Raw genomic sequence first — 57,671 nt, forward strand, 5'->3', positions numbered from 1 at the left:
AAGAGCTGATTTGTTTGATTATATAGAAATGTTCTATAATCCAACTCGACTGCACAGCCACCTTGGCTATGTGTCCCCCGATGAATATGAAAACACATATTCAAAGGCAAGCTGAATGTCTACTAAATTGGGGGAGGATCATTCAGCACGTACACTCTTGTCGACTCGTTCCAGCCAAAACAAACTACAGCAAGTCAATGCAAGTTCTTACCATGGCGAAGCGCCCACCATAGCAATGAATTAACACTGTTTGATGGGCTACCGCTCGAGTTAGGCATTTTATAAAAAGGATGGATACAGATAGCATGAGGATAAGCCCAAGCATTTCAATGCTGGGAGTAGAGTTCTAAAACACGTAAATACTTTTAACTTGTAGTTACGTACCTTTCAATCCGAATTACTTCTTGTTGCTTACAAGCTTTTCCTGCGTTGAAGTTTTTTGCTGGCTAACAAAAGAATCAGGCGTTTCAAGAATAATATGCTGCTGTTCAACGCCTCTATCCACGTTGTGCGTCAGTGTATTCATAATGCCCACAGGTGGTGCTGAAGGTGGTTGAACCATCCCACACCATGTGTTTCGGCCATTATCTTTTGAGCGATATAGCGCTTTATCCGCAAGTAAATGAACTTGCTCCCAACTTAACGAGTCAGGGCTGAAGTGAGCAAATGGATACATAGCGTAACCAATTGAGCTTGATAAATGCATTCGCTGTGAAAGCCCAATGTTGAATCCATATTTAGCAATGGTATCTCTAATTCTTTCCGCTAAGGCCGACACTTCACCTTTGTTGTACACCTTACCAATAACGATAAACTCATCTCCGCCCCAACGGACTACGATGTCATCTTCGCGACATACACTTTGCAATAATTCACCAACTTGAATAATTACCTTATCTCCAGCGTCATGACCATAAGTATCATTGATTGGCTTGAACCCATCCAAATCGAACATTAAGAAAAACAAACGCGGTCCTTCATATGGGTCACTGCCTTCCAAAGAAAGGTGTTCTCTGAACTCCTCCGCTACTTCAGTGCATTTATCTTTAATGATATTAGCAAGATAGCGGCGGTTGTGTAGACCGGTTAATTGGTCCGTCACACTAGCATTTAGCAATTGCTCGTTGGCGTCACTCAATTCAACTGTGCGTTTCTGAACTTCGTTTTCAAGCTCTAAGCGATAGGTTTCTTCTTTCTTGAGTTTGTTCAAATACGAGCGGTAAAGCCAGAAAGAGAGCACTAAGAAAACAATAAGGTAAACAGTATACGCCCACCAAGAAAACCATGGTGCAGGCAATACGGTTAGCATTATGCCAGCCCCATTTTCATTCCAAACACCATCATTGTTAGAAGCTTTTACCTTAAATACATAGTTGCCAGCGGGTAAGTTTGTGTAGGTTGCTTTTCGAACGTCACGCGCTTCTAACCAGTTAGCGTCAAAACCTTCTAGCTTGTATGCATAACGGTTATTGTCCGGGCTGGCAAAATCCAAACCAGCAAACTCGAAGGCAATAAAATAGTCTTTGTATGAAACGACAATCTTGTTCTGTTTGGTGCGTGAAGAACTCATCGTCGTCACTTCATTCAAACGTTGGAACTTAGTCAATACAACCGGTGGAACATGCTTGTTGGGCTCGATATCATCTGGGTAGAAAGCTGTAACTCCATTGGTGCCGCCGAAGAAAAACTTTCCATCTGGCATCTTATGATATGCGCCAGCGTTGAACTCGTTACCTTGGAGGCCATGTGAACTGTCATAGTTAAGCATTTGTCTCGTTATAGGATCAAACTTGGTCAATCCTCTGTTCGTACTTAGCCAGAACATACCATTGTTGTCTTCTAGGATACTATGTACGGTGCTGCTCGGTAGGCCTTGCTCACGATCTATACGCTCAAACTTATATGTGCCGCTTTGTCTATTTGCAGCTGATAAGAAATTGAGGCCACCTCCTGTGGTACCAATCCAAATATTACCTTTTTTATCTTCATGAACTGCCCAAACCTGATTATGTCCGAGTGAGCTAAAATCATCTTCTTTATTTTTAATGCGCTTAGAAGTGCCAAGAGCAGGGTTAAACAAATTAACACCTCCATCCCATGTACCCACCCATAACATTTTACGAGAGTCTTCGTAAACAACGGTTACGCGATTACTGCTTAAACTAAAGCCATTTTCTGATTTGTGTTCATAGCGACGAAATTTACCAGTTTCATTATCTAGCCTGTTTAGTCCGCCACCAAATGCACCCACCCAAATCTCACCTGATTCTGTGGCAAGGATAGAAGTCACCTGATTTGAACTAAGTGAACTTGAATCTTCTTTATCATTCTTATAATGAGTATGCTCACCAGTTGTCCTGTCGATGTAAGTGATGCCTTTACCTCGAATACCAACCCAAAGTTCGGATTTATTGCGAGCTGCTAGCGCTGTTATATTGTTGCCACTGATTGTGTTTTCGTTATTGGGGTCGTTTTTAAACTGTTCGATGTAACCAGAGATCAAATCTATTTTATTTAAACCGTCGACCGTTCCGACCCAAACACTATCATTACCAGCATCATGAATAGCGTTGATGCTCGGACTTGTTAAGCTTTTTTCAGTATTGGCTTGATAGCGGTAGTAGTCGAAGTTAGCCGTTGCAGTATTCCACTTGCTCAGCCCGCGGTATGTTCCTACCCAAAACACTCCGCCGTTATCTTGGTAGATACTGGTTATAATGTTATCAGAAATAGATTGGGAGTTATTAATGTCATAGCGCAGAACTTCAATGAAATTCTTATTTCTATCATACGAATATAGCCCAGAGTTTGTGCCAATCCACATCGTATGATTGCTGTCTTGATACATAGCCCTTACAGAGACATCATCTAGGCCTTCAATTTTGGTTAACTGCTTTTGTTGTCCTATTTCATTACCTAACTTAAGGTCCAGTACAAAAACACCTTTATTCAGCGTTCCTATCCAAAGCCTTTGGTCTGCATCAACTAAGATCTTAATGATTCGGTTTGCGATTACGTTGTCAGAGTTATCAAAATTTCGGTCGAATAAGGCCACTTCTTGAGTGTAGGTATCGTATCGGTAAAGACCGTGATTGTTAACCGCGATCCAAACACCATTTGTGATGTCTTCCGCGATTGACTCGATTCGTAAAGGAAGATCAGTTTTAATCCCCTTTAGCTCGATATAATCAAATGCATCTTTTACTGGATTGTAAAGGTTTAAACCATTTCCTGTTCCAACCCAAACGTTGTCCAAGCTATCAACAAATACCACCAAGGCATCATTTACAGTTTGTCCATTCGCTCCGATTAAGTTTTTATAACGTTTGAATGTTTGGGTCTCTTTATCAAAAACACTCACACCAGCGTTTGTCGCTATCCACAGCTTGCCGTCTGAAGTTTCGTCTATTGAGTCAATCCAAGAAGAGCCAATGCTATCAGGGTCTTTTATATTGTTTGAAAAGACTTTGAATTGGTAACCATCAAAACGGTTAAGGCCTTCTTGCGTGCCAAACCACATATAACCTTCGGCATCTTGATGAATAGCACGGACATTCTGTTGCGAAAGCCCCTGTTCTAGGCCTAAAGTTTCAAATCGTATATTATCCTGGCCGGCAAAAACGCTAGAAACAAAAGCAGATACGAATAGTATTGCTATTCGCAATGCTCGCTTCAGTAGTTTGTAGTTTCTATTCATTCGTTTGATTGCCGTAATTGTCTTGTTATTTAGTTTAGGAAACTGTTCATAAATTAAGTGATTTATCCTTGACCAGCGATAGTAAGGCATTTAAAAAGATAAATCAGTTAAGTTGCGTATTGTTTTCTATACGAGGTTACTTTTCTTTGCGGTATAAAAAGGGCCATCATATGACGGCCCTCATATTGATTGTACTAGGTCCTATTCAATAACTGGAACTGGTACTACTGGTGATTGTTCAACAACCCAAGCTTCTATTTCGTCTACGCCATCTTCTACAATGATAGCTGCGTCAGAAGCGCTGTTCGCTGATGCCGCCAGATCGCTGACTGCGTCACTATTATCCCAGCTTTCCATTAGCATGCCTGCGTCACCCCACTGGTTTCCTTCTGCAAAGACACCTGCATCGCCCCACTGGTTTCCTTCAATAAATATTCCTGCATCGCCCCACTGGTTTCCTTCAACTGAGATACCTGCGTCGCCCCACTGGTTACCTTCAGAGAAGATACCTGCATCGCCCCACTGATTACCTTCAGTGAAAATACCTGCATCGCCCCACTGATTGCCTTCCATTAAGATACCTGCATCACCCCATTGGTTACCTTCAGCATTGATACCTGCGTCGCCCCACTGATTGCCTTCTGACAATACAACGTCACCACCCAAGTAGATTTCAAATGAACCGTCATTTTTCAAACGAGCTGGACCAGAGTAATGCGTTGTGCCTGCTAAGTCAGCTTGAATATTAAGACCTCGGTTTGCACAACCTGTCTTTTGGCTTGCAACTGCAGCATATGCATTCACCATTCCATGCCCTTGCTCAAATGGGCTAAATGCCATTTTACCATTAGTAGTCGCAGCCATTTTAGCACTAGAAATGATACGGCATTTTACGTCGTCAGGACTTAGATAAGGGTTATATTGAAGCATTAATGCTGCAACACCTGAAACTACGGCTGAAGCTTGTGAAGTACCAGAAATTTCTTGATATTGCTCGCCTGTAAGGCTTTCAAAAAACTCGCCAAGTGCATATGTTTTGTCAACTTTAGATGCAATATGACCACCATAAGCCACAACCTCTGGCTTAACGAAGCCTTCTATAGTAGGACCTGTTGAAGAGAAAGTAGTTACACGGTCATCACTATAGTCAAACGGTGTGTAGCTATCTGTCATTGCACCAACAGTAATAATGTATGGATTGTTCCCGGGCACTGTGATGCTCATATCATTTTGACCAGAGTTCCCAGCTGAAGTAACAACAACAATTCCTGCTTCCCACAATTTAGATACTGCTTGGTTAATTGGGTCATCCCAATAATTAGATTGTACTTCGCTACCTAAAGAAAGGTTAAGGACTTTGATGTTGTAATAATTACGGTGGTGATAAATCCAGTTCAAACCATCTAATACTTTTGAGTAGCTACTTTGGCCATTTTGATCAAATGCCTTAACTGAGAGAAGATAAACGTCCGGAGCGATACCATTAAACTTACCATTTGGTGCTCTATAACTACTCGCAATTATCCCTGTAACATGACTTCCGTGACCATTGGTATCGTCATTTAACCATCTAGTTTGGACACCTTGAATTGCATCATACTTCGCATAGAATCTTTTATTAGCGTTAGAGTCGTATCTTAGACCGTCGCCATGCTCACCGCCTAAAATAGCTCCGCTATCAAGTACCGCAACAGTTACACCTTTACCTGTAATTCCAAGGTCGTGCAATTTGTCAGCCTCAACTTGAGTAGCAATATAGTTATCAATCGTGGGCGCCTTGCCATCAAGCAGGATGTTACCAAGTGACATGGTAGCTACTGAGCGGTCATCCTGTATACGCACATCATCTAATTTAGCGATAACTTCAGCTTGTGACGGTGTTAACACGGCACTGATTGCATTAATGATCGGGAATTCTCTTGAAACGCTACCGCCGACGCTGTTAACAGCTGTCTTAAGTGTTTCAGAGCCTTTACCTTGAACGATATATGATTTTGGTTGCTCTTTTTTACTTACTACTGCATTTTGATCTGCGTCAGAAAGAAAAAGGTTGGTAACACCGTTAGATGCAACTACTCCAGCGAGCCCTGTAAATGCAATGGATGCGAAGAGCATCGTTTTTACGTTATTGCTGATAGACATGTGTTTCTCCAATTAAAACTTTTTACTGCTTGTGTCTCTTAATGCACACAGTGTGCCAAGATCTAAATAAATTTTAAGGTGCTGAAATGCATGAAGTTTTTCTATTTATTCTATTTTTAGCCACTTTTTAACTTAAGCAGTGACTAAAAATCTGAATTAAAAAGTGGATATCTGATGTTTTGATTCATTATTTAAGTCATATGTAAATTCAAATTAAAAAATGAAACTAAGTTGGTGATAAAGGGGTTTCTTGATTACAATAACTTGAATCTCAAGGAGCTCGAATGAACAGGTTTTTAGTTACCGTAATCGTTATTATGGTTGTTGGCATCACCATATACAGTTATCAATCAATGAATGACGATTCAATTTATGAATTGGATGATGCGACTGAGCTTAGAGAAGATTCTAGTGAAGAAGTGAGTGCTACCACTGACGTCAACAAAAATAGCAATAACGTAATAAGTGCATCACAACAAGCTATCAAAAAGACCAGTCCTAAAAAAGACGAAAGTGGTATTGCTGATGAGGCTTTTCCTTTTGATATCAAATTGCTAGGTTTGGTTTATAGTAAGGACCCAAGTAAGAGTTACACTCAGTTAAATAATGAAGGTCAGATATCTGAGTTCGCTGTCGATGATCAAGTAAATGATACCTCCGTTTATGTGAAGCGAATTAATAAGAACTCGGTTGTATTAGAGTTTGAGTCCGTTGACTACGAACTAAGATTGGGTGAAACAAACAGTTTAGAAGAATCACAGCTGCTTGTTGAGTTTGACGAAATGACAGCTAAAGAAATAGGCTCACGTCCACGCAAGATCGAACACATTGTAAGGCTTTTACCAAACTTGTTTAATGATGGCGGTAAACTAATCATCCCAGGTCAAAACCCAGACTTGTTCAGTGCCGCTCGATTTAAGGAAGGCGACGTACTGTTGGAAGTAAACGACTTTGATATTGATGATGAAAGTAGCTTTGCTGAGCTTCAAAAGCACGTAAGAAACGCTCAAACTCTGAAGTTCGTTGTTAATCGAGCAGGACGACGAGTAACGCTTTACCTCGACATCCCCTCAGAAGCGCTAAAACTATAATTCTAATTAGGCGTTTGATTTACGATTTAGTATCTTTGGTAAATAACGCTTTTGCATTTGATACGCTATAAGCACAGCTAAAATCAATGCGCTTGCTTGGTAAATTATCCCCATCATATCTGAATGCTCACCGTGCGATAAATCAAGTTGCCAGTTAAAATAAGTAAACAACCAATCCAATAGCAACCCCGAGAGTACAGCACTTAGGACTATTGCAAGCAAATAAATAAGTAATTCCCTTTTACCAAGTTCATTTTTTATTACCATTAATGTAGCTATATTTGTTGCTGGGCCAGTTAGCATGAATACGAGAGCCGCTCCGGGCGATATACCAGACATTAGCAAACCCACGGCTATAGGCGTTGAAGCTGTTGCACAAACGTACATTGGAATTGAAATCAATACGATTAGTAACATCGCAAATACGCCTTGGCCATACTCAGTAAAAAATGAATCGGGCACGAAAGTGGTCACTAAGGAGGCAAAGAAAATACCTATTAAAAACCACACCATGAAGTCACGTAGTAATTGACCAAAGCCAAAGGTAAAAGACGAGCTTAACTTTTCCATTAAGGAGGTTTTTTTTACAACGGGCTTACTATGACAGCAGCTCTTAGTTTCAGATGTAGCCTCCTCGATTGGTTTGTCTGTTTTGTCTTCATTACCCAATAATTGAACCATAAAGCCAGCGCATATAGCCGAGAATATTGCAGCGACCGGCCTAGCGATTGCCATAACTGGGCCCATTAAAGCGTAAGTAATACCTACAGAATCTACTCCGGTTTCTGGTGTTGCAACTAGAAAGCTTGCGGTACTTGCCTTACTCGCACCACTGCGTCGTATACCCATAGCAACGGGTATTACTGAACATGAGCATAATGGTAGTGGTGCGCCAATTAGCGCAGCATTTACGATAGATCCCCTTTGGCCCAAAGTTTTCTCAACCCAATTTTTGGGTATAAACTGATGAATAATGCCCGCGAGCAGCATTCCAGCGAGTAAGAAAGGGGCTGATTCAACGAACAGCAAAATAAAATTATTTAAGATGGTCATACTAACTGTCCTTCTCTAAGGTAGAGATAATAGAACAAAATTCGGCGCTTTCCTGTCCACCACAGCAAAAGGCTTGTAGTTCTTGTAATGTACTTTGCATTCTCGTCAGTTTTTCTATTTGCTCTGCGAGTTCCACAATCTTAATTTTTGTAATTTCCTTTGCTTCCGCACAGACATGTTGAGTTTTATCGTTTTTAATTGCGAGTAACGAGGCTGTTTCCGCTAGGCTAAATCCACATTCTTTGCTTCTTTTTATAAATTTAGCCGTTGTAAGATCGTCTTTAGAGTAAATACGATAGTTACTCTCACTGCGATGGGCGGGCGTTAGCAAGCCTAATTTTTCGTAATAACGTAACGTATAGGCACTAATGCCACTCAGTTTTGCTAATTCATTTATTTTCACATCAAAACCCGAACTTGTAATGTATGGGGGAGGATTATAGACCTTAGAGTAGCATCTAAGGTCAAGGCTTTGATCAATTTTTATTTAGAACAAAAAAAAGGCGCTAACCTCGAAAGGTAGCGCCTTTATCATATTGCTTTAAATTAAGCTTTAACTACAACGTCAACTAACTTCCAAGTCTTAGACTTAGATAGAGGACGACATTCAGTAATAGTTACTACGTCGCCTTCATTACACACGTTAGCTTCGTCGTGTGCGTGTAGCTTAGTTGAGCGCTTGATAAACTTCCCATAAATTGGGTGCTTAACAGTTCTCTCAACCATAACAGTGATGGTTTTATCCATCTTGTTACTAGTTACACGGCCTTGTACTGTACGAATTTTCTGTTCAGTCATTACGCGTTAGCCTTCTGAGTTAAAATAGTTTTAACACGTGCGATGCTACGACGTACTGTTCTTATTTCGTCAGTTTTTTCAAGCTGACCAGTAGAATGTTGCATGCGAAGATTGAATTGTGCTTTAAGAAGCTCAATCAATTCTGCGTTTAACTCTTCTACGCTTTTTTCTCTAAGTTCAGTCGCTTTCATTACATCACCGTCCGAGTTACAAAGGTTGTTTTAAATGGCAATTTCGCCGCAGCCAATGCAAACGCTTCACGAGCTATAGATTCTGGAACACCTTCCATTTCATATAACACGCGTCCTGGTTGAATTTGGCATACCCAGTACTCAACGTTACCTTTACCTTTACCTTGACGAACTTCCAAAGGTTTTTCAGTAATTGGCTTATCAGGGAAAACTCGAATCCAAATTTTACCCTGACGTTTAACGTGACGAGTCATGGCACGACGAGCCGCTTCGATTTGGCGAGCAGTCATACGACCACGACCAACCGATTTAAGACCATATGTCCCGAAGCTTACTTTGCTGCCCGCAATAGCAAGACCACGGTTACGACCTTTATGCATTTTACGAAATTTCGTACGCTTTGGTTGTAACATGATTAGCCCTCTCGTTTAGCGTTGCGGCCTTTCTTCTTAGGTGCAGGAGCTGGTTGCTCTTGTGTAAGAGGCAAACCGCCTAATACTTCACCCTTAAAGATCCAGACTTTCACGCCAATGATACCGTAAGTCGTAGCTGCTTCAGACGTTGCATAGTCGATGTCAGCACGGAAAGTGTGCAAAGGTACGCGACCTTCACGATACCATTCAGCACGTGCGATTTCTGCACCACCTAAACGGCCACTTACTTGAACTTTGATACCAAGTGCACCTAAACGCATTGCATTTTGTACGGCACGCTTCATAGCGCGACGGAACATAACACGACGTTCAAGCTGGCTTGAAATGCTGTCAGCTACAAGCTGTGCATCTAGCTCAGGTTTACGAACTTCAGCAATATTGATCTGAGCTGGCACACCGGCTAGCTTAGAAACATGATTGCGAAGCTTCTCTACGTCTTCTCCCTTCTTACCGATAACAACACCAGGGCGAGCAGTGTGAATAGTCACACGGATACTCTTAGCTGGACGTTCGATAACGATTTTCGAAAGTGACGCGCTCTTTAACTGTTTCGTCAAATATTGACGGACCTGGTGGTCATTAAACAAGTTATCTGCATACTCTGCTGTATTAGCGTACCAAGTAGATGTCCATGGTTTGCTGATACCCAGGCGTATACCGGTAGGATGAACTTTCTGTCCCATAATCTACTCCTAGTTATCCGCCACAACCACAGTAATGTGACTGCTACGCTTAAAGATACGATCAGCACGGCCTTTAGCACGTGTCTTGATTCGCTTCATAGTCGGGCCTTCATCAACAAAGATTTTAGCTACCGACAACTCGTCGATATCTGCACCTTCATTGTTTTCAGCGTTGGCAATTGCTGATTCAAGAACTTTCTTGACCAACGCAGCGCTTTTCTTTGGACTATACGTTAAAATTTCTAAAGCTTTTTCAACGTGCAATCCGCGGATCTGATCTGCTACCAAGCGAGCCTTTTGAGGTGACGTACGAGCATGACGATGTTTAGCTATTGCTTCCATATTCTAGTCTCCTTATCTCTTGGCTTTCTTATCTGCGACATGGCCGCGATAAGTACGCGTTGGCGCAAATTCGCCCAACTTATGGCCAACCATTTCGTCACTGACGAAAACAGGTACGTGCTGGCGACCGTTATGAACCGCAATGGTCAACCCAATCATATCTGGGATGATCATGGAGCGACGAGACCAAGTCTTAATTGGTTTCTTTTCGCCCTTTTCCACTGCAGCTTCTACCTTCTTCAGCAAGTGCAGGTCAATAAAAGGACCTTTCTTGAGAGAACGTGGCATGGTGAATCCTCGCTGTTATTTATTACGACGACGTACGATAAGTTTATCGGTACGCTTATTACTTCGGGTTTTCTTACCTTTCGTAGGAACACCCCAAGGTGATACTGGATGACGACCACCAGAAGTACGACCTTCACCACCACCGTGCGGGTGATCAACCGGGTTCATGGCAACACCACGAACTGTTGGTCTAACACCACGCCAGCGAGTAGCACCGGCCTTACCTAGTGAACGAAGCATATGCTCAGCGTTACCAACTTCACCGATAGTCGCACGGCAATCAGCTAACACTTTACGTACTTCACCAGAACGAAGACGTAGTGTTATGTACGCTCCATCACGGGCAAGTATTTGTGCATATTGACCAGCAGAGCGTGCAATTTGTGCACCTTTACCTGGCTTCATTTCAATCGCATGTACTGTTGAACCTACAGGGATGCTGCGCATAGGCATAGCATTACCTGCTTTAATAGGTGCATCAGAACCAGATTGGATAGCATCGCCTGCTTTAGCGCCTTTCGGTGCTAAAATATAACGACGCTCACCGTCTGCGTATAATACCAAAGCGATATTAGACGAACGGTTTGGATCATATTCTAAACGCTCAATTTTAGCTGGAATACCGTCTTTATTACGTTTGAAGTCAATCATACGATAGTGTTGCTTGTGACCACCACCGATGTGACGAACAGTAATACGACCATTGTTATTACGGCCACCAGATTTGCTTAGTTTATCTAATAAAGGAGCATGTGGAGCACCTTTATGCAAATCAGGGTTGATGACCTGAACAACGTGACGACGTCCTGCAGAAGTTGGCTTAGCTTTCAATAATGGCATTTCTAATCCCCTTCTTACTCAGCTGAACCGACGAAGTCGATATCCTGACCTTCTTTAAGCAATACATATGCTTTTTTCCAGTCACTGCGTTTGCCAAAAGACTGTCCGTGGCGCTTAGTTTTACCTTTGCACAACACGGTACGAACAGAGTTCACTTCAACTTCAAACAATTTTTCAACTGCAGCTTTGATCTCTGCTTTGTTCGCGTCTTTAAGAACTTTAAAAACAACTGTGTTGCTTGCTTCAGCAGCCATAGTCGCTTTCTCTGAAACATGAGGTGCTAAAAGCACTTTTAATAAACGTTCTTCGTTCATGCTAATGCCTCCTCAAGTTGTTTCACTGCATCAGCTGTAATCAACACTTTATCAAATGCGATTAAGCTTACAGGGTCAATTCCTTGAACGTCGCGAACGTCAACTTTGTAAAGGTTACGTGAAGCTAAGAACAAGTTCTCATCGACTTCAGGAGTAACAATCAATACATCAGTTAAGCCGTATTCATTCAATTTCGCTAAAAGTTCTTTCGTTTTTGGCGCTTCAACACCAAAACTTTCTACAACGATTAAGCGTTCTTGACGTACCAATTCAGATAGGATGCTTTGTATCGCACCACGGTACATCTTTTTATTAACTTTTTGGTCAAAGTCACGAGGCTTTGCAGCAAATGCACGACCACCACCAACCCAAATTGGGCTTCGGATAGTACCAGCACGAGCGCGGCCAGTTCCTTTTTGACGCCATGGCTTCTTACCGCCACCGCGTACTTCTGCGCGTGTTTTTTGCGCTTTAGTACCCTGACGAGCACCTGCACCGAATGCAACAACCACTTGATGTACAAGTGCTTCGTTGAATTCACGTCCAAAGGTAGCGTCGGATACTTCAAGAGCGCCTTTCGCGTCTTTAAATGATAATTCCATGATAACTCCCAGACGTTACGCTTTAAGTGCTGGCTTGACGATAACGTCGCTGCCAGTAGCGCCAGGTACGGCACCTTTAATTAATAACAGGTTGTTTTCAGCATCAACACGTACAAGTTCTAAAGACTGAGTGGTGATTCGCTTGTTACCAAGTTGACCAGCCATTTTCTTGCCTTTAAATACTTTACCAGGTGATTGGTTTTGACCAATTGAACCTGGAGCACGGTGAGATAGTGAGTTACCGTGAGTCATACGCTGTGAACTAAAGTTCCAACGTTTGATTACACCGGCAAAACCTTTACCTTTAGATGTTCCTGCTACATCAACCTTTTTCGTGTCATTGAAGATTTCAACAGTGATTTCACTGCCCACTTCAATATCGCCACCTTCATTTTCATTAAGGCGGAATTCCCACAAGCCGCGACCTGCTTCAACACCAGCTTTTGCAAAATGACCTGCAGAAGCTTTATTGACGCGGTTGGCTTTTTTATCGCCAGCGGTAACTTGTAGTGCACGATAACCGTCAGTTTCTTCAGTACGTAACTGAGTCACACGGTTAGGGGTCGCTTCAATAACAGTTACAGGGATAGATACGCCATCTTCTGTGAAGATGCGAGTCATGCCCACTTTACGACCGATAAGACCAATCGACATTGTTATTACCCTCTCTTGTTAGCCCAGGCTGATTTGAACATCAACGCCGGCAGCCAAGTCCAATCTCATCAATGCATCAACTGTTTTATCAGTTGGTTCAATGATATCTACTAAACGTTTGTGTGTGCGGATTTCGTACTGATCTCGTGCGTCTTTATTAACGTGCGGAGAAGTTAGAACCGTGTAACGCTCTTTGCGTGTTGGTAAAGGAATAGGACCCGATACTTGTGCGCCAGTGCGTTTAGCGGTTTCTACAATCTCAGCAGTAGACTGATCGATCAACTTGTGATCAAACGCTTTTAAACGAATACGAATTCTTTGATTTGGCATCGATTAAGCTCCAATCGAAAGAACAAAAAAATACATCCCTTCACTCCTTATTGCTTTATAAAAAAGCGTGGATGAAAAGATGTGCGTAAACCATTGACCTACAATTGAGGTCTTGTTCATATGTTAGCGTGCTGGAAGCGCTTAGCTTAAGAAGGTATATAAATACAAGCTTAATCAAGTTGCTCACTGCGTGGCGTATAACTAAAGAAGCATAAGCTTGTTGACCTAGTTATTCGACCCGCTAAACAATGTCTTTTATGAGGGGCTTTAAAAGCACCTGTGGAGACAGTGGGCGCAGATTATACAGAGATTGAGCTATATGGCAAGTGCTAATACTGCTTAATTAAAGAAGGGGAGAAATAAAGTCTTATTGAGCTTATTATTAAGATAACTTAATGCCTACTTTCAGTGAGGTAGGTATAGTCGTAGTTAATGTGCTTGAGTGTATAGTAGCTGAATGCGTAATAGATGAATCCGTAGTAGATGAGCGTATAGTGGCAGACCAAATATTTAACTAACTGTCCGACTAGTCGTATTAATTTACTAAACTTATTCAGCTATTCTTAGTACGAATTGTTCGAAAGTGCTTCGAATTGACAGTAAACTTATAAAAAGTAGCGATTTCTGGTAACGTTGCCGATAAACTCAACATACCTATGTATTCAAATTTATTCTAGGTCTAAGGGTCGTATCATTCTATGATAATGGCATAATTAGGAAAAAGATTTTATATGATTGAAAGTACGGCGCATCAACCAGCCATAGATAACCTGCGGGAGCAACTTGACGCGCATCCAACATTAATGGATGCATACGCACAAGTTGAACCTATCATTTTGCAGATCTTTGGCGCGCAACGTATGAGTTTGTTTCAGCGTAGACGACAACATCAAGATCTTGTTGCACGTTTCAAGACGGGTAAAGAAACTAAACAGATTAAAGTTCCTATTAGTCCACTATCTATTGCAGGCTACGTTGCCCTCGCTCAACGCCCTCTTGTAATTGATGATCCATATAATGTAGAGCAATTAGCATCAGTACACCCGAGACTTCGTTTCGCTGGTCAGTTCGATAAATCAGGCACATTTAAAACCCGAAACATTTTGTGTGTACCAGTGATAAACGCTGACGTGTTAATGGGCGTCATGCAAATAATCAATAAAATAGATGAACCATTTAGCGAGAAAGATGTTGAAATAGCGGTAAAAGTAGCTGAAATTCTTGGTGATAAATTTCGCTATGAATTAGGTGGAACAAAGCATCAGTTTGAATATTTAATTCATCGCGGTCTTACTTCGCAAAATACAATTGATGAACTTTCAGAAAATGAAGCTACGACGAAGCAGGTCATTCAGCGCCTCATTTCAGAGCACCGCATTCCCGAGAGCGAAATCGGCAATGCTATTTCTGTTCATTATCAAGTACCCTTTATCGGTTATATCCCAGATAAGTATCATCTGTACCAAAGCGATAGTCGTCTTAATTTATCTTATTTAAAACGAAATCATGTCGCAGTAATCTCTGACGCGAATGACAGCCCAATTGTATTAATGGCTGAACCCAATAACGCGACACTCTTGATGGAAATTGAAAGTGCTCTTGGTATCGATAGTTATGAAATAGCGGTTGGTCTGCCAACTCATATATTACAATATTTAGGCGAAAACGTTGGTGGCTCAGGCCCGGGCGAACTCGATGAAATACTAGATGAAATTGGTACAAGCGGTGAAGAAGACGAGGAACTTGGCGATGACTTAGCTGACGATGCCCCCGCAGTTGTTCGTCTAGTAAGTCGCGTATTGCATGACGCGAAACGATTAAATGCATCAGATATTCATGTAGATCCAGAAAAAGGCGCTCCAACACGTGTAAGAATGCGGGTTGATGGTGTTATTAGAGATATCAATCAGGTACCTGCTTCGCATCATAACGCGGTAATCGCACGTATCAAAATTATGGCGAGCCTGAATATCGCCGAAAAGCGCGTACCTCAAGATGGTAAGTTGACGTTCAAGATGTCAGGACAACCCGTTGAAGTTCGTGTTGCAACTATCCCTACGGTTGCTGGTGAAGGCGTTGTAATGCGTATTTTGGCCACTGGTGGTGCAATGCCGATTGGCAAGATGAACTTATCGCCACGCAACATGGGCATGCTAGAGGTAATGATCAAAAATCCTCACGGTATTCTGCTTGTTGTAGGACCTACAGGTTCTGGTAAAACAACCACGCTACATGCGGTATTAGGCTATTTAAATACGCCAGATAAAAAGATCTGGACAGCAGAAGACCCAGTGGAAATCACACAACCCGGTTTACAACAAGTTCAAGTAGTACCCAAAATTGGCTTTACCTTTGCTAATGCCTTAAGAGCATTCTTACGTGCCGATCCAGATATCATACTTATTGGTGAGATGCGTGATAAAGAAACCGCTCACGCTGGCATTGAGGCATCCCTAACGGGTCACTTGGTTTTATCTACTCTGCATACAAACTCAGCGCCAGAAACAATCACTCGTTTGCTCGATTTAGGCTTAGACCCAGTTAACTTTGCTGATGCCTGTGTTGGAATATTAGCGCAGCGTTTGATTAGAACTATATGTCCAAATTGTAAGGAAACTTACAAAGCAAGCGACGATGACAAAGCCTTCATTAAACGTCAATACGGTGAAAGCTATTTAGACGAGTTAGAAGTTAACTTTGATGAAGATGTTGATCTAATGCGTGGCACTGGTTGCGACACTTGCGGCGGTACAGGATATAAAGGCAGAACGGGTGTTCATGAATTACTTGGCATGACAAGTGATTTAAGAGGCATGGTTTATAAAGAAGCATCCGTCCCAGAAATGAAAGAGCAGGCTGCGAAAGATGGCATGAGGACACTTACTCAAGACGCAATACTCAAAGTTTTGAAAGGTGATACCGATATTGCTCAAGTACAAATTCTAAGTGGCGGTGGTCACTAAGGCTATATTCTTAGGGGCTGGCAAATGATTCTTTCTTCAGCCCCTAGACTTTACTATTTGCCTGTATAGTTTTAAAGCGCTTACATGTATACTTCGCGAAAATTCCAACCTTTCACTCACTAAGTAGTAAAGATGAGCTTAATAATTTCCCTAATTCGTAACTTACTTGGCGGCATAATCGCGTTTGTTGATCTAATTACTCGTGGCACTAAGTTAAAAAGATCAAAAGAAGCACAAGCAAAGGTGGCGAATGACTCGCAAGAACTAACCTTGTATCAATTTTTTGCTTGTCCATTTTGCATAAAGACTCGTCGTGCCATATACAAACTGAACCTTCCCATTCTGAAGCGCAGTGTATCTAAAGGTTCGCCTTATCGTGAAGAATTGTTGCAGGGCGGTGGTAGGATTCAAGCTCCTTGTTTACGCATAGAGACTGGCGACGAAGTAAAATGGCTTTATGAGTCTTCTGAGATTATAAATTACCTGCAGAACCGTTTTAAGTGATTTAACAATAAATGTTGTAGCAATGAGCGCTGTAGCAATTAGCGTTAAAGCACTGAGCCTATCCTTATGTTTAGACCAAATTTTTAGGGCTAGTTTTTAGGCCAGCACCTTAAGCACAATGCGCAACTAATCTAGAGGGGGCAAACCCATACTCGGCTTTAAAGCAGGTACTGAAATACGAAGCCGAGTTAAAACCAACTTCAAAGGATGCTTCGTTAATTGTGTAGCCCTTATTTAGCATCTGCTTCGCCTTTTCAAGACGATACTTTTTCAAATGTTCTTTGAAATTATGTGAGTAATATTCGTTTAGTCGTCTATTTAGGGTTCTTAAACACACATTCATATGGTCAGCTGCCACTTCACGCGTGAACTTATCATTTGCAAAATTTTCATCCATCATTTCGTTGAAGCGCTCAATAAAGCTTTTATCCTTATCGCTATCATAGGTGCTAGGTTCAGGCACATCGAGTTGTTGGCTATGATATTCCGATAGTTTTTCATTAACTTTCTCTGAAACTCGTTGTTGTTGCTCAAGCAGACCCGACATCGTTAACTGCAATTCACTTTGCATAATCGGCTTTTCAACAATGCTATTAGCGCCAACTTTTAACGCAGACAACCTAAAACTTTGTGCTGCAATACCACTGCAAATGATAATTGGGATAGTTTCGGTATCTGGATTTTCGCGGATAATTTTTATAAGTTCGAGAGGATCTATATCTGGCAACAACTGATCGATAAGAATAATGTGCGGCTGCACGTTGTTGATCAGCTGCATTGACTCCAATGGCATTTTACAGGCAAAGCACTGGTAGCTGCTTTGCAGTGCCCTGTGCAACATCATTTGACTAGCATCATTTTGATCGATGATTAACACTTTTGGCTTGTCAATTTTTAGAGGCTCACCTAACGTCTCGACGAGATCGTTAAGCAAAGCCTTACTAGACCTACCTTCGATTTCGACTGCACCCATGGAGTGACTTTTGGGTAAAGAGTCGGTATTTCTTGGTAACGATACATAAATGATAGTAGCGTAGTTAAGCGCACTAACCAGTTTAACCTTGCCATCAAACTGCGCTACTAAACGAAGCAGGCTAGCTAGGTTTAAATCCCCTTCGTTATCTTGGGCTCTCTTGGCATAATGATAACGGGGGTTTGTGCGCGCAGCGAGATCAATTTTTTGTAATTCGTCTCTACCAAGACCCTGCCCAAAAGCAGTCACACTGAAGTTAAAATTTCCCAAAAGCTCATCGCAACTCACTGTTATCTTAGTATTAGGATTTGCTACTTTTGAGGCTTGTAGCACAACTCCTCTGAGTATTTTATCCAGTGCGCCTTTGGGTATGCACAAGTTACTGTGACTTTGTTGAATTAGTGACAGGCTTTGTTGCTTAGCTTTCAAAATAGAATTTAATATCAACTCGTTATCAGCAAATACAGTTTTTGAGCACACTTCAACATTAAGGTCCGCTCTTTGCTGATTTCTTAGAGTGAAGTATGCTAGCCGCTCTGCAAGTTCTGAAACCTTTTGCCAGTTTTGTTTCTTGGAAGTTCGGCGGTCCTTATCTTCGTTTGACTGAAGTAGCGAGCAGTTTTGCTGTTCGAATTCTTGCGCAATAATAGTCTGAATCGTTTTACCAATGTTGGTGACACTTATTTGTTGAAAATTAAGCGATTCTAGAATTTCCTTTTTTTGTGCACTGAGTGTGGCGAAATCTTCTTCTAAGCCTCTATGCTTTGATTTGAGCTTACGGTTGAAATGATAGAAGATAAAAATACAGGCTAGCAGACTAAACGCTAATACAAGGGCTCCGATAAGAGAAATTAAAGAGTAAAAATACTCATTCGATTGACTAATTTGTTCCAATAACACGATACTTCCCTGCACTAAAGATAATCTTCTTCCTGAAGGCATATTGCTTATTTCTAAAACTATAAACAACTGATCAAAGGTAGTGAATATAGCCAAGCGATTTCGAAAATTGTGAGCTGGATTGTGTGTTCCTTATGTTTACGTTTTTTCACAACTGCTTTATGAAAACAGTTTTTTACGACTAAACAGAGGCTTATCTTTTGGCAATAAACGACAAACAATCATTATAGCCTTCAGCGTCTGATTGAAATTTATACAACCATGCTTGCATCTCAGCATTGTGTGCAGCTTGAATGTCATAGATATAGTCGCCCAAGTAAGCAATCCTCTTCGGTTCAATTTGCCAGCTTTGTGCGATGGTCAATAATGCCGTTGGATCGGGTTTTGCGGGAGCATCTTCACGAGTGATGACATTTTCAATACCAATCTTATTATTATTAATTTTAATCTCTGTTGCTTGCCGGCAGTTTCTTGTCACAATTGCGAGTGGAAGTGAGCATTGCTTTGCACTTTCTACAAAGGCTTGCGCTCCGGGTAACCATGTGGAAGTTTGGGCATCGTGTAACTCGTGTTCTAGCACGATCCTATTTGCTTCTTTTCGTTGATTCGAGCAGCTTAGATTATCAATGAAAGTAAGAATATCCCCATCCGCAGGACACCCAATATAGTTCTTAATCGCCGCAAAATCCAAACAGGTCCGAACGAGTGTATCGTCTAAATCAAATATAATGCCTTCTACCTTCCCAAAATTGAACTTGATAACACCTACTCCTTCGTTTTAACCATAAGTGAGCCCTCAGCGGGTAAAGAGCCCTCAGCGAGTAAAGAGCCCTCAGCGAGTAAAGAACCCTCAGCGGGTAAAGAACCCTCAGCGTGTAAAGAGCCCTCAGCGTACAAAGAGCCCTCAGCGAATTTACCCGTATACGCATTAACTACTTCTTAGACCAAATAAAACAAAGAAAGAATATAACTGAGAAGTACGAAGAACAATAACTAATCTGCGTTCAAGATATATATTTCGGTGGCACAAGAGCTGAATGCACACTGATACTAAATAGCCTCCAGGTGCTAGCATGCTCAATAAACTGTTTATTTATACAGTCATTAATGTATAGTATACGACGTAAGTTAATTTTCTGAAATTCATGGAGGCCAATATGGCAGTTATCACCCAGTATGTGGTTCAGCATAAAGGAGTTGAGAAATTGGTAACGACCGACAAAAAAGAGGCAGATAAGTACGATAAAATGCTTGAGGTTGCCGATAATCTGAGCGCTTATTTAGCTGCAAAAGGCGTTGAACTTGATGAAGCTTTGTCTGAAGAGTTAGGTATATTACTATCTAAGAATAAAGATTCTGTGATGAAGATAATGAAAGGTGCTGAAGTAGACGGCATTCTCGAAGTTGAAACTGCAGAAGTAGTTGAATTGTCTTCCGCTAAAAAGTAAATATGGTCGGAGCACAGCAGATCCTAACTAAGTTACTAAGACTAATAGACCCACATCATTAAAAAGAGTAGTGAGCGCTGCCTTTAAAAGGTAAGATAAGCACTGGTCTAATGAGTTGGGTGCGCAGTCTTAATTATGAAAATCCATGTCTTGAAAGGGTTTATTCAGAACATATTCTTAGTTGAATACCCAGATAAGTGCATGCTGCTCGACGGTTGCTCCAAAGCTGACTTTGCTACCTTACAATCTTTCTTCTCCGACAAACTCAAGCGACCGCTTAGCGATTTAAAAGTAGTCATCGTGACTCATATGCATCCAGATCACGCTGGGTGCGCACATCTTTTACGCAAAGTAACAGGCTGTAAAATAGTAAGTTGCCGCAAAGAGAAGCAATGGTATCAAGGTCTAGCCGGTAAAATCGCACATCTCACAGATATTTCTCTTGCTCTATGGGTGGCTGGCAAGATGCAACGCCCAAAGCAAAACATTTGGTACAACCCTCACCTTCACCCCGATATCGAGTTAAACGATAAACAGCTTGTACCAGGTTTTGAGGATTGGCAGGTATTCGAAACACCAGGTCACACCGACCGTGATCTCTCAATAATGCATATCCCTTCACGCCGAATATACGTTGCCGACCTTATCGTGAAAGTGAAAAAGGAACTGTGTCCTCCTTTTCCAGTTTATTTGCCTGAGCTATACAGAGCATCTTTAATGAAGCTTGAAAGTTTAAAGCCTCACTCTGTTTTAATGGCACATGTGGGGGAATTAGTGTTGACTGGAGATGACTATAGCAACTTACTAAGTAAAGCCCCGACACAGCCGGAAACTAACAAGTTGGCCATGATCAAACTTATCAAAGCCAAGTTATTGAGAAGAAATGCGGGGCTTCGCAACAAAGGTTAGAGCCCCGATGAAACTTAAGCCGTGCCACCAACCGTTAATTCGTCTACTTTTAGAGTAGGTTGACCAACACCAACTGGAATCGATTGGCCGTCTTTACCACACACACCAATGCCCATATCCAAAGACAAATCATTGCCTATCATCGATATTTTCTGCATCACTTCTGGGCCATTACCTATAAGTGTGGCTCCTTTTATTGGTGTAGTTACTTTGCCGTTTTCAATCAGATACGCTTCAGAAGTAGAGAACACAAACTTACCGGAAGTGATATCAACTTGTCCGCCGCCAAAGTTCGGCGCGTACACACCCTTTTCAACTGAAGATATAATATCTTCAGGACTATGTTGCCCTTCAAGCATATAAGTATTCGTCATACGAGGCATAGGCAAATGAGCGTAACTTTCTCTACGGCCGTTACCAGTCGGCTTAACTCCCATTAGAGAAGCGTTGTGTTTATCTTGCATGTAGGCTTTCAAAATACCGTCTTCGATGAGGACATTTCGTTGACTCGGTATCCCTTCATCATCAACAGATAAAGAGCCCCTGCGATCAGACATTGTCCCGTCATCGATAACCGTGACACCCTTAGCAGCAACCTGCTCGCCGATACGACCACTAAAAGTAGACGCTCCTTTACGATTGAAGTCACCCTCCAAGCCATGTCCTACCGCTTCATGTAACAATACGCCAGGCCAGCCACTGCCAAGCACTACCGGCATCAATCCTGCGGGAGCAGGCACAGCTGCGAGATTCACCTCTGCCATATGAATGGCTTGGTCGGCAAGAGTTTCATATAAGGGCTTATTATCTTCACCCGCTGTTTGGAAATAATCGTAGGTTCTGCGTCCACCGGCACCAGCACTGCCGCGCTCGCGCTTGCCATCTTTTTCAAGTAATACGGAACAATTCAGACGGATCAACGGGCGAATATCGCTTGCAAATGTGCCGTCGGTTGCAGCAACGAGTACCTCTTCATAAACGCCACTTAAACTGACCACCACCTGACTAGCAGAAGGCGCTGTTTTTCGAATGTAGCGGTCAATGGTTTGTAATAAGCTAATTTTATCGCTGTCTTGCATCGTTAAAATTGGGTTCTGCTCGGTGTACAAAGATTTCAGCGCTGCAGTTGAAAAGGCATCCACTTTTTGAATACCACCGCTAGGTGCAATTCCTCTTGCGGCTTTGCATGCATCTTCCAGAGCTCGACTTGAAATTTCATCAGAATAAGCGAAGCCCGTTTTCTCACCAGATATCACTCGAACACCGACACCGCGTTCTATATTGTAACTACCGTCTTTAATAATCCCATCTTCTAACACCCAACTCTCATGTTGACTTGATTGAAAGTATAAATCTGCAAAGTTTGCTTGATGCGAAAATACATCTTCCAAAAGCGACGAGAGCCTATTTTTATCAATCCCTGAGGCAGTTAGAAGATTGTGTTCGACAGATTGGCTCAAATTATTTTCCTATTTTTCTTGTGTTGCTGAATGGGCATTTCATTGCGAATTTTAGCCAATAAAGCATAGTCATATTTAGCGGCAACCCAACCTTCATTTACAGGTAAGTTTGCAAGTAATTCTCCCCATGGTGAATAGATACAACTATTCCCATAAGTTTCACGTCCATTCTCATGCACGCCTGTTTGATCAGATGCTACTACATAACACTGATTTTCGATACTTCTCGCTTGCAATAAAGCGTGCCAATGTGCTTCTCCAGTGCGTCGGGTAAAAGCACTCGGAACAACAAGCACATCAAGTTGTGGCATTTCTTGAATGAGTTCTGGAAAACGCAGGTCGTAGCAAATAATTTGACCTACTTTCCCCCAAGGGCTATCGAAGGTAACGACGTGCTCACCGGGGATTGTTGTGGTTGATTCTTTATAGCTGCCAGTGCTGTCGTCAACGCTAACATCAAATAAATGAATTTTGTCATAGCGACTCACTCGCTCGCCCAGATTGTTATAAACTAAACTTGCCGCATAGAACTTCTCTGGCATTGCAGAATCTTTTGTTTCAACATCCGGTTTAATAGGTATGGAGCCAGCCACTATCCACTTATTATAGCGCTTAGCTAAATCAGATAAACGCGTCTGTATCGGCCCGTTATCGAGCGTTTCAGCAATATCAAACTGAGCTTTGTCACGAGCACCAAAACATGCAAAACATTCCGGCAACACAAGCAATTGTTGTTTATTCGGAAGCTGCTTTATTTGCTCTTCAAGCAAGTCAAAATTGTCTGCCACGCTTGGGCTAGATGTAATTTGAATAGCGACGAAATCAGTCATTATTAACTGCCCTTTTTAACTGCCATCGTTGACTTCCATCATCAAGGTATCTTCAGGAGTCGGAGGAATAAATTCATCGTTTGGGATAGGAAGCTCATCTCTTCTCGCAGGCAAAGCCACTTCAGTACTTTCACGCCCGGTTTCCACTAAGATGGGCTCATTGATACTGCCCGTAATGCTGTAATTAACATTAGAAATGACTTTTGCTGACGTTAACACTTGGTCTAAAGCCAAGGCTGCAAGCGCTGTTGGCGGGTTTACCATAAAGTAAACAAGCACTGGTAAATTGCCAGTTACGTTTGGCGTGAAACTAACGTTGTAATTAAGCTCTTTTGTCACTAAATCGGTATAGCCGTAGATCTCCATTTCGCCGGCACCACCATCAATTTTGGTGTCGCGAGTATCGGCCTTACCCTCCGTGATTTGTAAGCTGCCCTGCATTTCGTCATAAAAGAAACCCTGAGCGAATACATCTCTAAAATCCAGACTTAGTTTACGCACAAGTGAGTCTAAACTTAGCAAGGTAAATATGCGTGAACCTTTGTCACTCAACTCGGTAATATAACCATCACTCAACTCCCATTGCATTTCGCCATCTAAATAATCAAATGAGAAATCAAGTGGCGAAGCCTTCCATGTAAAAGCAAAGTCCATTTGAGCTTCACTATCTTTTATACCCGAATCGAACTGAAAATCTTTAAGGAAGCCACCGAAATCACCACTCTTTAAATCGCCATTGATGAAAGTGTAATGATCACCGTTACGCTTGTACCACTGGCCATTGGCTCGTATGCTACCATTTGGACCGTTTATTTGAATATCTTCTAGACGTAAACCGTCGTCATTTGGAAAACTTTCAAACTTAACTTCACCTAAACGATTCCCAAATATTTGGCAGTCTCTACAGTTAACTCGAATACGCGGTAATGATTGCGGCTCAATCTCAGGCCTTAATTGTTCTTCTTGCTCCACCCAGTTATCGAAGCGCACAAAGTCAGCATTTATCTCAATACCTTCCTCAGTCCAGCGATCATGAAAGGTAATTTGGGCCTTCGCTTCATCAGACATGACATCAAGGATCCAATCTTTATTCACCGTTTTTACTGTCGCATCAACATCGGTCAATGCTTGCCCTGCAAGAATTAGATTGTCGGTTTCGATGAATATACGTTGCGGAGCCTCGAAAAGGGGCTTTTTGTCTGCGTTTGCTTCATCGATTCCTCCGGCTAACAGCGCTGAAATACTTTGATACCAAGTCGCTAAGTGTATTTGTGGTAAATTCGCACTAATACTGAAGCCGACACCTCTGCCTACAAAGTCAGTTTCACCAATGGCCAAGTGGGCGCGGCTAAACTGCAACTCTTTGTGAGGTAAGATACCATCGAAGTTTACCATGTCACCTAATGCAAGCTTGATATTGGAAGCTTGCTTATTGCCACTAGCGATAAGTTTAATGGTTTTCTTGTCACCCTCTTTTTTGTCGAAGGGCACTGGCAATATCGAATTAACTTTATCTAACTTGGAAAATACCGTTGCCATATAGGTAAAATCGTCCTTACCTATTGCAACATTGATGGATGAATTCCAAGCGGCTCGGCCATTAACATACTCACCTAATTCGCTGCTAACCTGCGGCACGAGTGGAGAAAGCTCCCAATCTCCTTCGACGCTGACATCAAAGCGATATTCGTCATTAATAGACGCACCCTTGAAATCTGCTATGAGGGGCTGTTCGAGCAAGTCGGCCTTAAGCTTAGAGAAAACTACTTTATCGTTGTCAAAGCTTACCTGACCATTTACTTTATCCAGTTCTAATAACAGCTTAGGAATTCTTACGAAATTGTCCTTCAAGGTCACGATGCCACTCGCTGAGGTTTTCGCAGGTTCGTCTAGCGGTATGTGTAAGGATAATTGCGTGCTTAAATCGTGACTAACGAGTATGTCATTGCTTAAAGTCTTGCCAAGTCCTTCGCTTAAGCTACTGTTTAAAAGTAACTGTGAAAGCGCTGCACCTGATCCCGTTGCATTCGCTTCAATAATTAGGTCGGCACCTCTAACAAGCATGGGAATAAAGCCCCTTAGCTTATCTATTTTAATGCCATTAATAGTTGCCTTTGAACTTTGCATAGTCAGCGCTAAGTTCTCAAAACCGATATTTAGATCGAGACCTTCAATACTTGTCCAGTCCTTACTAAACGAAAAGTCGGCATCCTCGATATCAATACTCGCCTGAAACACGCCTTCATTCTGGTCGAAAGGGAATTGGCTAAATTGACCGTACCAAAGGACCTGAGCCGATGATATTTTGCCTCTCTCAATAAAGGCATTATTCACATATTTACTTACGCCATCACCAAGGTAGGGTTCGAGTGGAAGAAACTTTCGAATAGAAGAAACCTCAAACTCTCCAATATCTGCAGCAAGCGACAAAAACGCTTGATTTACATGATATTCAAATTGCGGTGTAATCTGAGTTTCTGGCAACTCGATAACGCCCGACGTAGACCTCACAATCCAATCGTCATCGCTTTGATAAAACTGAATCGGCATATCGATATTATCTATACTTAAGCTCTCGGGAAATATATTGTCCGCGATGAAATCGACATCGCTGCCCTCTACTCTTATCGCTCCCACATTTTTATGCCAATACAGATCGGCATTTAAACCTTTAACACCCGGGATACCTTCACTCTTATTCCACTCGATTTCATTGAGTTTAAAGTGTGCTGCGAAACCTGTGAGTCTTGACTGAATGGCTAATTCTGACACGGTACTTTCGGGAGAAAGCATGTTTAATTGCTTGAGTAAATCACCGCTGAACAAACCTACTATAGGAAGAAGCGGTTTGATGGAGAAGTCATCTGCTGATTGTACTTGTAACTCGCCTTGCTGAGAGAGTGAGCCTCTCCAATTCGTAATTAAGGTTTTGTCATAAACTGACAACGTTAGCTCATTCACGTTAAACAACCAGCCGTCATCGGAAGGCTGCGCAACAAAAACACCTGACTCGATGCCACTGGTTAAATCAACGACCTCTTGCTTCCAAATAAAACGCGTTGGTTTGATATTGCCGTAAACCTTGGTAATGCTTTTGCGATTAATATCAGCCCAAAACTCAAAATTAGCTCGGCCCTCTAGTAGTTCACTCTCTAAGGCCGAGAACTCATTTATCCAAGGCGATACATCCAGTTCATCTGCTTTCGCATAAATAGTGCCGTCGAAGTCATCAGCGCGCCCTCTCAAATCGATCACAAACACCGCTGAATTGCTTGCCAACTCCGAAACGCTAATTAGACCAGAGCCTTGGTGGCGATCGCCTTTGTTTAGCCATGATAAATTCGCAATATCGAAGGACTGCCGGTTGTTTGCACCACTGATAGTCACTTCACTATTGACCAAAGAGAAACTCTGAAGCTGCTCCAAAAACAAACCTTCTAAAGCATCTAATATTGGATAGTCATTGTTTGAGCTTTGAATGCGTTGCAAATCAACATCGAGTAGCAAGCCATCGAGACTAAAGTTTTTTGAGGAAATTTGCTGGGTAAGTAATGAATCCCAAAAGTCGATTTCAACATAAATATTGCTAATATTGAGTTCTATGGGTGATCTATCGCTTTGCTCTAAAGTGACTCCCTCAAGCACAAGCGCTGGCCCAACCCCCTGCCAAGACGCAGAAATTGATTCTATTTTGAGGTCGACGCCATATTCAATACTGGCGTACTCTTCAAAGAACTCTTTCTTGTCATTCAGTAAAGGTAAAGAGTAGCGTAACAGGCTCATTAATAGCGCGAAAACCACTAATGTGATCGCGACTAAAGTCCATAATTTTCGGACAATATAAGTTGCTACGACTGACAGTTTGTTCACATCATTACCACATCAAATTTGTCTTGATGATACAACAACTCCGTTTGTATTTTGATTTGCTTGGACACGAACACTTCCAATTCGGCCAACATATGAGATTCTTCACCTAGCAGGGCATCGGCAACGACCGAAGACGCGTAAACGACGAATTTGTCAGCATCGTATGCTCGATTAACTCGTACAATTTCGCGCATAATTTCAAAGCAAATGGTTTCTACCGTTTTGATACTGCCTCGCCCCTTACAAGCTGGGCATTCTCCGCACAAAACATGTTCCAAGCTTTCTCGAGTGCGTTTTCGCGTCATCTCAATCAGGCCTAAAGCGGTGAAACCATGAATATTCGACTTTGCTCTGTCTTTACTCATTGCCACTTCTAGACTATGTAAGACACGTCTTTTGTGATCTTGTTCCGTCATATCGATAAAATCGATGAGGATCATGCCGCCTAAGTTGCGCAAGCGCAATTGTCTGGCAATCGCCAAGGTTGCTTCAATATTGGTGTTGAAGATAGTTTCTTCTAAATTACGATGGCCAACAAATGCCCCAGTATTGATGTCTATGGTGGTCATCGCTTCTGTTTGATCGATTATTAGATAACCGCCGGATTTTAAATCGACGCGTCGTTCAAGAACTCGCTGCGCTTCATTCTCAACATCATATAAATCGAAGATGGGCCTTTCGCCCTTGTAATATTCCAGCTTGCTACTGAGTTCCGGCACATAGTCTTTGGTGAATTGCTGAAGTTCTGTGTAAGATAATTTAGAGTCGATACGAATTCTGTCTAACTCGGTGCCCACAAAGTCTCGCAACACGCGTCTTGCTAGCGGCAGGTCTTCATATAGCACATGTGACTTCTTCACTTTCAGGCGTGATTGAATTTTTGACCATAAGCGGCGCAGGAAGTCAGCGTCTTGATGCAATTCAGTTTCAGAAACACCTTCGGCAGCGGTACGCAAAATAAAACCACCATTCTCATCACATAAAGATTCGACCAATTGCTTGAGTCGCTCACGTTCAGTTTCATCTTCAATACGCTGGGAAATTCCTACATGTGTGACGTTGGGCATGAATACCAAGTAACGAGAAGGTAAAGTGATGTCTGTGGTGAGGCGTGCACCTTTAGTGCCCAATGGGTCTTTCACAACTTGAACAACGATATCTTGACCGTCTCTAACTAGTTCACGAATGTCTTTCTTTTCAATTGCAGTTTCAGAAACTTCATCAGCAATTTCATCATGCACCGCTATGTCGGATGCATGCAGGAAAGCAGCTTTATCCAAACCAATATCGACGAAAGCGGCTTGCATACCTGGCAGGACTCTACTGACCTTGCCGCGATAAATGTTGCCTACTAAGCCTTTTTTAGTGTGTCGTTCGATATGAATTTCTTGCAGAATACCATTCTCGATCAAAGCGACCCGAGATTCTGATGGCGTGACATTAATTAACAGCTCTGCGCTCATTCATGTATTCCCATTTCTGCTAACATTGTATTGGTTTCGACCAAAGGTAATCCAACAACATTGCTATAACTGCCGTTGATCCGTTTAACAAACTTACCGCCAATGCCCTGAATAGCGTAACTTCCGGCTTTATCTTGAGGCTCACCCGTTTGCCAATAGGCTTGTATTTGCTGGTTGCTTAACGAAGTAAATTCAACTTCTGTCTTTACTAATGACGAAATTTGTTTTGATGCACTAATTATAGCAACGCCTGTCATCACAACATGGCGTTGGCCTGATAATTTATTTAGTATTTTAATACTATCATTTTGGCTTGTTGGTTTGCCAAAGATTTCATTCCCAAAGGTAACGATAGTATCAGCTCCAATAACTATCGCATCGGGGTTTTTAGCCCATATAAGCTGTGCTTTTGAAACAGCTAAACGTTTAACAAGCACTTCGGGGAGTTCATTAGGAAGAGGCGTTTCGTCTATATCAGCAGTTTGAATATCGAATTTACTGATGAGTTGCGATAGGAGTTCATGGCGACGGCTGGAGGCTGAGGCCAAGATGACTTTGCTGAAGTCATTTGTAGAAACCATACTAAGTTACTCTGAGTAGTCTGCGATAACGCCTTAAAAACCAAAACAACCATGGCCATAAGAAAACTGATGTGACGACTGGCCACAGGAAGTCAAACCTGAACTGCACACCCGTTAACCAATATTGTAACCAGTAAACAAGCATGTGATAAAGCATCGATAAAACGAAAATCATAATGGCTTGCTGCACCACACTGTAATTTCGAAAACGTTGATAGTTAGCCGCCACGAGATAAACGGGGATGGCTAGCGCAAAACTATGCACGCCTAAAGCTGTGCCATATAGTGCGTCTAGTGCAATGCCGCACACCGCGGTTGTACCAATGCTAACTCGATTAGGTAAGGCCATTGTCCAGTAACATAAAAGCAATAATAGCCAATCGGGGCGATAGACATCAACAAACGCTGGCATTGGCATAATTTGCAGCACAAGTGCGACAATGATGCTCGCTGGAATGACAGTTTGATTCAACTTCACTGTGCAGCCTCGGTATTCTCTTCTTGCGGTTCGTCACTTAACACTTCGTCTGGCGCAATAGCCCCAGTAGGTGCAGACTCTTCAGGCCAAAGAAGTAATAAATATTTGATACGATCTAATTTTGCCAATGGCGTTGCAATAACTTCTGCGAACGGTCGGCTTTCGTTGCGCACAATTTTTGAAATTGTCGCTACGGGGTAACCCTCAGGGAAAATTTCACCTAAGCCCGACGAAACAAGCACATCCCCCTCACGAATATCAGCGCTGTGGGGAACATGTTGAAGCTGCATTGCATCTAAATCTCCACCACCCACTGCAATAAAACGCACGTTGTTGCGTTCAATCCTGACTGGAATGGCATGAGTTACATCAGATATCATTAATACACGGCTGTTGGTAGTACCAACTTCAGATATTTGACCAACAATACCGCTATCATCCAGCACTGACTGACCTAAGAAAACGCCATCAATTGCGCCTTTGTTAATCACAATTTGATGACTATAGGGATTTGTATCGACCGCCATGAGTTCAGTGATCATTTTATGCATGCTATCGCGCACCGGCGCATCGAGTAATTTTCGCAAGCTTTTATTTTCTTGTTCTAATATACGAAAGCGCTGAAGCTGCTCACTCATCAAGGTAATCTGATTAGTTAGCTCTTCATTATCTCTGAGAAGTTGTTGGCGAGAACTGAATCGTTCGGCGCTCCAGCTGAGCATTGCACCTGGAAGGTTAGCAATGTATTGAAGCGGGCTTACAAATGAATTTAAATAAGTTCTTGCCGTGGCAAAGCTGTCAACTTTGGTATCTATTAACATAGCACTTAGTGATAGCACTAAAACAATGGCTAACCTGGTGCTTAAACTTGGACCACGAGCAAAAACTTCATTCATATTTGGACAAGACTAACGCCAACCTTTATTCATAACTGAATAAATCGCCACCATGTAGATCAATCATATCGAATGCTTTACCACCGCCACGAGCAACACAAGTAAGTGGGTCGTCAGCAATAACAACTGGAATACCGGTTTCTTCCATTAGCAAGCGATCGAGATCTTTCAATAATGCACCACCGCCTGTTAACACCATTCCGCGCTCAGAAATATCTGAGGCTAATTCAGGTGGTGACTGCTCAAGGGCAACCATAACAGCACTAACAATACCCGATAATGGCTCTTGTAAGGCTTCTAAAATTTCGTTGCTATTTAGAATAAATCCACGAGGCACACCTTCTGCAAGGTTACGTCCGCGCACTTCGATTTCTTTTACTTCCTCACCTGGATAGGCAGTTCCGATTTCGTGCTTAATTCGTTCTGCTGTTGCTTCACCAATCAGTGAACCAAAGTTTCTGCGAATATAGTTAATAATCGCTTCGTCGAACTTATCACCACCGATTCTTACCGATGAAGAATACACGACACCATTTAGTGAAATGATGGCAACTTCGGTAGTACCACCACCGATATCGACCACCATTGAACCTGTTGCTTCAGACACAGGCAGTCCTGCACCGATAGCTGCGGCCATAGGCTCATCAATTAAGTAAACTTCACGAGCGCCAGCACCAAGCGCAGATTCACGAATTGCGCGGCGTTCAACCTGAGTTGATCCACATGGTACGCAAACTAGCACGCGAGGACTTGGTCTTAAGAAGTTATTGTCATGTACTTGTTTAATAAAATGCTGAAGCATTTTTTCTGTGACGTAAAAGTCGGCTATAACTCCGTCTTTCATCGGACGAATTGCTTTGATGTTACCTGGCGTTCTACCAAGCATCTGTTTCGCGTCGTGACCAACCGCCGCAACACTTTTCGGACCACCTGCGCGTTCTTGACGTATAGCCACTACTGAGGGCTCATTTAGAACGATGCCTTGATCCTTTATATAGATCAGCGTATTTGCCGTGCCCAAATCGATCGAAAGATCGTTTGAGAACATGCCTCGCAGCTTTTTAAACATGGAATGCCTTTACGTTATTTTTGTTGTTTTATATGCCGGCCAATTCAGTATGGGAAATGAACGAGCGTGCACTAATAACAGGATTATAGGGATAATCCCGTAACTTTACCAACGCCTTGTCATAAGGGCAAGTAATGCATTTATTAATTCGTTATCGATGGTGATTCTTAAGTACTTTTATTCATCGAATATTAGTCAAAAACTTCACGCCAATGAATAATTCGGTCGTTTCCACGATAAATACCGAAAGTCGCCACAGCCGATGGATCATCATCGTAAGTACCGTCGTTATCCCAGTCATATTTCAACCAATCATAAGCTTCATAAGCCACGCCTACTTCACCTTGGTTACCAGTACCTGTTGCCTGTAACTCAATGGCTGAATTTTTACCGGAAACAAACTTACCTGTGCCGCCAATGACTGCCGTTAATGCCGGATCGAGGCTGATATTGGAAAGCGTAATTTTACCAGCGTCGTAGCTCGTGCAATTATCAGTCGGCGTAGCAATAAAGTTAGTACCGTCAAAATGTTCAATTTCCATTGTTTGTGGGAAATTAGACGTTTCTGGCCCAAAGCTATTTTGCACCACTAAGCGACCATAGCGGATTTCAACTCCCGTTGGTGAAGCATTAGCTGTAGTGGTAGCGTTTACGTTGTCCGAATCAACAATAGAGGCCGTGGCAAAGTCAATATCCGAAGTAAATGGAGCAACTATGGCGTTCGCAGAACGGTTGTAATAAAAATTATCGGCATCTGACAATTGATAATGCAATACGCCTCTTGGTAACGCAACGACACCCGGTAAAGCCGTTAAGTCATTTTGACTCAAGGTACCTGTATTCATATTCGCCGTGAGAGTGAGGTTTGTGCTATCGACGCCTAGCGCAACTTGATCTGCAGTAGGCGTTGTTATGCTCACATCACCAGCGCTTAGCTTCATATAGTCATTCGCGCTACCTTGACTGTCCTGATAGTAATTTCTGGTGATATTTCCTTGTTTGTTATAAGCCGTAATCGCAAGTACTGGGTTGGTCAAGTATGAAATTGCACCAAGTGTATTTGTCGCTTCGTCCCTTTGCCCGCTATAAGCTGCGTATGCGATCGTCGAATCACATTTCGCATGCAGAAAGCCATCGCTAACCACAGTTTGTTTAAAGTGCTCTGGTATGAATCGACCTATATTCACTGCCGTTGATGGCACCACAATACTGACATTCCCATAGTTGCTATCTTGAATATCAAGATTGAGCAAGCCCACTTCTGAGTAGTAAGCAGAGCTGAAAGTAGATACGCCTGAACTGAATCCACTCAATGTAACATCTTGGAAAGTCGGGCTTGTGCTAGAAGACATGGTTGCTCCACTCGCATAAGTTAAATCACCATCAACGCTGCCACTCAATAGTGGACCAGTGCGCTCTAGCCTGAATTGTATTTGACCTGGCGAGTAATTACTGGTCACAACCCCAAGACTATTGAGTGCTGTCACTGTAAATTCGAAGTTTTCACCCGCTTTATGTGTTGCACTTGCCGTCGCGTTTGCACCGTTCAATGCTGTTGCACCTGAAGTGGCCGTCACCACCAGCTCGGCAGGACTCACCCAAAATGAAGAGCTTGTTCCTGATAAATCAATGCCACCTTCACTATAATCAGCATGCAAACGAATTTGACCGGCGTCGTTATAAAGGGCAGCTGGAATAGTTGCAATACTATCTGCGCCAAAATTTAAGGTTGTAGTCGTGCTGCCGGGATATTTCGCAATGTCATTGCCATCAATACTAAAACTGAGGCCGCCTGTGCCACTAGGACCTACATTCTCTTGTGACATTTCAATGGATTTATCACCGCTGAACAATCCTTCACATACGCCGTTGTTGTTCCTAACTGCTTGTATCCGAATAGGAAAACTGGTGCCTGCAATCTGGTTTGAAATCGTTTCGTTAGTTCCTGAATTACCATCCAAGAAGCGGAAGCCTGCATCGGCGAAAACCATATCACAACTGGTTGTAGTGCCATCGAAGCAGACGGTTGCACTGTTTGGTGCAATCGACACATTCGGTAAAGAGAAGGTAACCGTTTCTGCCACAGTATAAGGGATACTTGCCGTACCCGAGCCCACAAAAGTAATACTGTCTGTGACCGTCGTCGATCCTGTGGCGCTGAGATCAACAGTTACAGCATCGGTACTCAACGTACAAGAACCATCGTAAGCATTCGTGCAGGCTTGAATTGTGACTTGTTCGGCAGAACACGTTAATCCTTGCCCATCGTGAATGATTTGATAATGATCAATTACCGAGGGTGTTACACAATCTCCAAAACTGACTTTGCCACCGAGTGCACCATGGCGCAGAACTTCATAGCCCGCAGCAGGTGCTGCTGAAGTACGGATATCATTCGCAATAGAAACTTCTAAATAGTCGCCCCCACCTCGTTCAAAGAAAATAGCCTCTACCTCGAAAACTGAATCCTGACTCAAGGTGAATGAACCACCGGTATTCGAATTTCCGGTAGGCTGCTCAAATCTAAGTTCGTTGCTCGCTCCAGCAGAAGAGCTTCCAAACTTAGTGAACGAAACCGAATCGCCACTTAGCCTGTTCATAACAAAACTAAAGCCATCATCACTTTCAACGTAAATAGTATAAGTACCCGCTGGAAGACTGAATGTGCCTGAAGTAAAAACAAGAAAATCAGTATCGCCTACACCAGCACTTGCACCTGGATAAGGCAAAGAGCCGTTATAATCATGTTCTGACCCGCCAAAGTCGATGCGATCAGCTGCACTTGAGCCGCTGGCCGATACATTATAAGTACCGCCGCCAATAAGTCCTGTGGCAGGTGAACCTGCAGCAAGCCAAGCACTATGAATATCTAAAGCTTCCGTTGTGTTATTTATTTGCGTATTACTGCCACTACCATTGATTCTAACGCCAACTGAATTAAGAGTACCCGCAGTTGTGCCACAAGAAGTTTCACATTCGATAACAGCACGAGTGCTTGCATCATAATTATTTCCTGCCAGCTCATTTTGATAGATACTATCAATTTCACTATCACTAAGTTTGACATTGAATATTTTGAATTCATCTAACTCGCCTTCCAGAGCTTGCGCGCTGCTAAAGCTACCGCCAAATGAATCTTGTTCTTGACCAATAATAACTGCATTTGAATTACTAACAGACAGCACACCTGTACTTGAACTGTTGTCACAATCTTGCTCAGCACCATCGACGAATAAACATATATCGCTACCAATTCTAGTTACCGAAATATGGTGCCAATTATCATCTGTTAGCTGTATGCCGCTGGTTAATTCTTTGGAGTTATTTCTTACTTTAACGACAACGATATTGTCATTTTTTAAATGTATTTCCAGCTCATCGTCGCCTGCGTCTGCCCCTAAAGCTTGGAAGATGGCTTGTTGTGCTTTTGAGACTGATGTCTTAAGCCAAAACGCCACTGAAAAGTCATCTAAACCGTCAACGACGGTATTTGGCACTTCAACCCAATCAGAGGTTCCGCTCGTAGTTAGATCCAGTGATTGGTTAATAGTGGCATTATTTGAAGCGGGTGGTATACCGTTTGAGTTACCATTAAAATTACCGCTTTCATCCGTGACATCACCATTCGTCTCATCATAAGTACAAATATCAAAGCGGTATTCGAGTATGGGCTCTGGCGTGCCACAGCGATGCGTTTCTGCCATAATGCTTTGAATCTGCGATGTGCTTAACGCGCTTTCAAATACTCTCACTTCATCAATGAAGCCATGAAAGTTGTATGCAGTAGAATTAACAACTCCTCCAACGCGCATCTCAGAGTTGACATAAGCATTGGTGTTGTTTGGTAATTCACTATATTGCTGCAGATTTTGCTCGACACCATCGATAAACAGACGGTTTTGAGAAGCATTTCCGTTTGTAAATTCGGCGGTAATATGATGCCAACTATTGGCTAGGCCTGCGCTTGATGTCCCTAACAAATCGTTATTCCAAGTATTAAACCCGATGAGGTTACTCACCATCCAAATATTGTGGAAATTCCAACCTATCGGCATGACACTATTAGTACCATCCCAATACATCCAGAAAGTGACCGTAGTTTTTACCCCGTCCGTTGTGGTATCGAGAGGGAGTCCAGTGACTTGAATCGAGCCCGCGGTTTGGCTAGCATAGCCACAAGTACCGGGGTTACCGGTGATTGCAGCTAGCGCGTCAGCTGGGCTAGAGTTGCTAACGACAGTGGCATTATGGCCATTGCCAGTATTATCTAGGATTTCGCCAGCTGTGCCATTCCAAGTTTCTTCTTCAAATCGATACTCTAGTAAAGTGTCTGGAAGTTGACATGAGCGAGCACTGCCGTCGTAGTTTCTACCCGCATCTTGGTTATCATAAATTTGAGTGATTTCAGCGGCAGAAATAGCTTCATCGAATATCATAAGTTCATCAAGCAAGCCATTAAAGGCTTGGGCAGAATCAAAGTTACCGCCAACACTGTCTTGCTCTTGCCCTAACACTAAGCTTTGAATTGTTAATGGAGCAGTTGACTGAGTAACGCAACCTTGTAGAACCTTATCTCGATATAAACAACTTTGCGAGCCAGACCGTGTCCACACCAAATGGTGCCAATTATTATCTCCGATGTTAGAAATATCGATCTGGCCATTATTTCTATCCTTTAGGTATGGCAAGAATCGGCTAGAGTTTGTAAACCAAAATATTAAATCGTTGACGCTACCTGAAGTTGCGCCTGACATTAGTGACTGAGACCCTGTTTTAGCTGTTTTCATCCATAGTGAAACACTAAAATCAGTTTCACTATTTAGTACGTCTTCGTCCAGAATAACGTAGTCACCTGTGCCACCTGCGCTAAGATCAAGCGCGTTACACATTTTACCACTGGTTGGCTGTGATGATTTCGCTCGGCCATTAAATCCACCAAGACTGTCGATGACTTCACCATCAACATCATTATATTCCAACTCATCAAAACGATAATCGGCTTTATGAGATGAAATTTGTTGTGCTAAAGCATTTGAATTTATTGAAGCAATGATAATCAGGCTCATCGCCACGACCTTTATACTTTCAACACTGATTTCCCATATACTTCTCATTACTTAATTCTCCTGCATCGCATCGACCGAAACGGTACGGTTTACGACAACTCCATCAAATCCACAACTTCCAGTGCTTGAGAAACGATAATAGCGATAATCAGTGCCATTGAAGTTAATGTCTGTTGTGGTACAGCTTGCAGTAAATTGGCAGGATTGAAATCCCGAAATTGTTGAAAACGAAGCGGGGCTATTGATTACTTGATTACATAGCTGAGGTCCAGTTCCGAGCGGAAAAGCGACCATTGCTACCTCTTGAACTCCCGATTGTGCTGCGTTTTTAGCGCGCACACCATAAACTTCATACAGCACTGAATTTGAAGAAGTGCTGATCATACTAACCAATGTGCCAGCCAATAAGGCCAGTACGATTATGGCAAATAGAGCCATGACAATCATACTGCCAGTTTGCTTCTTTGCGAAACTGTAGTGACGACTTTTATTGGCTAGAAGGTGCTTGCCCTGTAATTTGGTGACACTTTTATTAGGGGACATTAGGTATATGTATCTCCTGAACAAAAGTCATGTACTCACCATCTCGGGTGAATATTAACTGAGTTTGCGTGTAAGCATTTCGTCGCAATGAGGCATCGACAACGCGAAAAGGATTTTGGCTGTTAGCTGGCGCTGAATTGGGATTTGCACTGAGTTGATTGGCTAAATTCTCCGCCATGAGAACGCCGCCACTGGTAAAAGCAGTTTGCGTCGGTGCAACACTTGATTCATGGCGATAAAGTGCATTGTTTCTAACACAATAATTGACTGTTGAATTGGCAATGTACATACGTTTCGCTGGGCTGGCTTGCTCGAACGCGCCATCGAGCGTTAACTGAACAACGCCGTCGCTATCGTCGTCGCTTGAACATGAACTGTCTGCACCATCATCGCTACAAGCAGTAATAAGTTGAATTCTGTCGCTAGAAGCGGAATACACATCGTCTGTTGTTGTTGGATAAACGACCGCATAATCATTATTCACGCTCGGTGTGAAAACATTACCATTTATATCCTGCATTTCTATAACATCCATTTCACGATCAGCAGTAGGGGTTAATGGCACTGAAAGATAAAAAGTACTCCATTTGATTGGCACGAATTGCAAGCAGTGAACGCCGGCATTTCCTGTAAGTCGCACTGAATTTGGGACGGCATCAGCAATTTCGCGATTAAGGCGCTCAACGGCGAAACTACCTTCGCGTAGCAAGCGCTCTCGTTCACTAGTGTCTATGAAAATTTGAGTAGATGAACGGATGAAACGAGTGATGCCCACTGAAACGATTGCTAATACAACTAACACCATGACTAACTCAATCAAGGTAAAACCGCGTTTTTTAGTTAAGTTCGACGTCAAGTAAGTCATTAGAAGTTACCCTTGACGCTGGTCATTGTAATGCGCTCGCCGCCAGGTGTTGTAATCACTACAGTGATTAATTTTCTGTCCGCAGTTAAGGTGCCTGTATCTAAGTTGCCGTCTTGGTCGAGGTCATCATCGTTGATACCATCAAGGTTCTGATCATAAAACACCGATACTTGTGCTTGAAAACCTTCATAAATGTTGATGCCATTCACATTAGTCGTTAAACCAAGTGAATTCAAAATCCCAGAGCCTGAGACACTCAAACCATTGTAATCGTCAACATCATTATAAGAATCCCGAGACTCCCCTGACTCGGCGCCGAGATTACTGCTAGTAGTACAAGCAGTTCCCTCATTGCAACGCACCATACCGCCTACTTGATTCGAGTTTTGATCGAAGGCTTTCGCTAAAATTTCATTGCTAAGAGACTGGCCGAGCGATGCGGCTCGCACTTGCCAGATGGGGTCGATGCCTTTCTTTACTTGCGGCTGCAAAAAACTAACAACTAAAACTAAAGCGATAGCAAATATGACAATGCCTACCACTAATTCGATGAGCGTAAAGCCTTGCTGAACCCTCAAGAGCGCACCATTATTGTTTGAACGATTTTGCTGATAATTAGCAGGCATGAATAAACCCTTCGGATTCAATGCATACTTGTGCCGTCGAAATACCGGTAAATGAGACTGTGCATGTTGAACTGCAATTCGACACTGAAGTTACCGGAGAACCAAACGAATTGAAATGAATACCACTGATCGCAGTTGTACCATCTACCGCAGTCATTGTGACACTGGCATCTATCATTTCTGATGCTGAAGTTCTTAGAAACTCAGGAGAAGTAAAATCGATGGCAGTATTACAATTGGCGATATTGTTTGATGTAGCAAAACCACTTGTCGTTGGTCCAAATGCAACTTGCGAACTTGTGCTAACGAAGTTGATTTGATGACAAAATCCAGTACGAGAATCTTGCATCGCTCGAATTTGCATATTGCGTAGTACGGAGATTAGTCTGTTTTGATAAGTGTATTCAGAATAGCCGCTTGCGCCGCTAAATTTGGGAATAGCAAAGACTGCTAATATGCCGAGGATCACCATCACAATAATAAGCTCAAGGAGGGTAAACCCGCCTTGAGCTTTAATATGTTTAGGTAATGATAATCGCCACAACATAGTTGTCAGAATAAGACTGACTTAGCAGCCTGTTTCGACAGTAGTAATTGCTGGAGCAGCATTAGCAGCAGCGTTTGTGTAACGAATGAAACAGTTGCCGGCTTCTACTTGACCACTAAAAGTAATGATAAAGTTATCAACCGGTGTTGAAGCGTTGATTACATCAAAATCACCTGTACTTAGGTCTAAGAAGGTCGCAACGTCAGCTACGTCTTCAATAACTAGCGCATTTGGGTAACCATTAATCGTTGATACTGTGTTACCTGTGCTTACTGTCACGTCAACTGCAGTAGATGAGTTTTGCACACCAGCGATAGCTGCTTTTGCGTAAACTAGCTGTGATGCACCTTGTAACGCAGCTTTAACACCTTGAAGGGTTTTAGCACGCGCATCTGACTGTAAGTCAATAAAACGAGGAGCTGCAGTTACAGCTAGGATGCCAAGGATCACTATAACGATGATTAACTCGATAAGTGTGAAACCTTTTTGCTTGTTCATTTGGTTTTTCATAATAATTCCTTCAAAGTGGATGTTTCTATTAAATTTTAAAAAGTCGTATAAGTTGTAAAATAAATTGAGTAATACCTAGTCATTTAGTTATTACTAAACACAATCACCTGACCTATCCTTGGGTCATAAACAAAGCCGTTACCTACACCCGTGGTAGTCGGCTCATTAGTGTTGTTCTTAACGGTTTGGGTTAAGTAATAATGACAAACATCATTACCGGCCGTTCCCGCGTTCTCATTCACATTAGTGAAGTATCGAAAATCTCTTACTGCCTGCGCACTCCAAGTAGAAGTAATGGTTGGCGCGCTTTGCATAATTAGGTTGAAGATGCTCTCGCAATCTAAGCGAGTCATGCTGTCGTCTTCAGTACTAGCGTCATTGTTCAATTGGCCCGTTGGATAACCCGTGTCGCTATCAACACCAATCAAAATACCTTCAATAGTGACAAAGCTTAAATCGTTGCCATTATTGTCTTGTGGACGAGCTTCAATTTCCCACTGTGCTCGCACAAGGCCAACACCCGTAGCGAATCCACCGGCCACACCTTCAACAGTTGCATCTTCAGCGTCTTTTGGCACATCTAAGAAGCGAGGTATTGCGGTCGCTGCTAATAGCCCAAGAATGACAACAACGATGACCAGTTCTATTAAGGTAAAGCCTTGTTGTTTCATATTGTTACGCGTTGCCATGATGTCTCCTGCAATTTTTGTTCAATGTGCGCTTAATGTTTATTCATATTACACAATATAAACTGTGCAAAATATTCACTTAAAACAGATTTCCTGTTCCAAGATGGTATTCAATTTTCTGACCCATGCGTCTGTAACTACATATATCGACAAACTCACCAGTGTCATTAATATATTCTTGTTCTAAAAGCTCTACATCAATGCCTAATTGCTGCATGATATTTACTTCAAGCTCTAGTCCACTCACCTCAACCAATACATCGCCGGCGAATATGTCTAAGAAAGCACGACATGATTCCTCCGATGGTTTTAGTGCTGGCCAACCTTTTGCGTTCATTAAAACGCGTTCTGGTCGAGTCGACTCATAAAGTATCGACTCAGGTCGACCTTCGTATTGCCACTGCCAATGCATTTGGACTAAACCTTCCTGCATTGCCGACTTTAAACTATCAAATCCTACTTTTTCCCATGGTTCGCTGTTCTCACCCAACAAGCTTTTATATAAGCCTGTTGCAATCACCATACCGACGATAAGCGCCGCCAGGAATCGAAACAGTTTGCTAGACATTATTTGCCTTGCACCACGCTCATCATGTCCCACATTGGTGTGAATATGCCTAAGGCTAAAATCAACACCATACCTGCAACAATCGAAATCAAGATGGGTTCTATTTTTGAAGTTAAACCTTTTAAGTCGTATTCAACTTCGCGCTCATAGAACTCAGCGACTTCTTTTAATAACTCGTCAACTCGACCTGTTTCCTCGCCCACATTAATCATTTGCATAACCAATGGTGTAAACAAGCCGCTTGCCATTGCTACACGAGATAAATTTTCACCTTTTTCAATTCGCTGACGCATATCGATAATGGCTTTACTCATGTAACTGTTGCTAACTGCATCAGCAACTAAATTTAAAGCGGTTGTTAGTGGTACGCCCGACTTGAGCATCATTGCAAAGCTTCTCGCGAAACGTCCTAACAATGAGCGTTCAATAATCGAACCCACTAATGGAACCTCGAGTTTTAATTTATCCCATTTATACCGCCCTTGTTTAGTATCAAGATAACGCGATGTTATGAAAATACATACGATAATGACGATAATCATGACCCACCATTTGGTCATGAAGAAGTTTGACATTCCTATTAAAAACAAGGTCATAGCGGGCAATTCAGCATCGAATTTTTCAAACATTCCGGCGAATACGGGGATCACGAATATGTTCATTACAATGAGGGCAATCACCAAGGCAATCACGACAAACATCGGATAACGGGTTGCAGCTTTAATTTGTTTACGTGTCTCTTGCTCTCTTTGAAGGTATTCCGCCAGCTGTTTAAAAGCATCATCCAAGTGACCTGTGTTTTCACCCACATGCACTACGCTTACAAACAGTTGGTTAAATATTTTTGGGTGTTGAGCAAGCGCGGATGATAAATTACGACCGCGTTCGAGTTGCTCGATGATGTCGGTGAGTGCAAGTCGCATACGTTTTGAATTTGTATTCGACAATCCAGCAACCGCTCTAATAATCGGTATACCCGCTTTAGCTAAAGAATACATTTGGCGCGAAAAAACCACCAAATCATCGATACTGACTTGCGGAGTCAGAAAGTTGATCTCACTTGATTTTTTCTGCGTCCCAGCTTTGCTAGCAAGTACTTGGATGTCAATAGGCACGATATTTCTTGCCATTAACATCTTCGCCGCTGTCATCGCATCGTTAGCGTCAATCATGCCGTCAACCAGGCTTCCACCCGACTCACGTCCTTTGTAAGCAAAAGAGGCCACTAGTTGTCATCCTCAAGTGATAATCCTGAGCCACTAAAACCTTTCTGTAAACTGCCTTTCACTTTTGAAGGTGCTGTCTGCTCAGGTTGAGGTGCTAATTCATGCGGAACGTCATCCTCTATATGATGCTCAATATCTTCATCATCATTTGAATCAGCAACCATTTCGACTAATTTCAATACTTCATCAATACTTGTGATACCTTCTTTGGCATACAATAAAGCTGAATGAGCCAAAGGCTTATACTCTGGGCTTAGTTTAGCGGCCTCAGAGAAAGCATTGGTATCGTTATTTTTCAATGCATTCATCATTGCTTCAGTCATTTCAAGCAACTCAAATACACCTACTCGCCCTCGATATCCGGTGTGGTTACATTTTTGACAACCTGCACCTTTTTTAAATGTTGCATCTGAAATATCTTCATTGAGTGTTTTTAGCCAAAACTCAGCTTCACTCGATATTTTTTCGTCTACACAGCAGTTATCACAAATACGTCTCACGAGTCGTTGCGCAATAATTGCGCGTAGGGAACTCGCCACCAAATAACCTGGTGCGCCCATATCTAGTAAGCGAATAGCACTGCTGATACTGTCGTTAGTGTGCAAAGTAGAGAGCACTAAGTGACCCGTTAATGCGCCTCGAAGACCAATTTCCACTGTTTCTTTGTCACGCATCTCACCAACCATGATGATATCGGGATCTTGTCGAAGCGTTGTTCTAAGTACTTGTGAGAAGGTTAAGTCAATTTTGTGATTAACCTGCACCTGATTAATACGTGGTAAACGATATTCAACCGGGTCTTCAACTGTAATGATTTTAGACTGTGGTTTGTTGAGTTCACTGAGTGAGCCATACAAGGTAGTTGTTTTACCAGAACCTGTTGGACCAGTAACCAATATCATGCCATGTGGGCGTTGCAGTAGTTTTCTGAAGCGTTTCACAATACTAGGCGGCATACCCGTTTGATCGAGCGTTAACACACCTTGAGATTGATCAAGTAAACGCATAACAACCGATTCACCGTTTTGTACTGGCATAGTGGATACACGCACATCTATAGCGCGACCTTTTACTTTAACTTGAGCTCGCCCGTCTTGTGGCAAACGTTTTTCTGAAATGTCTAAGCCAGACATTAATTTAAGTCGAAGTACCAAGGCTGCGGCGATATTGCGTTCTGGGATAACCGTCTCTTGCAACTGACCATCAACACGCTGACGAATGCGTAATTGCTTTTCTTCTGGTTCAATATGAATATCTGAAGCTTTTGCCATAACAGCATCTTCGAATATCGAATGAAGTAGTTTTGCGACTGCAGTATCTTGCTCGCCATCTACGCCAATATTTAATTCGAAGTCTTGTGAGTCGTCATACTCTTCTGCTAACTCTTGTGCAAAAGAAGCAATTTCTTCTGTTTTACGATAGAAGTTTTCGTAGGCTGCGAATAACTGAGTTTCACTCACTACCGCAACTTCAATCGGTTTAGGCAAACGGTTGCTAAGATCATCTACCGCATTAATATCACCTGGATCACTCATACCTACAAGCAATCTATCGCCTTTGTCGTCAAGTACTAGGGCACGATATCGGCGTGCTTGAATCTCCGGAAGAAGTTTTACTGCTTCAGGATTAACACGGTAATCATCAATTTTTATTAATGGTACATTTAAATGAGTAGACAACAATTCTAGCAACTGATCTTCTGTCACCATATTCAGTGCGATCAAGGTTGCCCCTAATTTTCGCCCTGATTGACGCTGTTCTGACAAAGCGGTTTTTAACTGCTCATCATTAATTAAATTATTTTGGACTAATAAGTCACCTAATCGAATTTTCATATTTTATGATCCCGCCAAGGCTGCCAATCGCCCATCAACAAAGCTCACGACTTGTGCTGATAACTGATTCGATGATTTGACTTTTTTGTAAGTGATAACGGCTTGCGCATGCATCTTTTGCTTATCCTGACTAATTGCTAAGCCCAACATCCAGCGTGCATTGCCCGGTTGACGTTGAAGTAAAACAGCATAGTCCTGCAAAGACGTTGTATAATCTTTTTGTTTTTCAGCAAGTGCAGCACGAAAACTAAGTAAATCGTTATCTGCAATCACATTTTTAGGGTGCTCGTTTAACAGCGCGAGAGCTTGTGCGTTTCTGTTTTCGCGAAACAATAAACGCGCCAGCATGAGTCGCATACTGCTGTCATTTGGCGCTAGTTTAATGCCCTGATCGAGCAGGAACGCAGCACGCTTCGGATTTGCTTGAGCAAACTCCAAACTGGCTAAGCGCTTTCTGGCACTGGCATTTCGGGGCTCTAAAGAAATCAAACTATTTAAATCCTTTAGAGCAGCTGCCGTATCGCCATTCTTTAACGATAGTTGGATTCTTTGTTCCAACATACGATTGCCAGATGTACTTTTGTTGCTTGAAGATACATTGAGCACACCCGGCTCTGAAGGCGTTTCTTCCGGTTTAGCAACTGGAGTCGCCACAAAAGACTCAGCTTGTGTCGTTTCCTTTGATTCTGTTTCTAAATCCTGCTTCGCGCTTTCAGCATTTGCTGCAACTAACGCGTTTGCTTGGCTTAACTCGCGATTAACGTCTGCTAATTTAGCTTCGGCAACTTTCGTGGCAGCTTCCGCTCTCTTCGCATTCTCTAAACTGTTCAGCGTTGCTTGATCGAGTTCGCTAAGCAGCACTTGCTTTTGAGGGGCATTAAAATCGGTTTCAGAAGATTCAGTAGCTGCATTTAAAGATTGCGATTCGTTTTTCTGTTGAATGCTTAGATTCGAAGGTGTTGATTCTGAGCTTGAAGGATTTAGCGAGTTTTCTGTGACACCTGATGTAGTGCTAGCTTTTGGAATAAAGATCCAAGCTGCAAATGCGACACCAATGACTAAGACCAGCACGCCAACAGCTAACTTTCTGGATTTAGCCCCCTTCGATTCAACTGGCACATAGTCAGCTTCGTACACTGATTTCTTATCGCGTTGCTCAAGGTCTTTGAGCATTTTATTTACAACGCTCATTTAATCCAACCTGAAGTCATTAAATCTATATTCCCATGTACATTTGATAGCGTTACAAGTAATACCGATGCAGCCGTAAAAAATGATGTCGGGATCCAGCCCCACAAACGCTTTTTGCGAATAGGTCGAGCTGCTTCTGTATCATTAATGGCGGCTTCAACATGTTCAACTGTGATTTTTTGCACACCTTCACCATACGCGAGCATTAGCGATTTGTGGCATAAGACATTTACGATTCGAGGCGTTCCACCACTCGCTTTATGTAGTAGTTCACAGCATGCTTCGTCAAATAAACCTTCAACTCGATGACCTGCGACAGCCATTCTGTGACGCACGTATTGAAAGAGCTGATCGGCGTCCATCAATTTTAATTTGTATGAGAAAGTAATGCGTTGTAGTAACTGACGCAATTTAGGTTGCTTCAGTTTGTCATCTAATTCAGGCTGACCAAATAATACGACCTGGAGCAGTTTTTGCGACTCAGTTTCTAGGTTTGTCATCAAACGCAGTGCTTCAATGCTTTCATCAGGTAACGCTTGCGCCTCATCAATAATGAGAACAGCCGTTTTATGCTGCTTATGAATTTCGACTAAACGCTGTTGAATCAGTTGTGTAAACTCTTGCTGATCAGTACCTTCAGGTAAAGAGACACTCAACTCAGCAGCGACAGAGCGACGCAGTTCAGCAGGAGATAGATATGGATTTGGGATATAGGCAGTAACGAAACCATCTGGGATTTCATTTAGTAATTTTCTACAAATCAGCGTTTTTCCCGCGCCTACTTCACCAGTTACTTTGATAAACCCTTCACCACTTCTAAGAGCTGTTGAAAGTACTTCAATCGCCTCTTTATGACTCGGCAAACCAAAGTAATAACTCGTGTTTGGCGTGAGAGTGAAAGGTAGTTCTTTAATACCAAAGTGATACAAATACATGATTACTCCACGTACAACCAATCGGCCATTTGTGCACGACTCGCTTCGATCTGATCGCGCATCGTGTTTTTACCAACCACTGTTGGCTTCAACAAAATAATGAGTTCTTTTTTCACTTCTTTTTCACGCTTGCTTTTGAACAAGTTTCCTAAGAAAGGAATGTCGCCGAGCAAAGGTGTTTGAGAGTTTTCATTAGTAACGATGGACTGCATCAAACCACCAATAACCACAATTTCGCCAGATGTTGCACGAATAATCGTATCTGATTCACGAATAGTGCTTTGCGCAAGAGGCAATATGTACTGCTCTTCGTTAAGCGTGATCACTTTTTCTTGTTCTTCAGTTTCGATAACTGAAGGATGAATGTGTAATAGAATACTGCCGTTTTCGTCAATTTGTGGTGTCACATCTAAAGCAATACCGCTGAAGAATGGCGTTAGACCAATATCCGGCGTAACTGAAGTTGAGCTTGATGTGATTGTATTAGATGTGGAAACATCAGTAACAAAATACTCATCGTTGCCCACTTTTATAACCGCTTTTTGGTTGTTAATCGCTGTTACACGAGGGCTTGAAAGCACTTGTACATTGCCTTGTGTATCTAATAAATTCAGCACACCACTGAAGTCTTTATTTAAGAAGGACAAGCTAGTGATACCGCCAAGAGAAGCAGCGATGTCATTTGCAAAATTACCCGCAGAGGTAGAGAAACTAATATCAGTACTGCCAGCATGAGACAATACTTGCGTCCAGTTGATGCCTTGTTGGTATTCATCGTCTAAGACAACTTCTAAAATACGCGCTTCAATAATGACTTGGCGTTGTAAGCTCTCTTCAGAGATGTTTAGGAAGTTACCAATCGTTTTCAATTCACTAGGCAAAGCTCTTACCGTCACTAAACCAGCTTGTGGTGAAACGAGCACTGAACGACCTTTGTCTGTGCCTAGCATCTCTTTCAAACTTTTTTCGAGGTTTTCCCAGAAATTTGTTTCTGTTCTTGTAGTAATCGATGTGCCATTGGAACCGATACCGTTACCTAAATTTCCGTTACCGCCACCTTGGTTATTACTTACTTGTGAATTACCACTGAAGTTATTGTTGCCACCATTGTTGCCGCCGTTATTATTATTGCTGTTGCCGTTTTCAGATACGCCACCAGAGATAATACTCGTTTGAGTGTTACCGTCGCGTTGCATCAACAGATAGTTAACTGAGAATGTTTCGGTACGCATTCCAGCAGGGTAAACTTTATAAACATTGCCTGCACGAGCAATATGGAAACCATATAAGTCAGAAATCAATTCAAAAATTGTGTCGAGATCAACTTGCTTAAGGTCAAGTGAAATTAACCCAGTAACCTCAGGGTGTATCGCCACCGAAAATGGCGTGTCTTTTACAAGTCCAGAGAAAAAGCTCACTGCATCAATTTGTCTTGCATTGATGTCGTACTTATCAGCTGCGAACAGCGTGTTCGTAGGTGTTGTTATTTCACCAGCCAACAAATAATCAGACACCGCGGCCTCTAATTCAGGAGCAGCTTGCTGTTCCGGTACTTGCATTTGAGCATCTAGCTCTTTTGCGAGTGACTTTTCAACATGACTGCTGCTACCCGTTGATTGACAACCAGCCAGAGAAATTGCAATAAAACAAAGACTTAATGCTTTGCAGATACGTAAATTATTCATTATTTGTCTGCTTCTTAAAATCACTTTTTTCATTTACCAAAAACCTAAGAGGAATTGCCTCGGGTTCATTCTCATTCTTTAAAAACACGCCGGACTGAGTGATGTCTGTAACACGCCAAGCGCCCATTCTCTCACCCTTTTTCAACCAACTATTGTTAATTACCGCGTAAAATACTTCATTCTTTTTAAATACTGCCGTCACATTAACCGAGGTATTAGAAGTGGCATTTGCGCTTTCAAGCGTAAGCTGATTCTGTCCCGGCGGACGTGTCGGGTCAGTCAGCGTTTGTGCTTGTAATGAAATCGCAACACAACTTAGTGAAAGTGCAATACATAGCTTACTGAATTTACTAATTAACATGGATATACGCCTCGCTTGTGCTTAGAGTAAACAACTCAATGTCAACTCTAGCTCGTGGGTATTCATCTACTTCAAATTTGATTTCTTGCCAATGTAATTTCCAAGGCATTTTTTCAGCCGCAAGCAAAAACTCACGGGTATCGAAGAAGGAACCTTCAAAGCTAATTCTCAAACCGTGTTTAAATAACTCAGGGACAATTTCTTTTTTGCCTTCTTGTTTAGCTACGTCGGCATTTTCTTTTTCATCAACTTTTGGTGCATTCTCAAAAATATTAATAGGCACGATAGAAGACATACCAATGAGCTTCAGCTTCTTAGCATCTACAAATAGTTGCTCTAGCACAAACGGCATTGCTGCTGGCGGCACTAGTTGTTCGAGCTCACGAGTAAACTGTTTTTCTAAAATCAAAATTTGTTCGTTAACCGCTGCAATCTGATTTCGCGTTTCAGTGTTAGGATCGATATTAAGCTGTGCCTGAACTGAATCAACACTATAAGTTATGTCTACCAAACTAAACTTAGCGTCCGTGATTTCTTGGCGTGTTTCGATTGTTTGTGTAATGGCTGGTTCAATTAAACCAAGAATAAATACAAAGCAAATCACAAAAGGAACTGCATAAAATACAAGCTTTTGCTCACGTGGCGAAATAGCATTGAACTTCGCCTCAAGGTTACCCATTGAACTACTCATTGGCTTCTCCTTGCATGGTTTGCGCTTTCGAGGCTTTACTTTGAATTCTGAAGCTTAATTGCTCTTCCGTTCTATATACGGTAGCAGCACTAAACTTTCTATTTTCAAAGAAATCAGTTTTGCCAATCGATTTAAGCCACATTGGCAGCGCACCAGGTTTATTGATATTCCCTTCGATGACAATTTCCGCATCGTTAACTTTAAATTGCGTTAACCATACGCTGCTGTTATTTATTTCTGCAAAACTAGTCAGCGCACTCGAGAAGCTGTCTTCTTGCATTTTGCTTAAGCTCTCAAGTTTGTCTGCAAGGTGTTTGGCAGTTGATAATCGAACTTGCTGACTGCTTAACTGATTCAACAATGCAGGATCTTTTTTACGTTGCGTTAATTGCTTAGTTAATTGATCAAGTTTACTTTTCTTCGTTTCGATGCTGGATTTGATTTCCGCTAGTTCTTGCTCGCGTGAGCTTTGATCTTGCCAAATACCAAAATAGATTGCGCCCATTACTAATAGTGCAATGACTCCGAAAACGAGTGAGTTAGTTGCAGAAACCCATACAAACTGCGGTTTAAACTCGTCACGATATAAATTAATACGAGTCTTCATGACGCCACCTCAGGACTTTTCTGAGTGATTCCATCAGCTTCATTTAGTTTAGCTTTTTGTTCTTCTATAATAAGCGCTTGCTTGATATAAGCAGCACCTAAGCATGAAAAACTTGCCATTTTGAAATTAAAGCCTGCACCACACGTAATTTCGGGTTCAAAGGGACTAACGGGCAAGCCCATGTTCTCTTGAATTTGAGCTGCAAGTTGATCTGCTAAGGCTGTATCCAGTTTGAGTAGGACTTTACGCACCGGAGATTGTCTAAGTTGGCTTTCGAAATAATCCATTGAACGCTGGATTTGCACACAAAGTGATTCAGTAATCCCCATAGAGAGTTCACTTTCACTGTAGCTACCTAAATTTTCGAAACCTTTCAGACGACGCGTGAAATACAATTTATTGTTTTTAACAATATTGAGTACGATTTCCTCACCGTGCTCTTGCACCAAACTCATTATTGCGTCTTCAGATGAGGGAGTGAGCTCTACCGTAGCAGTTTCTTCTACAGAAATACTTTTAAGGGTTAAATCAGCCTCGTAAATACCTTGGCTAATCCTCTCAATGTCTTTATGAGGAATAGCAACAACACTTAACTTTGCTTGACCTGCTGCCTGCGCAGGCGGATTTAAGTAATCGTAAACGTATTCGACATTTGGGGGTAATAAATCTTTCAATGGCCAACCAAGAGCGGCATAGATTTCTTCTTCAGGCACATTTGGCTGTTCTATTTGCAATAACTGATACCAATGTGATGTTAAAGACACGTAGCAATCAGTATTGGCTAATTTGTGACTCCGAACATATTCAGCTAATTGCTCCTGCCAGTTTGAATGACTAAAGCTCGCATCCAATACCCACTGCAACTCGTCGCCTTGTTTTTGCAAAGCGCACAACATCACGCTTTCGCCAGAAAAAGCGATACCGATAGAGAAGTACGATGACTTCCCTTTTAGTTTTGACTTGATAAGTTGTCGCCAACTCAAACGCATAAGATATTCGTGCCTATTGGTTGTTTGGGCTAAAAGGAAAACGTTATGTGAACAATTCTAACATCGAAGGTGATTTTTGAAACTTAACTTGTTTATTTTAAACAGCTTAATTCAATCACCACTAGTTTTATCGACATTGAAAAAATTCTCTTAACCTTTCCAAACGCTTTATTACGAAATGATTGTATGTGATCGGATTTGGTCTTTAGGTATGTAAAAAGCAACAACCTGCTGTGCGGAGTATACGTATCGTACATTATACAGTTTGAGTATCTGTCACGACATCCCTTGTTCTCAGTGGCCTACAGCTACATTAAATCAATAATTTAGAGGTTTTTATGAAGTGCACCTAAGTTACAAAAATCATGGTAATTGATGACTTTTTGCAAAAGCGACGACTAGAATCACCCCACCACCTTAAATTTTTAAAATTGAATGAATCAGAACTGACTTACATCAATGATAACTCAGGTTAAAATGCCTAAAGCGCCAGCTAGCTCAATGCTCATGCAGTTACTGCAAAAATCTAGTTCACTCAAGAGAGCGTATTTACGAGCCTTATTTACGAAGAAGATGTTTGTATTCTGACAGTTGATAGAAAGCCAAGCTTGTTATCTAAAGCCGTTTTTAATCATAACTGTTATTCAGCTTGCTTGGTGTTAATTTTTACAAAAGGGCGCAAAAGTCCGGTAGATTCTATTTCGTTCGTATATTTCTAACGTACAACTTTCTTCCTTTTTTAACTGCCCGATTTGTTATCTTTAAGCACCTACTTCACGGATAGTTCAGGCCCTTGTTGGCATGCAAGAATAATTGCAAGAGTATACATGCAGTTTTAATGCTTTTATAAAGGCACGTCGCAAATGACGCGCTTGCATCGCTAGTTAGTAAAAAATGGACACTTCAAACCATAAACGTTACTCATTCGTGCGGGCTGAAGCTTGGCTCGATGGCAATCCAAATGCTATTTGGGAACGCTCCCCTGGCGTGTATAAAGAGGGTAACAATTGGTATGCCATTGTTCACACGCAAGCAAGCGACACTAATGTAAAACCTTATGGCGACTTTACAAATGGGCAGTCCGGCGCCGTTTCTATGACTCGCACGCGTGATGGAAAATTCTGGTGGTAGTTTTTTAAATTCTATCAACGAGATTTCGTTGAGATAAAAAAGCCCTTAAATTAAGGGCTTGATAGGTATTTATCAGTAATACTTCAAAAGCCGCTTAACAGCGGCTTTTGAAGTTATTTTTCAACATCGTTTTTCTAATAAAATTAAAAAGACCGCTTGATAGCGGCCTTTTATAATATTTTTCAACATCAAGCTATCATTGGACTGTAGCTTGATACTTTACAAAAGCATGTCTTAAGTAAAATTCCAGCCTAGAATGGAATATCATCGTCAAAATCAAAATCAGGCTCTGCCATTGGTGGTGCCTTTTGTGGCGCCTGTTGTGGCGATTGTGCTGGTTTCTGATAACCACCACCTTGGTTAGACTGACCGCCACCTTGTTGGTATCCACCTTGATTTGACTGACCGCCCTGATTTGAGTGACCACCTTGGTTATCTGCTGGACGCTGCTGGTAACCGCCTTGGCCGCCACCAGAATTTTGACCACCACCGGCGCCTTCATTACGCCCGCCTAGCATTTGCATTTGGTCTGCAATCACTTCAGTAGTGTAACGATCGTTTCCTTGCTGATCCTGCCACTTACGCGTTTGCAATTTACCTTCTAAGTAAATTTGAGAGCCTTTTTTCAAATATTCGCCAGCGACTTCTGCTAAACGACGGTACATTGTCACTTTATGCCATTCTGTTTTTTCTTGAAGTTGACCTTGTTGATCTTTCCAACTTTCACTAGTGGCGATACTCAAATTGGCAACGGCATTACCATTAGGCATATATCGAACTTCTGGATCGTTACCTAAATTGCCAACTAAGATTACTTTATTCACACCTCTAGAGGCCATGCTAACTCCTGTTATTTACACTTTTAATTTTTTTAAATGTCGTTGTTATGTCTTATTTTGAGAAAACCGAAACTGCTTTCGCTCACAAATTCGAACTTTAATTTACGACTTAATTCTGCTCTCTAATATACTATTGTATTTGAAGTATTGCACATGCAATTCACGTCATTTTGCGATAAAACCAACTTTAGTTCAGCATTGTAAATATCTTATTTTAGATCTTTCTTAACTTATCAATGCTTTAGCTTTTTCGATGTCAAAACCTTGCGTTTCTACTTTCAAATAAACCGCACGTTTTTCAGTATCAACGAACACTTCATGTACACCTTTCAGTTTTGTCAGATCATTTTCGAGTAGCGACGGTTGCGCTATGAACTTCGCCAAGTTTGCCTGTGGAATACTCAAAGTGAGTCTTTTCACTTTTGTCGCTTTTTGTAAGCCCGACACAATAAACATAGCTATCAGAATGATTACCAAACAAGCGACTAAGGCTAGTTTAGGACCAAGCCAAGTTGTTAAGGCTCCTGACAAAATACCGCCAAGAAAAGCGCCAAAGAACTGGGAACTCGCATAGATTCCCATCGCACTGCCCTTCTTTCCGGCAGGAGCAATACTCGACACCATCACTGGCATGTGTGCTTCCATGTAATTAAAGCCGGCAAAAAATAAGGTACCTGCGAGTAAAATGATAGGCCAATTTAGTCCAGGCAAAAGAAACAAGCCAAATCCTATTGCCATAAAAACTAAAGAAATAGTGAAAGAAGTTGAAGATTTAAGCTGCTTACACACTTTCATCAATAGGACCAAAATCAGTATTGAGACAAACAAAATAGGTGTGTAGATTTTCCAATGCTCATCAAGACCAAAATCTATCTGTGTAAGTAAAACGGGCACCTGCACAAAAAAGCACGTAATTAGCAAATGAACGATTAGGACACTCGCATTCAAACGCCATAAATTGGGATCTTGAACCAGATTTTTCAATTGACTCAACTGGGGCAACGCATCACCTGAAGGGCTGTTTTCTTTCGGAGTCGGAACGCCAAATTTAACTAAAGGTAAACAACATACAGTAAGTACGGCAGTTATCCAGAAGATCCCTTGAATACCATAAAGACCCGCAATAATAGGCCCAGTCAATAAAGCCACGTAAAAAGAAAAGCCAATGGAAACACCAATAATCGCCATCACTTTCGCGCGTTCGGATTCGCGAGTAACATCGGCTGCCAGTGCCATCACAGCACCTGCAATGGCGCCAGCACCTTGCAATATTCGCCCAAAGGTTAGCATTGCCATCGAATCGGCATTTGCAGAAACAAGGCTTCCGATAGCAAAGAAACAAAGCCCTATATAAATAACAGGTTTGCGTCCCCACTTATCTGATAAAACACCCATTGGAATTTGCAAAATTGCTTGGGTTAAGCCATACCCTCCTATTGCTAAACCAACTAGCATGGGTGAATAGTCAGGATATTCCACAGCTGCAATTGCGAGAACGGGGATGACCATAAATAAACCCAGCATACGCAATACATATACTAAAGCTAAACTAATGGCCGCACGTGTTTCTTGTCGATTCAAGTTCTTATGATTTCCATGGCTTGATTTGGTTAATTCTATATTCAGTAAACTGAAGCCGCGCAATTCTAGCATAAGAACTTGTCGGACTCATTAGCGCATGATCCCTTCTAAGTAGAATCCGTAACAAACGCATATTTTCTTGCAAATTTGTGTCATACTAATTGATTGTTTCGGCACCATCTGATCTAAGGCAACATGGATAAAATAGAAGTTCGCGGGGCTCGCACCCATAATCTGAAAAACATCGATATTGTTCTCCCACGAGACAAACTCGTCGTCATCACTGGTTTATCCGGTTCAGGAAAATCTTCTCTCGCATTTGACACTTTATACGCTGAAGGTCAGCGCCGTTATGTTGAATCACTTTCAGCATATGCCCGACAGTTTTTATCGATGATGGAAAAGCCCGATGTGGACCATATCGAAGGCTTGTCACCTGCTATATCAATCGAACAGAAGTCGACCTCGCACAACCCACGCTCAACCGTAGGTACGATCACCGAAATCTACGATTATTTACGTTTGTTATTCGCCCGCGTAGGTATACCAAAGTGTCCAGACCATGATGTTGCTCTGAATGCACAAACTGTGAGCCAAATGGTTGACCGCGTATTAGAAATGCCTGAAGGCACGAAACTGATGCTGTTGGCACCCGTAGTGCAAGATCGAAAGGGTGAGCATGTAAAAACATTAGAAGGTTTGTCTGCACAAGGCTTTATTCGCGCTCGAATCGATGGCGAAGTTTGTGACTTGACCGATCCGCCTACTCTCGACCTACATAAAAAACACACGATTGAAGTGGTCGTCGATCGCTTTAAAGTGCGTGAAGACTTGCAACTGCGTTTAGCTGAGTCCTTTGAAACAGCGTTAACCTTGTCGTCAGGCTCGGCTAAAGTTGCATATATGGATGAAGAAGAGAAACACAAAGAAGAAATTGTCTTTTCAGCCAACTTTGCTTGCCCGCATTGTGGCTATAGCATTACCGAATTAGAGCCAAGAATATTCTCATTCAACAACCCCGCGGGTGCCTGCCAGACATGTGATGGTTTGGGTACAAGGCAATTTTTCGACCCGCATCGCGTTGTGGGGAATAATGAAATTAGTTTAAGCGGCGGTGCCATACGTGGTTGGGACAAGCGCAGTTATTACTACTTTCAAATGCTTCAATCCGTTGCCGATCATTATGAGTTTGACTTAAACACACCATTTGAAGAGCTCGATAAGAAAGCCAAAGATATTGTGCTTTATGGTAGTAAAGGCACTTCAATTAAGTTTAAGTACATTAATGAACGCGGCGATATCATGGAGCGCAAGCATCCATTCGAAGGCATCATTCCGAACATGGAACGCCGTTATCGTGAAACAGAATCGAATACAGTGCGTGAAGAGCTGGGCAAATATATGAGCCATCAGCACTGTTCTGCATGCTCAGGCACGAGATTGCGACTCGAAGCGCGTAACGTCTTCATCGACGGTACAAACTTACCGCAAGTAGCCGAGATGTCGATTGCCGAATGTTTAGACTTATTCACTAACTTAGAGCTAAGCGGACAACGCGCAGCTATCGCTGACAAAATTTTAAAAGAAATAAAAGACCGCCTAGCCTTCCTGGTTAACGTTGGTTTGAATTACCTATCGCTCTCTCGCAGTGCCGATACCTTATCAGGCGGTGAAGCACAGCGCATAAGACTAGCCAGCCAAATTGGTGCTGGCTTAGTTGGCGTGATGTACGTTCTGGATGAACCATCCATTGGTTTGCACCAACGCGACAACGCAAGACTGCTAGAAACACTTCGCCATTTGCGTGATTTAGGTAACACCGTCATTGTGGTTGAACACGATGAAGATGCCATCAAAGAAGCTGATTACATTGTCGATATTGGCCCTGGTGCTGGTGTCCATGGAGGCGAAATCATTGCTCAAGGTTCGCTTCAAGACATAATGGATAGTGAACAATCGCTTACTGGTAAGTACTTATCAGGGCGAGAATATATTGAAATACCTAAGAAGCGAAATAGCACGAAAAATCGTGAATGGGTAACTCTAACTGGTGCCACAGGTAACAATTTACAATCGGTGAATCTAAAAATTCCGCAGGGTTTAATGACCTGTATTACTGGTGTTTCGGGTTCAGGTAAATCAACCCTCATTAACGATACTTTTTATCGTATTGCCCAACGCGAATTAAACCGTGCCACCACGAATGAGCCTGCTCCTTATAAATCGATTACGGGTTTAGAGCACATGGATAAAGTGGTCGACATCGACCAGAGCCCAATTGGCAGAACGCCGCGCTCGAACCCTGCAACTTACGCGGGTATATTCACACCTATTCGTGAAATTTTTGCTGGCACACAAGAATCACGCTCGCGCGGCTACAAACCTGGCCGCTTCAGTTTCAACGTGAAAGGCGGACGCTGCGAAGCCTGCCAAGGTGATGGCCTAATAAAAGTAGAGATGCATTTCCTACCCGATGTTTACGTGCCTTGTGATGTTTGTGCTGGTAAGCGATATAACCGTGAAACTCTCGAGATTCGCTATAAGAACAAAAATATTCATGAAATTTTGGAAATGACGGTTGAAGATGCACGTGAATTCTTCGATGCTATTCCTGCTATCAATCGCAAGCTCCAAACCCTAATGGACGTAGGGCTTTCTTATATTCGATTAGGCCAGTCGGCGACCACATTGTCCGGTGGTGAAGCCCAACGTGTGAAGCTTGCTAAAGAGTTGTCTAAGCGCGATACGGGTCAAACTCTGTATATCTTAGATGAGCCAACTACTGGTTTGCATTTTCATGATATTAAACAGCTTTTAGAAGTGCTGCATCGCTTACGTGATCATGGCAACACAGTTGTTGTAATTGAGCACAACCTTGATGTCGTTAAAACCGCTGACTGGGTCATTGATCTAGGCCCTGAAGGTGGCTCTGGTGGCGGCTTAATCGTCGCTGAAGGTACGCCTGAAGATATTTGTAAAGTTGACGCTTCGCACACTGGTAAGTTTTTGACGCCGATGCTTGCGGTGAAGCAAGGCCAAGTGAAGTAGAAATAAGTCTTTATTAGGAAGTCGTAAGATAGAAGAAGGAAAAGAAATGTTAAGTATTAAATTTGATGTTCGCTTTTATGAAACAGATGGTTTGCAACATGTCGGCAATACGGCCTTAGTTGGTTGGTTCGAAACCGCTCGCTTGCCTATTTTCAAATTTTTTACGCCTACGCTCGACTTAAATAATTGGCCATTAATTTTGGCCAATTATAATGTCGACTTCTTGGAGCAAATTTACCTCGCAGATCCTGTTGAAATAAAAACGTGGATAAGTCACATTGGAAACAGCTCGTTTGTTGTCTATCAAGAAGTGTGGCAATCAGATACGAAAAAAG

54 protein-coding genes (1 of these 54 running past the window's edge) are annotated in these 57,671 nt (G+C 42.2%); 10 read left to right on the top strand and 44 right to left on the bottom strand.

The features are described 5' to 3' along the window. The coding region (locus tag ACKLNX_RS11955; protein ID WP_412972700.1) for an IS3 family transposase at window positions 1-115 on the top strand (115 nt) is incomplete at its 5' end. Continuing rightward, a complete protein-coding gene (locus ACKLNX_RS11960) occupies window positions 116-244 on the top strand; it encodes a hypothetical protein (protein ID WP_412972522.1) in 129 nt (42 codons plus the stop codon). A gap of 153 nt (window positions 245-397) precedes the next feature. Here the strand turns inward: ACKLNX_RS11960 and ACKLNX_RS11965 are convergent, their stop codons facing one another. Beyond that, complete coding sequence (locus ACKLNX_RS11965) at window positions 398-3,697, bottom strand: two-component regulator propeller domain-containing protein (RefSeq protein ID WP_412972523.1); 3,300 nt, start codon at window positions 3,695-3,697, stop codon at window positions 398-400. A gap of 201 nt (window positions 3,698-3,898) precedes the next feature. After that, the gene (locus tag ACKLNX_RS11970; protein WP_412972524.1) at window positions 3,899-5,839 is read right to left on the bottom strand and encodes a S8 family peptidase; all 1,941 of its coding nucleotides are present in this window, start codon (window positions 5,837-5,839) and stop codon (window positions 3,899-3,901) included. 284 nt (window positions 5,840-6,123) lie between these two features. Between ACKLNX_RS11970 and ACKLNX_RS11975 the strand changes: the two genes are divergently transcribed. After that, the gene (locus tag ACKLNX_RS11975) at window positions 6,124-6,930 is read left to right on the top strand and encodes a hypothetical protein (RefSeq protein ID WP_412972525.1); all 807 of its coding nucleotides are present in this window, start codon (window positions 6,124-6,126) and stop codon (window positions 6,928-6,930) included. 6 nt (window positions 6,931-6,936) lie between these two features. Here the strand turns inward: ACKLNX_RS11975 and ACKLNX_RS11980 are convergent, their stop codons facing one another. The 13 genes from ACKLNX_RS11980 to rpsJ all read right to left on the bottom strand — a co-directional run bounded on the left by ACKLNX_RS11980 (window position 6,937) and on the right by rpsJ (window position 13,459). Continuing rightward, entirely contained in the window at window positions 6,937-7,983 is a 1,047-nt protein-coding gene (locus tag ACKLNX_RS11980) for an SO_0444 family Cu/Zn efflux transporter (RefSeq protein ID WP_412972526.1), read from the bottom strand. Window position 7,984: 1 nt separating this feature from the next. Beyond that, entirely contained in the window at window positions 7,985-8,386 is a 402-nt protein-coding gene (zntR, locus tag ACKLNX_RS11985) for a Zn(2+)-responsive transcriptional regulator (protein ID WP_412972527.1), read from the bottom strand. 143 nt (window positions 8,387-8,529) lie between these two features. Next, window positions 8,530-8,781, bottom strand: coding sequence for a 30S ribosomal protein S17 (gene rpsQ / locus ACKLNX_RS11990; protein ID WP_411692591.1), 252 nt, complete (start codon window positions 8,779-8,781; stop codon window positions 8,530-8,532). Next, a complete protein-coding gene (gene rpmC, locus ACKLNX_RS11995; protein ID WP_411692590.1) occupies window positions 8,781-8,972 on the bottom strand; it encodes a 50S ribosomal protein L29 in 192 nt (63 codons plus the stop codon). The genes rpsQ and rpmC overlap by 1 nt, the downstream gene beginning before the upstream one ends. After that, complete coding sequence (rplP, locus tag ACKLNX_RS12000) at window positions 8,972-9,385, bottom strand: 50S ribosomal protein L16 (protein ID WP_411692589.1); 414 nt, start codon at window positions 9,383-9,385, stop codon at window positions 8,972-8,974. The genes rpmC and rplP overlap by 1 nt, the downstream gene beginning before the upstream one ends. A 2-nt stretch (window positions 9,386-9,387) precedes the next feature. Then, a complete protein-coding gene (gene rpsC, locus ACKLNX_RS12005) occupies window positions 9,388-10,089 on the bottom strand; it encodes a 30S ribosomal protein S3 (RefSeq protein ID WP_006012777.1) in 702 nt (233 codons plus the stop codon). A gap of 9 nt (window positions 10,090-10,098) precedes the next feature. Continuing rightward, window positions 10,099-10,431 carry a 50S ribosomal protein L22 gene (gene rplV / locus ACKLNX_RS12010; protein ID WP_411692588.1) on the bottom strand — a complete coding sequence of 111 codons (333 nt, stop codon included), beginning with the start codon at window positions 10,429-10,431 and terminating at the stop codon, window positions 10,099-10,101. A 12-nt stretch (window positions 10,432-10,443) separates the two neighbouring features. Continuing rightward, window positions 10,444-10,719, bottom strand: coding sequence for a 30S ribosomal protein S19 (rpsS, locus tag ACKLNX_RS12015; RefSeq protein ID WP_014107406.1), 276 nt, complete (start codon window positions 10,717-10,719; stop codon window positions 10,444-10,446). A gap of 15 nt (window positions 10,720-10,734) precedes the next feature. Next, window positions 10,735-11,559 carry a 50S ribosomal protein L2 gene (gene rplB, locus ACKLNX_RS12020; RefSeq protein WP_411692587.1) on the bottom strand — a complete coding sequence of 275 codons (825 nt, stop codon included), beginning with the start codon at window positions 11,557-11,559 and terminating at the stop codon, window positions 10,735-10,737. Between the two features lie 14 nt (window positions 11,560-11,573). Beyond that, entirely contained in the window at window positions 11,574-11,873 is a 300-nt protein-coding gene (gene rplW, locus ACKLNX_RS12025) for a 50S ribosomal protein L23 (protein WP_411692586.1), read from the bottom strand. Further along, window positions 11,870-12,475 (bottom strand): 50S ribosomal protein L4, encoded by a 606-nt coding sequence (gene rplD / locus ACKLNX_RS12030; RefSeq protein ID WP_411692585.1) that lies wholly within the window; start codon window positions 12,473-12,475, stop codon window positions 11,870-11,872. The genes rplW and rplD overlap by 4 nt, the downstream gene beginning before the upstream one ends. Before the next feature lie 15 nt (window positions 12,476-12,490). Then, window positions 12,491-13,129 carry a 50S ribosomal protein L3 gene (gene rplC, locus ACKLNX_RS12035; RefSeq protein WP_411692584.1) on the bottom strand — a complete coding sequence of 213 codons (639 nt, stop codon included), beginning with the start codon at window positions 13,127-13,129 and terminating at the stop codon, window positions 12,491-12,493. An 18-nt stretch (window positions 13,130-13,147) separates the two neighbouring features. Next, the gene (gene rpsJ, locus ACKLNX_RS12040; RefSeq protein ID WP_006012796.1) at window positions 13,148-13,459 is read right to left on the bottom strand and encodes a 30S ribosomal protein S10; all 312 of its coding nucleotides are present in this window, start codon (window positions 13,457-13,459) and stop codon (window positions 13,148-13,150) included. Between the two features lie 731 nt (window positions 13,460-14,190). Between rpsJ and ACKLNX_RS12045 the strand changes: the two genes are divergently transcribed. Further along, a complete protein-coding gene (locus tag ACKLNX_RS12045; protein ID WP_412972528.1) occupies window positions 14,191-16,422 on the top strand; it encodes a GspE/PulE family protein in 2,232 nt (743 codons plus the stop codon). A 132-nt stretch (window positions 16,423-16,554) separates the two neighbouring features. Continuing rightward, window positions 16,555-16,926, top strand: a complete 372-nt coding sequence (locus ACKLNX_RS12050) for a glutathione S-transferase N-terminal domain-containing protein (RefSeq protein WP_412972529.1) — start codon at window positions 16,555-16,557, stop codon at window positions 16,924-16,926. Window positions 16,927-17,035: 109 nt separating this feature from the next. Here ACKLNX_RS12050 and ACKLNX_RS12055 read toward each other — a convergent pair whose 3' ends face one another. Next, a complete protein-coding gene (locus ACKLNX_RS12055; protein ID WP_412972530.1) occupies window positions 17,036-18,799 on the bottom strand; it encodes a helix-turn-helix domain-containing protein in 1,764 nt (587 codons plus the stop codon). A gap of 193 nt (window positions 18,800-18,992) precedes the next feature. Next, a complete protein-coding gene (locus ACKLNX_RS12060; RefSeq protein ID WP_412972701.1) occupies window positions 18,993-19,559 on the bottom strand; it encodes an HAD family hydrolase in 567 nt (188 codons plus the stop codon). A gap of 397 nt (window positions 19,560-19,956) precedes the next feature. Between ACKLNX_RS12060 and ACKLNX_RS12065 the strand changes: the two genes are divergently transcribed. Beyond that, window positions 19,957-20,247 (top strand): YebG family protein, encoded by a 291-nt coding sequence (locus tag ACKLNX_RS12065; protein ID WP_411692580.1) that lies wholly within the window; start codon window positions 19,957-19,959, stop codon window positions 20,245-20,247. Between the two features lie 135 nt (window positions 20,248-20,382). Further along, on the top strand, window positions 20,383-21,156 hold the full coding sequence (locus ACKLNX_RS12070; protein ID WP_412972531.1) for an MBL fold metallo-hydrolase: 774 nt from the start codon (window positions 20,383-20,385) through the stop codon (window positions 21,154-21,156). 14 nt (window positions 21,157-21,170) lie between these two features. On the opposite strand, the gene tldD is transcribed toward ACKLNX_RS12070, so the two are convergent. From tldD to ACKLNX_RS12195, 25 genes are all read right to left on the bottom strand, one after another. Beyond that, window positions 21,171-22,616 carry a metalloprotease TldD gene (gene tldD, locus ACKLNX_RS12075; protein WP_412972532.1) on the bottom strand — a complete coding sequence of 482 codons (1,446 nt, stop codon included), beginning with the start codon at window positions 22,614-22,616 and terminating at the stop codon, window positions 21,171-21,173. After that, window positions 22,613-23,446: a carbon-nitrogen hydrolase family protein gene (locus tag ACKLNX_RS12080; RefSeq protein WP_412972533.1), complete on the bottom strand. Its 834-nt coding sequence runs from the start codon at window positions 23,444-23,446 to the stop codon at window positions 22,613-22,615. The genes tldD and ACKLNX_RS12080 overlap by 4 nt, the downstream gene beginning before the upstream one ends. 15 nt (window positions 23,447-23,461) lie before the next feature. Beyond that, window positions 23,462-27,316, bottom strand: coding sequence for a YhdP family protein (locus ACKLNX_RS12085; RefSeq protein ID WP_412972534.1), 3,855 nt, complete (start codon window positions 27,314-27,316; stop codon window positions 23,462-23,464). After that, entirely contained in the window at window positions 27,313-28,779 is a 1,467-nt protein-coding gene (rng, locus tag ACKLNX_RS12090) for a ribonuclease G (RefSeq protein WP_411692575.1), read from the bottom strand. Before rng ends, ACKLNX_RS12085 begins: the two co-directional genes overlap by 4 nt. Then, window positions 28,776-29,360, bottom strand: coding sequence for a Maf family protein (locus ACKLNX_RS12095; protein WP_411692574.1), 585 nt, complete (start codon window positions 29,358-29,360; stop codon window positions 28,776-28,778). Before ACKLNX_RS12095 ends, rng begins: the two co-directional genes overlap by 4 nt. A 1-nt stretch (window position 29,361) precedes the next feature. Continuing rightward, complete coding sequence (gene mreD, locus ACKLNX_RS12100) at window positions 29,362-29,838, bottom strand: rod shape-determining protein MreD (RefSeq protein WP_411692573.1); 477 nt, start codon at window positions 29,836-29,838, stop codon at window positions 29,362-29,364. Next, window positions 29,835-30,734: a rod shape-determining protein MreC gene (mreC, locus tag ACKLNX_RS12105; RefSeq protein ID WP_412972535.1), complete on the bottom strand. Its 900-nt coding sequence runs from the start codon at window positions 30,732-30,734 to the stop codon at window positions 29,835-29,837. The genes mreD and mreC overlap by 4 nt, the downstream gene beginning before the upstream one ends. A gap of 25 nt (window positions 30,735-30,759) precedes the next feature. Next, window positions 30,760-31,803, bottom strand: coding sequence for a rod shape-determining protein (locus ACKLNX_RS12110; RefSeq protein WP_411692571.1), 1,044 nt, complete (start codon window positions 31,801-31,803; stop codon window positions 30,760-30,762). A 191-nt stretch (window positions 31,804-31,994) separates the two neighbouring features. Then, entirely contained in the window at window positions 31,995-36,917 is a 4,923-nt protein-coding gene (locus ACKLNX_RS12115; protein WP_412972536.1) for a DUF6701 domain-containing protein, read from the bottom strand. Window positions 36,918-36,920: 3 nt separating this feature from the next. Then, window positions 36,921-37,412 carry a type II secretory pathway component gene (locus ACKLNX_RS12120; protein ID WP_412972537.1) on the bottom strand — a complete coding sequence of 164 codons (492 nt, stop codon included), beginning with the start codon at window positions 37,410-37,412 and terminating at the stop codon, window positions 36,921-36,923. Beyond that, on the bottom strand, window positions 37,402-38,277 hold the full coding sequence (locus ACKLNX_RS12125; RefSeq protein WP_412972538.1) for a type II secretion system protein J: 876 nt from the start codon (window positions 38,275-38,277) through the stop codon (window positions 37,402-37,404). Before ACKLNX_RS12125 ends, ACKLNX_RS12120 begins: the two co-directional genes overlap by 11 nt. After that, the gene (locus ACKLNX_RS12130; RefSeq protein WP_412972539.1) at window positions 38,277-38,903 is read right to left on the bottom strand and encodes a type IV pilus modification PilV family protein; all 627 of its coding nucleotides are present in this window, start codon (window positions 38,901-38,903) and stop codon (window positions 38,277-38,279) included. Before ACKLNX_RS12130 ends, ACKLNX_RS12125 begins: the two co-directional genes overlap by 1 nt. Then, the gene (locus tag ACKLNX_RS12135) at window positions 38,893-39,450 is read right to left on the bottom strand and encodes a Tfp pilus assembly protein FimT/FimU (RefSeq protein WP_412972540.1); all 558 of its coding nucleotides are present in this window, start codon (window positions 39,448-39,450) and stop codon (window positions 38,893-38,895) included. The genes ACKLNX_RS12130 and ACKLNX_RS12135 overlap by 11 nt, the downstream gene beginning before the upstream one ends. 21 nt (window positions 39,451-39,471) lie before the next feature. Then, window positions 39,472-39,960, bottom strand: coding sequence for a prepilin-type N-terminal cleavage/methylation domain-containing protein (locus ACKLNX_RS12140; RefSeq protein ID WP_412972541.1), 489 nt, complete (start codon window positions 39,958-39,960; stop codon window positions 39,472-39,474). Window positions 39,961-40,043: 83 nt separating this feature from the next. Continuing rightward, window positions 40,044-40,649 carry a type IV pilin protein gene (locus tag ACKLNX_RS12145; protein WP_411692564.1) on the bottom strand — a complete coding sequence of 202 codons (606 nt, stop codon included), beginning with the start codon at window positions 40,647-40,649 and terminating at the stop codon, window positions 40,044-40,046. 79 nt (window positions 40,650-40,728) lie between these two features. Then, window positions 40,729-41,217 (bottom strand): hypothetical protein, encoded by a 489-nt coding sequence (locus tag ACKLNX_RS12150; protein ID WP_412972542.1) that lies wholly within the window; start codon window positions 41,215-41,217, stop codon window positions 40,729-40,731. After that, entirely contained in the window at window positions 41,217-42,443 is a 1,227-nt protein-coding gene (locus ACKLNX_RS12155; protein ID WP_411692562.1) for a type II secretion system F family protein, read from the bottom strand. The genes ACKLNX_RS12150 and ACKLNX_RS12155 overlap by 1 nt, the downstream gene beginning before the upstream one ends. Next, entirely contained in the window at window positions 42,443-44,278 is a 1,836-nt protein-coding gene (locus ACKLNX_RS12160) for a GspE/PulE family protein (RefSeq protein WP_412972543.1), read from the bottom strand. The genes ACKLNX_RS12155 and ACKLNX_RS12160 overlap by 1 nt, the downstream gene beginning before the upstream one ends. A gap of 3 nt (window positions 44,279-44,281) precedes the next feature. Further along, window positions 44,282-45,469, bottom strand: a complete 1,188-nt coding sequence (locus tag ACKLNX_RS12165; protein ID WP_412972544.1) for a tetratricopeptide repeat protein — start codon at window positions 45,467-45,469, stop codon at window positions 44,282-44,284. Continuing rightward, window positions 45,466-46,404 carry an ExeA family protein gene (locus ACKLNX_RS12170; protein ID WP_412972545.1) on the bottom strand — a complete coding sequence of 313 codons (939 nt, stop codon included), beginning with the start codon at window positions 46,402-46,404 and terminating at the stop codon, window positions 45,466-45,468. Before ACKLNX_RS12170 ends, ACKLNX_RS12165 begins: the two co-directional genes overlap by 4 nt. A 2-nt stretch (window positions 46,405-46,406) precedes the next feature. After that, on the bottom strand, window positions 46,407-48,089 hold the full coding sequence (gene mshL / locus ACKLNX_RS12175) for a pilus (MSHA type) biogenesis protein MshL (protein WP_412972546.1): 1,683 nt from the start codon (window positions 48,087-48,089) through the stop codon (window positions 46,407-46,409). Next, window positions 48,082-48,450, bottom strand: a complete 369-nt coding sequence (locus ACKLNX_RS12180; RefSeq protein WP_412972547.1) for a hypothetical protein — start codon at window positions 48,448-48,450, stop codon at window positions 48,082-48,084. The genes mshL and ACKLNX_RS12180 overlap by 8 nt, the downstream gene beginning before the upstream one ends. After that, window positions 48,440-49,141 carry an MSHA biogenesis protein MshJ gene (locus ACKLNX_RS12185; protein ID WP_412972548.1) on the bottom strand — a complete coding sequence of 234 codons (702 nt, stop codon included), beginning with the start codon at window positions 49,139-49,141 and terminating at the stop codon, window positions 48,440-48,442. Before ACKLNX_RS12185 ends, ACKLNX_RS12180 begins: the two co-directional genes overlap by 11 nt. Next, window positions 49,134-49,748: a hypothetical protein gene (locus ACKLNX_RS12190; protein WP_412972549.1), complete on the bottom strand. Its 615-nt coding sequence runs from the start codon at window positions 49,746-49,748 to the stop codon at window positions 49,134-49,136. The genes ACKLNX_RS12185 and ACKLNX_RS12190 overlap by 8 nt, the downstream gene beginning before the upstream one ends. Beyond that, a complete protein-coding gene (locus ACKLNX_RS12195) occupies window positions 49,745-50,737 on the bottom strand; it encodes a biogenesis protein MshI (protein WP_412972550.1) in 993 nt (330 codons plus the stop codon). The genes ACKLNX_RS12190 and ACKLNX_RS12195 overlap by 4 nt, the downstream gene beginning before the upstream one ends. Window positions 50,738-51,631: 894 nt before the next feature. Here ACKLNX_RS12195 and ACKLNX_RS12200 point away from each other — a divergent pair. Further along, window positions 51,632-51,868 carry a hypothetical protein gene (locus tag ACKLNX_RS12200; RefSeq protein WP_411692553.1) on the top strand — a complete coding sequence of 79 codons (237 nt, stop codon included), beginning with the start codon at window positions 51,632-51,634 and terminating at the stop codon, window positions 51,866-51,868. 251 nt (window positions 51,869-52,119) lie between these two features. On the opposite strand, the gene ACKLNX_RS12205 is transcribed toward ACKLNX_RS12200, so the two are convergent. Both ACKLNX_RS12205 and ACKLNX_RS12210 read right to left on the bottom strand, forming a co-directional pair. Continuing rightward, on the bottom strand, window positions 52,120-52,707 hold the full coding sequence (locus tag ACKLNX_RS12205) for a single-stranded DNA-binding protein (RefSeq protein WP_412972551.1): 588 nt from the start codon (window positions 52,705-52,707) through the stop codon (window positions 52,120-52,122). 225 nt (window positions 52,708-52,932) lie between these two features. After that, a complete protein-coding gene (locus ACKLNX_RS12210) occupies window positions 52,933-54,288 on the bottom strand; it encodes an MFS transporter (protein WP_412972702.1) in 1,356 nt (451 codons plus the stop codon). 195 nt (window positions 54,289-54,483) lie between these two features. Here ACKLNX_RS12210 and uvrA point away from each other — a divergent pair, with 195 nt between their 5' ends. Together uvrA and ACKLNX_RS12220 are read left to right on the top strand one after the other, a co-directional pair. After that, window positions 54,484-57,336 carry an excinuclease ABC subunit UvrA gene (uvrA, locus tag ACKLNX_RS12215; protein ID WP_411692550.1) on the top strand — a complete coding sequence of 951 codons (2,853 nt, stop codon included), beginning with the start codon at window positions 54,484-54,486 and terminating at the stop codon, window positions 57,334-57,336. Between the two features lie 46 nt (window positions 57,337-57,382). Continuing rightward, a protein-coding gene (locus ACKLNX_RS12220) for an acyl-CoA thioesterase (protein ID WP_411692549.1) crosses the window boundary here: on the top strand, window positions 57,383-57,671 show its 5' portion. It continues 110 nt past the right edge of the window; only the first 289 of its 399 coding nucleotides appear in the window; the start codon lies at window positions 57,383-57,385; its stop codon lies beyond the right edge, outside the window.

The sequence above is a fragment of the Glaciecola sp. MF2-115 genome (genome assembly GCF_047250385.1).
Taxonomy (GTDB): Bacteria; Pseudomonadota; Gammaproteobacteria; order Enterobacterales; family Alteromonadaceae; genus Glaciecola.

What these genes read in the sequence shown, in the direction of transcription:
- ACKLNX_RS12050 (WP_412972529.1), top strand. Translation starts at nt 16,555, where the DNA reads ATGAGCTTAATAATTTCCCTAATTCGTAACTTACTTGGCGGCATAATC.
- rplC (WP_411692584.1), bottom strand. Translation starts at nt 13,129, where the DNA reads ATGTCGATTGGTCTTATCGGTCGTAAAGTGGGCATGACTCGCATCTTC.
- ACKLNX_RS12110 (WP_411692571.1), bottom strand. Translation starts at nt 31,803, where the DNA reads ATGTTTAAAAAGCTGCGAGGCATGTTCTCAAACGATCTTTCGATCGAT.
- ACKLNX_RS12195 (WP_412972550.1), bottom strand. Translation starts at nt 50,737, where the DNA reads ATGCGTTTGAGTTGGCGACAACTTATCAAGTCAAAACTAAAAGGGAAG.
- ACKLNX_RS12180 (WP_412972547.1), bottom strand. Translation starts at nt 48,450, where the DNA reads ATGTTAATTAGTAAATTCAGTAAGCTATGTATTGCACTTTCACTAAGT.
- rpmC (WP_411692590.1), bottom strand. Translation starts at nt 8,972, where the DNA reads ATGAAAGCGACTGAACTTAGAGAAAAAAGCGTAGAAGAGTTAAACGCA.
- ACKLNX_RS12150 (WP_412972542.1), bottom strand. Translation starts at nt 41,217, where the DNA reads ATGTCTAGCAAACTGTTTCGATTCCTGGCGGCGCTTATCGTCGGTATG.
- rpsS (WP_014107406.1), bottom strand. Translation starts at nt 10,719, where the DNA reads ATGCCACGTTCTCTCAAGAAAGGTCCTTTTATTGACCTGCACTTGCTG.
- ACKLNX_RS12095 (WP_411692574.1), bottom strand. Translation starts at nt 29,360, where the DNA reads ATGGTTTCTACAAATGACTTCAGCAAAGTCATCTTGGCCTCAGCCTCC.
- ACKLNX_RS11965 (WP_412972523.1), bottom strand. Translation starts at nt 3,697, where the DNA reads ATGAATAGAAACTACAAACTACTGAAGCGAGCATTGCGAATAGCAATA.
- ACKLNX_RS12065 (WP_411692580.1), top strand. Translation starts at nt 19,957, where the DNA reads ATGGCAGTTATCACCCAGTATGTGGTTCAGCATAAAGGAGTTGAGAAA.
- rng (WP_411692575.1), bottom strand. Translation starts at nt 28,779, where the DNA reads ATGAGCGCAGAGCTGTTAATTAATGTCACGCCATCAGAATCTCGGGTC.
- ACKLNX_RS12145 (WP_411692564.1), bottom strand. Translation starts at nt 40,649, where the DNA reads ATGGCAACGCGTAACAATATGAAACAACAAGGCTTTACCTTAATAGAA.
- mshL (WP_412972546.1), bottom strand. Translation starts at nt 48,089, where the DNA reads ATGAATAATTTACGTATCTGCAAAGCATTAAGTCTTTGTTTTATTGCA.
- ACKLNX_RS12185 (WP_412972548.1), bottom strand. Translation starts at nt 49,141, where the DNA reads ATGAGTAGTTCAATGGGTAACCTTGAGGCGAAGTTCAATGCTATTTCG.
- rplD (WP_411692585.1), bottom strand. Translation starts at nt 12,475, where the DNA reads ATGGAATTATCATTTAAAGACGCGAAAGGCGCTCTTGAAGTATCCGAC.
- ACKLNX_RS11975 (WP_412972525.1), top strand. Translation starts at nt 6,124, where the DNA reads ATGAACAGGTTTTTAGTTACCGTAATCGTTATTATGGTTGTTGGCATC.
- ACKLNX_RS11960 (WP_412972522.1), top strand. Translation starts at nt 116, where the DNA reads ATGTCTACTAAATTGGGGGAGGATCATTCAGCACGTACACTCTTGTCG.
- rplB (WP_411692587.1), bottom strand. Translation starts at nt 11,559, where the DNA reads ATGCCATTATTGAAAGCTAAGCCAACTTCTGCAGGACGTCGTCACGTT.
- rpsQ (WP_411692591.1), bottom strand. Translation starts at nt 8,781, where the DNA reads ATGACTGAACAGAAAATTCGTACAGTACAAGGCCGTGTAACTAGTAAC.
- ACKLNX_RS12120 (WP_412972537.1), bottom strand. Translation starts at nt 37,412, where the DNA reads ATGTCCCCTAATAAAAGTGTCACCAAATTACAGGGCAAGCACCTTCTA.
- ACKLNX_RS12165 (WP_412972544.1), bottom strand. Translation starts at nt 45,469, where the DNA reads ATGAGCGTTGTAAATAAAATGCTCAAAGACCTTGAGCAACGCGATAAG.
- rpsC (WP_006012777.1), bottom strand. Translation starts at nt 10,089, where the DNA reads ATGGGACAGAAAGTTCATCCTACCGGTATACGCCTGGGTATCAGCAAA.
- rplP (WP_411692589.1), bottom strand. Translation starts at nt 9,385, where the DNA reads ATGTTACAACCAAAGCGTACGAAATTTCGTAAAATGCATAAAGGTCGT.
- ACKLNX_RS11970 (WP_412972524.1), bottom strand. Translation starts at nt 5,839, where the DNA reads ATGTCTATCAGCAATAACGTAAAAACGATGCTCTTCGCATCCATTGCA.
- ACKLNX_RS12190 (WP_412972549.1), bottom strand. Translation starts at nt 49,748, where the DNA reads ATGAAGACTCGTATTAATTTATATCGTGACGAGTTTAAACCGCAGTTT.
- rplV (WP_411692588.1), bottom strand. Translation starts at nt 10,431, where the DNA reads ATGGAAGCAATAGCTAAACATCGTCATGCTCGTACGTCACCTCAAAAG.
- uvrA (WP_411692550.1), top strand. Translation starts at nt 54,484, where the DNA reads ATGGATAAAATAGAAGTTCGCGGGGCTCGCACCCATAATCTGAAAAAC.
- ACKLNX_RS12205 (WP_412972551.1), bottom strand. Translation starts at nt 52,707, where the DNA reads ATGGCCTCTAGAGGTGTGAATAAAGTAATCTTAGTTGGCAATTTAGGT.
- ACKLNX_RS12070 (WP_412972531.1), top strand. Translation starts at nt 20,383, where the DNA reads ATGAAAATCCATGTCTTGAAAGGGTTTATTCAGAACATATTCTTAGTT.
- ACKLNX_RS12045 (WP_412972528.1), top strand. Translation starts at nt 14,191, where the DNA reads ATGATTGAAAGTACGGCGCATCAACCAGCCATAGATAACCTGCGGGAG.
- ACKLNX_RS12170 (WP_412972545.1), bottom strand. Translation starts at nt 46,404, where the DNA reads ATGTATTTGTATCACTTTGGTATTAAAGAACTACCTTTCACTCTCACG.
- ACKLNX_RS12135 (WP_412972540.1), bottom strand. Translation starts at nt 39,450, where the DNA reads ATGTTGTGGCGATTATCATTACCTAAACATATTAAAGCTCAAGGCGGG.
- ACKLNX_RS11980 (WP_412972526.1), bottom strand. Translation starts at nt 7,983, where the DNA reads ATGACCATCTTAAATAATTTTATTTTGCTGTTCGTTGAATCAGCCCCT.
- rplW (WP_411692586.1), bottom strand. Translation starts at nt 11,873, where the DNA reads ATGAACGAAGAACGTTTATTAAAAGTGCTTTTAGCACCTCATGTTTCA.
- ACKLNX_RS12130 (WP_412972539.1), bottom strand. Translation starts at nt 38,903, where the DNA reads ATGCCTGCTAATTATCAGCAAAATCGTTCAAACAATAATGGTGCGCTC.
- ACKLNX_RS12200 (WP_411692553.1), top strand. Translation starts at nt 51,632, where the DNA reads ATGGACACTTCAAACCATAAACGTTACTCATTCGTGCGGGCTGAAGCT.
- ACKLNX_RS12160 (WP_412972543.1), bottom strand. Translation starts at nt 44,278, where the DNA reads ATGAAAATTCGATTAGGTGACTTATTAGTCCAAAATAATTTAATTAAT.
- ACKLNX_RS12115 (WP_412972536.1), bottom strand. Translation starts at nt 36,917, where the DNA reads ATGAGAAGTATATGGGAAATCAGTGTTGAAAGTATAAAGGTCGTGGCG.
- mreC (WP_412972535.1), bottom strand. Translation starts at nt 30,734, where the DNA reads ATGAATGAAGTTTTTGCTCGTGGTCCAAGTTTAAGCACCAGGTTAGCC.
- ACKLNX_RS12125 (WP_412972538.1), bottom strand. Translation starts at nt 38,277, where the DNA reads ATGACTTACTTGACGTCGAACTTAACTAAAAAACGCGGTTTTACCTTG.
- ACKLNX_RS12080 (WP_412972533.1), bottom strand. Translation starts at nt 23,446, where the DNA reads ATGACTGATTTCGTCGCTATTCAAATTACATCTAGCCCAAGCGTGGCA.
- ACKLNX_RS12140 (WP_412972541.1), bottom strand. Translation starts at nt 39,960, where the DNA reads ATGAAAAACCAAATGAACAAGCAAAAAGGTTTCACACTTATCGAGTTA.
- rpsJ (WP_006012796.1), bottom strand. Translation starts at nt 13,459, where the DNA reads ATGCCAAATCAAAGAATTCGTATTCGTTTAAAAGCGTTTGATCACAAG.